The organism is Pseudomonas sp. TE24901, assembly GCF_054058375.1.
Window position 1 is genome coordinate 281,010 of sequence record NZ_JBSSAF010000002.1, and the last position, 57,671, is coordinate 338,680.

Below are 57,671 nucleotides of genomic sequence, written 5' to 3' on the forward strand. Positions count from 1 at the left end.
TGTTCCCGGCCCTGGCGTGCGCGCGGGAATTCCAGAGCCGTGGCTACACCGTGCACTGGCTGGGTACACCCCGTGGCATTGAAAACGAGCTGGTGCCCAACGCCGGTTTGCCGCTGCACCTGATCAATGTGTCCGGCCTGCGCGGCAAGAGCAAATTGTCCCTGCTCAAGGCGCCGTTCGTGTTGCTCAAGGCGGTGTGGCAGGCGCGCAAGGTCATCCGTGAATTGAAGCCTGTGTGTGTGCTTGGTTTTGGTGGGTACGTGACCGGGCCGGGTGGTGTTGCCGCCAAGCTCGCCGGCGTGCCGGTGATCGTGCACGAGCAGAACGCCGTGGCCGGTACCGCCAACCGCCTGTTGGTGCCCTTGGCCGCCCGGGTGTGCGAGGCCTTCCCGAAGACCTTTGGTGCATCCGACAAATTGCGTACTACCGGCAACCCGGTGCGCACGGAACTGTTCATGGACATCGCTCGCCAGGCACTGGCCGGGCGCAAGGCGCACCTGCTGATCATGGGCGGTAGCCTGGGCTCCGAGCCCTTGAACAAATTGCTGCCCGAAGCGCTGGCGCAACTCCCTGTGGAATTGCGCCCGGAAGTCTTCCATCAGGCCGGCAAAGATCACGGTGAAGTCACCGCCACGCGTTATCGCGAAGCCGGTGTGGAGGCGAACGTACAGCCCTTCATCAAAGACATGGCCCACGCCTATGGCTGGGCCGACCTGGTGGTCTGCCGCTCCGGTGCGCTGACCGTCAGTGAACTGGCTGCCGCCGGTCTGCCGTCCTTGCTGGTGCCTTTGCCCCACGCGATCGACGATCACCAGACCCGCAACGCCGAATATTTGGCCGGGGAGGGCGCTGCCTTCCTGCTGCCGCAAAGAACGACTGGCGCCGCCGATTTGGCCGCACGCCTGACCGAGGTTTTGATGCAACCGGAACGACTCAACAGCATGGCGAGCACCGCAAGCCGCCTGGCCAAACCTGACGCAACCCGCACCGTGGTCGATATCTGCCTGGAGGTGGCCCATGGTTGAGAATCAGAAAGCCATGCCGCAACCCGAGATGCGCCGCATCCGCCGTATCCACTTCGTCGGCATCGGCGGCGTGGGCATGTGCGGTATCGCCGAAGTCTTGCTGAACCTGGGCTACCAGGTGTCCGGCTCCGACCTGAAAGAGTCGCTGGTTACCGACCGCCTGAAAACCTTTGGCGCACAGATCTTCATCGGCCACCGCGCCGAGAACGCTGCCGAGGCCGACGTGTTGGTGGTGTCCAGCGCCGTGAACACCTCCAACCCGGAAGTGGCCACTGCCCTTGAGCGTCGCATTCCTGTAGTGCCACGCGCCGAGATGCTGGCCGAGCTGATGCGCTATCGCCACGGTATTGCCGTGGCCGGTACCCACGGCAAAACCACCACCACCAGCCTGATCGCCTCGGTGTTCGCCGCCGGTGGTCTGGACCCGACGTTCGTGATCGGTGGCCGCCTGAATGCAGCCGGTACCAATGCCCAGCTCGGTACCAGCCGTTACCTGATCGCCGAAGCCGATGAAAGTGACGCCAGCTTCCTGCACCTGCAACCGCTGGTCGCCGTGGTCACCAACATCGACGAAGACCACATGGCCACTTACGACGGTGACTTCAACAAGTTGAAGAAAACCTTCGTCGAGTTCCTCCACAACCTGCCGTTCTACGGCCTGGCCGTGGTGTGCCTGGACGACCCGGTGGTGCGCGAGATCCTGCCGCTGGTCAAGCGTCCGACCGTGACCTATGGCTTCAGCGAAGACGCCGACGTGCGCGCCATCAATGTGCGCCAGGAAGGCATGCAGACCTTCTTCACCGTGCTGCGCCCGGACCGCGAGCCGCTGGATGTCTCGGTTAACATGCCGGGCAACCACAACGTGCTCAATTCCCTGGCGACCATCTGCATCGCCACCGACGAAGGCGTCAGCGATGAAGCCATCGTCGAAGGCCTGTCGCGCTTTGCCGGCGTGGGCCGTCGCTTCCAGGTCTACGGCCAGTTGCCGGTAGAAGGCGGCGACGTGATGCTGGTGGACGATTACGGTCACCACCCGACCGAAGTCGCGGCCGTGATCAAGGCCGTGCGCGGTGGCTGGCCTGAGCGCCGCCTGGTGATGGTCTACCAGCCGCACCGCTACAGCCGCACGCGCGATCTGTACGACGATTTCGTCAATGTACTGGCCGATGCCAACGTGTTGCTGTTGATGGAGGTGTACCCGGCCGGTGAAGAACCGATCCCGGGCGCCGACAGCCGCAAGCTGTGCAACAGCATCCGCCAGCGTGGCCAGCTGGACCCGATCTACATCGAGCGTGGCGTGGACCTGGCGCCGCTGGTCAAGCCGCTGCTGCGTGCCGGCGACATCCTGCTGTGCCAGGGTGCCGGTGACATTGGTGGCCTTGCCCCTAAATTGCTGGCGAGCCCGCTGTTTGCCGCCGAGAAGGGGAAGTCGAAATGACCACTGATTACGGCTCCCTGTTTTCGACCCTAGCGCCTGCCGACTTCGGCCGCGTGGCCGTGCTGTTCGGCGGCAAGAGTGCTGAGCGCGAAGTGTCGCTCAAGTCCGGCAATGCCGTGCTCGAAGCCCTGCAAAGCGCCGGCGTGAACGCATTTGGCATCGACGTGGGCGATGACTTCCTCGCTCGTCTGCAGGCCGAGAAGATCGACCGCGCCTTCATCATTCTCCACGGTCGTGGCGGTGAAGACGGCAGCATGCAAGGCCTGCTCGAATGCGCTGGCATCCCGTACACCGGCAGCGGCATCCTTGCTTCGGCCCTGGCGATGGACAAGCTGCGCACCAAGCAGGTGTGGCACAGCCTGGGCATTCCAACCCCGCGTCACAGCGTTCTGTGCAGCGAAGACGATTGTATTTCTGCAGCCAAGGAACTGGGCCTGCCTTTGATCGTCAAACCTGCCCATGAAGGCTCCAGTATCGGCATGGCCAAAGTGAACTCGGCCGCCGAATTGATCGACGCATGGAAAGCGGCAAGTACCTACGATTCGCAAGTGTTGGTGGAACAGTGGATTTCCGGTCCCGAGTACACCATCGCCACCCTGCGTGGCCAGGTATTGCCGCCTATCGCATTGGGCACGCCCCACACCTTTTACGACTACGACGCCAAGTACCTGGCTTCCGATACCCAGTACCGGATCCCGTGCGGCCTTGACGCAACCAAAGAACAGGAATTGATGGACCTCACGGCGAAAGCCTGTGAGGCGCTGGGTATCGCCGGTTGGGCACGGGCAGACGTGATGCAGGATGACCAAGGGAATTTCTGGTTCCTGGAAGTCAACACCGCGCCAGGGATGACCGACCACAGCCTGGTTCCTATGGCAGCTCGTGCCGCCGGTTTGGACTTCCAGCAGTTGGTGCTGGCGATCCTTGCAGCCAGCATTGAGCCTCGAGGCTAAGCACATGAACGGCGCATCGCTTCGTCATCAGCCCCCACAAGCACCGAGCCGCAAGCCGGTGCCACGGGGTGCCAGCCGGATGGTGGCTAAAGGGCCGATGTCGGCGCGCCTGCCGAAAGCCAATTTTGGTTTCCTCAAGGCGCTGTTCTGGCCGGTGCTGCTGGTGGTGTTGGGCTTCGGAACCTACGAGGGCGCGCAGCGTCTGTTGCCGTATGCCGACCGGCCGATCACCAAGATCAGCGTGCAGGGCGACTTGAGCTATATCAGCCAGCAAGCGGTGCAGCAGCGCATCGGCCCGTACCTGGCGGCGAGCTTCTTCACCATCGACCTGGCCGGCATGCGCTCGGAACTGGAACAGATGCCGTGGATCGCCCACGCCGAAGTCCGTCGCGTATGGCCGGACCAGGTGACGATCCGCCTGGAAGAACAACTGCCCGTGGCCCGTTGGGGTGACGAAGCGCTGTTGAACAACCAGGGCCAGGCGTTCACCCCGCGTGAGCTGGCCAACTACGAGCACCTGCCGCAGCTGTTCGGGCCGCAGCGGGCGCAGCAGCAAGTGATGCAGCAGTACCAGGCCCTGAGCCAGATGCTGCGGCCACTGGGCTTCTCCATTGCACGCCTGGAACTGCGTGAACGGGGTAGCTGGTTTTTGACGACCGGGGCAGGCAGTTCCGGCCCGGGCATCCAGTTGTTGCTGGGACGCGACCGCTTGGTGGAAAAGATGCGCCGCTTCATTGCCATCTATGACAAGACCTTGAAAGAACAGATTACGAACATTGCGAGCGTCGACCTGCGTTACGCCAACGGCCTTGCCGTCGGCTGGCGTGAACCGGCTGCGCCCACGGCAGCGCAACCCGCTGTCGCGAAGAATTAAGAAGAGGCAGGACCCATGGCAAACGTGCAAAGCGGCAAAATGATCGTCGGTCTCGATATCGGCACCTCCAAGGTGGTGGCGCTGGTCGGCGAGGTCGGGGAAGACGGCACGATCGAAATCGTCGGTATTGGCACGCATCCGTCCCGGGGCCTGAAGAAGGGCGTGGTGGTGAACATCGAGTCCACCGTGCAATCGATCCAGCGCGCCATCGAAGAGGCGCAGCTGATGGCCGGTTGCCGGATCCACTCGGCGTTCGTCGGCGTGGCGGGCAACCATATCCGCAGCCTGAACTCCCACGGCATCGTGGCGATCCGCGACCGCGAAGTCAGCTCCGCCGACCTTGAGCGTGTCCTCGACGCTGCCCAGGCCGTGGCGATCCCGGCTGACCAGCGCGTGCTGCACACCCTGCCGCAGGACTACGTGATCGACAACCAGGAAGGCGTTCGCGAGCCCCTGGGCATGTCGGGCGTACGTCTGGAAGCCAAGGTCCACGTGGTGACCTGCGCCGTCAACGCCGCCCAGAACATTGAAAAATGCGTGCGCCGCTGCGGCCTGGAAATCGACGACATCATTCTGGAGCAGTTGGCCTCGGCCTACTCGGTACTGACTGACGACGAAAAAGAACTGGGCGTGTGCCTGGTGGACATCGGCGGCGGCACCACCGACATCGCGATCTTCACCGAGGGTGCGATCCGTCACACCGCCGTGATCCCGATTGCCGGCGACCAAGTGACCAACGACATCGCCATGGCGTTGCGCACACCGACCCAGTACGCCGAAGAAATCAAGATCCGCTACGCCTGCGCCCTGGCCAAGCTGGCCGGTGCCGGCGAGACCATCAAGGTGCCAAGCGTGGGCGACCGTCCACCGCGTGAGCTGTCGCGCCAGGCCCTGGCCGAAGTGGTCGAGCCACGCTACGACGAGCTGTTCACCCTGATCCAGGCTGAACTGCGCCGCAGCGGCTACGAAGATTTGATCCCGGCCGGCATCGTGCTGACCGGTGGTACCTCGAAGATGGAAGGCGCGGTCGAACTGGCCGAGGAAATCTTCCACATGCCGGTTCGCCTGGGCGTGCCCCATGGCGTCAAGGGCCTGGGCGACGTGGTGCGCAACCCGATTTATTCCACTGGCGTGGGCTTGCTGCTGTATGGGCTGCAAAAGCAGACCGACGGCATTTCCCTGTCGGGCCCGAGCATCCGTGACAGCTACCGCGGCGACGACGAAGCCAAGGCGCCGTTGTTCGAGCGTTTGCAGGCCTGGGTCAAGGGCAACTTCTAAGCGATTTACCGCAACACCGACACACCGCAGCACCGTTGTAAGCAGTAGGCGAAAAAACTAGAGAAATGAAAGGAGAGGGAACATGTTCGAACTCGTAGACAACATCCCCGCAAGCCCGGTCATCAAAGTGATCGGTGTCGGCGGTGGCGGCGGCAACGCTGTCAACCACATGGTCAAGAGCAACATTGAAGGCGTTGAATTCATCTGCGCCAACACTGATGCCCAGGCGCTGAAAAGCATCGGCGCGCGGACCATCCTGCAATTGGGCACCGCTGTGACCAAGGGCCTCGGCGCTGGCGCCAACCCGGAAGTCGGCCGTCAAGCCGCCCTGGAAGACCGCGAGCGTATTGCTGAAGTGCTGCAAGGCACCAACATGGTGTTCATCACCACGGGCATGGGCGGTGGTACCGGTACCGGTGCTGCGCCGATCATTGCCGAAGTGGCCAAGGAAATGGGCATTCTGACGGTTGCAGTCGTGACCCGTCCGTTCCCGTTCGAAGGCCGCAAGCGCATGCAGATCGCCGACGAAGGTATCCGTCTGCTGTCTGAAAGCGTCGACTCGTTGATCACCATCCCCAACGAGAAGCTGCTGACCATCCTGGGCAAGGACGCAAGCCTGCTGTCCGCGTTCGCCAAGGCTGACGATGTATTGGCCGGTGCCGTTCGCGGTATCTCCGACATCATCAAGCGCCCAGGCATGATCAACGTCGACTTTGCCGACGTCCGTACTGTCATGAGCGAAATGGGCATGGCCATGATGGGCACTGGTTGCGCCAGCGGTCCGAACCGTGCACGTGAAGCCACTGAAGCGGCCATCCGCAACCCGTTGCTCGAAGACGTGAACCTGCAAGGTGCACGCGGCATCCTGGTGAACATCACCGCCGGTCCTGACCTGTCCCTGGGTGAGTACTCCGACGTGGGTAGCATCATCGAAGCCTTTGCTTCCGAGCACGCCATGGTCAAAGTCGGCACCGTGATCGACCCGGACATGCGCGACGAGCTGCATGTGACCGTGGTTGCCACCGGCCTGGGTGCAAAAATCGAGAAGCCTGTGAAGGTCATCGACAACACCCTGCACAACAGCCAAGCCAGCCACGCGAGCCAATCGGCTGCCGCTCCAGCGCCTGCGCGCCAGGAACTGCCGTCGGTGAACTACCGTGACCTGGACCGTCCGACCGTGATGCGCAACCAGGCTCAGGCCGGTGCTGCGGCGTCCCGTAGCCCGAATCCGCAAGATGATCTGGACTATCTGGACATCCCGGCATTCTTGCGTCGTCAGGCCGATTAATGGAATGTATCAGGGCTATGAAGGTGATTGGTGTTCAGCAAAGGTCTGGTCTGCTATTATCGCCAGCCTTTGTTGATACCAGTTCGCAATTTGCGCTCAAGCGGTCCAAGCCATGATTAAACAACGCACCCTGAAGAATATTATCCGTGCCACAGGTGTAGGTCTGCACTCCGGGGAGAAGGTATACCTGACCCTCAAGCCTGCACCTGTCGACACCGGCATCGTGTTTGTTCGTGCCGACCTGGACCCTGTGGTGCAGATTCCTGCTCGCGCGGAAAACGTTGGCGAAACCACGATGTCGACCACATTGGTCAACGGTGACGTCAAAGTGGACACGGTGGAGCACTTGCTCTCGGCCATGGCTGGCCTGGGCATCGATAACGCCTACGTCGAGCTCTCCGCGTCCGAAGTCCCGATCATGGATGGCAGCGCTGGACCCTTCGTATTCTTGATTCAATCTGCCGGCCTGGAAGAACAGGACGCAGCCAAGAAGTTCATTCGCATTCTGCGGGAAGTGACAGTAGAAGACGGCGACAAGCGCGCCACCTTCGTCCCGTTCGAAGGCTTCAAAGTGAGCTTTGAGATCGATTTCGATCACCCGGTATTCCGTGACCGCACCCAAAGTGCAAGCGTGGATTTTTCCAGCACTTCGTTCGTAAAAGAAGTCAGCCGCGCCCGTACCTTTGGTTTCATGAGTGACATCGAGTACCTGCGCAAGCACAACCTCGCACTCGGCGGCAGCGTTGAAAACGCCATCGTGGTCGACGCGGATGGTGTACTGAACGAAGACGGCCTTCGCTATGAAGACGAATTCGTGAAGCACAAGATCCTCGATGCAATCGGTGACCTCTACCTGCTGGGCAATAGCCTGATAGGCGAGTTCAAAGGCTTCAAGTCGGGCCACGCCCTTAACAACCAGCTGCTGCGCAAGTTGATTGAGCAGACAGACGCTTGGGAAGTCGTGACCTTCGAAGATGCCAGCACCGCACCGATCTCTTACATGCGTCCCGTTGCGGCGGTGTAAGTAACAACTCTCTTTCTTTAGTTTTGAAAGGCCACCTTCGGGTGGCCTTTTTTTATGCCTGCGAGTTCGATTGCGCCGCAGTTCAAATGTGGGAGCTGGCTTGCCTGCGATGGCAGTGTTGAATCCAGCGTCGCCATCGCAGGCAAGCCAGCTCCCACAGTGATCGGGTTCACAGATTTTGTTGCGTAGCGGCATCCACGATCCGGTTGCGCCCCGTGTGCTTGGCCTCATACAACGCCTGGTCGGCACTCAACAACAGCGCCTCCAATGACACACGGCTGCGCTTGTTCCACGTGCTCATGCCAATGCTCACCGTGATCGGCGGCTCATCAACCGACAGCCGAGGCAGGCGCTCGACGCTGCAGCGAATATGCTCGGCAATCACCCAGGCGCCCTTGGCGTCGGTATGCGGCAGCACCACCGCGAATTCTTCCCCGCCGTAGCGCGCCGCCAAATCGGCAGGGCGGCGGATGTTATCGCCGATCACCTGGGCCACCCTGCGCAACGCTTCATCCCCGCCATGATGGCCATGACGATCGTTGAAGGCCTTGAAGTGATCCACATCGATCATCAGCAGGGTCAGCGGCTCGGTTGAGCGCTGTGCCCGGTCCCATTCCAGGCGCACGCGTTGATCAAGGGTGCGACGGTTCGCCAGGCCGGTCAGGGCGTCGGTGGCTGCCAGTTCTGACAGCACCTGTTCGGCGCGATGACGGCGGCGCAGTTCCTTGCTCAACATCCAGGTCAGCCACAACAGGCCTGCGCACAGCACCCCGGTGGCCAGGCTGATGAGCACGGCGGCACGCTTCCATTGGGCGAACACCTCATCGGTGGACAACGCCACGGCCACGATCAACGGCAAGGTGCCCACGGTGGAAAAGGTGTATAGCCGCTCCTGGCGGTCAACGCTGGACGTGCCCTGGAAGCTGCCGTCGCGCTCCTTAAGCATGCGTGCCACGTTCGGGCGCTGGCTGAGGTCCTTGTCGACCATGTCCAGCTCCAGCATCGGTTGCTGCGCCAGCAGGATGCCCTGGTGGTTGATCAGGTTGATGGTGCCGTTGCTGCCGATGTTCAGGCTGCTGAACAGCTGGTGGAAGTACGACAAGCGCATGGACGCCACCGCAACGCCCTGGAAGCGCCCGTCCGGCGACGAAATGCGCCGGCTGAATGCGATGCGCCATTGGTCATCGCAGATGCACCGCGCCATGAACGGGCGACTGATATACAACCCGATATCAGGTGCCTTGCGATGCACCTGGAAATAGTCACGGTCGGCAAAGTTGCCGGTCTTGGGCGTCAGCAACGAAGAGTCGGCAATCACTTCGCCATTGGCGTCCAGCAGCAGGATATCGCCCTTGTAGGGCGCAGCGGCGGAGCGATCAAACAGCACCAGGTGGCGGATGCTCGCCGAGACGCCTTGCAAGTCATTGCGCTCAGTGGCGGCGATCAACCCTTTGAGGGCCATGTCGTAGAGTTCGACGTTACGTAGCACATCGGCGTCGATCAATTGGGTGATGTTGTTGGCGGTGCGTTTGGCGCTCTGCAGGGTGTTGGCGTGTTCGCGGATCAGCAGGGCCGTCACGATCGCCATGATCAGCAGGACAGTGAGGACGCTGCCCACGATCAGCAGGCGTTCCGGGCGGCGTGTTGGGCGGGACAGGCTCGGGCTCATCGGGTGTACTTCTGCTGCAAGGATGCCCTTAGCGTAGCCCTTGAATTGCACTGTCGGGTATCGCCGATGAGCCCGTTCAGCAGGCGCCAGCCTCTGCCACCCGATTGCGCCCGCTGTGCTTGGCTTGGTACAGCGCCTGGTCGGCACTGAGCAACAGCGCCTCCAGCGGTTGGCGGTTGCGTTTGTGCCAGGTGCTCATGCCGATACTCACCGTGATCGGCCGTTCGGCGCCGGCCACCCAGGGCAAATGCTCGATGCTGCTGCGGATGTGTTCGGCAATGACCCGGGCGCCCTTGGCGTCGGTATCGGGCAGCACCACCGCAAACTCCTCGCCGCCATAGCGGGCAGCCAGGTCGGCGGGGCGACGGATATTGCTGCCGATCACCTGGGCCACCGTGCGCAGTGCCGCGTCGCCACCGTGATGACCATGGCGGTCATTGAACGCCTTGAAATGGTCCACGTCGATCATCAGCAGCGTCAGTGACTCGGTGGAGCGCTGTGCCCGCTCCCACTCCAGGCGCAGGCGCTGGTCCAGGGTGCGGCGGTTGGCCAGGCCGGTGAGGGCGTCGGTGGCCGCCAGTTCCGACAGCACCTCCTCGGCACGATGGCGACGGCGCAACTCCCGGCGCAACATCCAGGTCAGCCACAACAGGCCAATGCACAGCACGCCGGTGGCGCCGCTGGTCAGCAGCGCGGCGCGTTGCCAGGGCGCAAAGACGTCCTCGCTGGCCAGTGCCACCACCACGATCAAGGGCAACTCGCCGACGTTGCTGAACGTATACAGCCGCTCTGTACCCGAGAGCGACGAGATCGCCCGGAAACTACCTTCACCTTCGCGCAACATGCGTTTGAAGTTGGGCCGGTCACTCAGGTCCTTGTCGATCATGTCGCGTTCCAGCAGCGGTTGCTGGGCCAGGAGAATGCCGCGGGTGTTCAGCAGGTTCACCGAGCTGCCGTTGCCGATGGTGAGGCGGTTGAACAGTTGATCGAAGTACGCCAGGCGCATCGTCGCCACCGCGACCCCGGCAAATTCGCCATTGGGCCCCGACACTCGGCGGCTGAATGCAATGCGCCACACCTGATCGCAGTCGCAGCGGATCTTGAACGGGCGGCTGATGAACAGCCCCGCCGTGCTGTTGTTCTGGTGAGCCAGGAAGTAATCCCGGTTGGCGAAATTGCGCGGTGTCGGGTGCAGTGTCGAGGAGTCGGCGATGACCGCACCATTGGCATCCAGCAACAGCACTTCGCCCTTGAAGGGCGCGGCGGTGGATTGATCAAACTGCACAAGGTGCTGAATATCGGCTGACACATGCGCCAGGTCCTTGCGCGTGGCGGCGGCGATCAGCCCTTGTAGCGCCAGGTCGTAGAGCTCGACGTTGCGCAGCACATCGGCATTGATCAGCTGAGTAATGTTGGTGGTCGATCGCTTGGCGGCCAGCAGGGTGCTGGCATGTTCGCGGCTGAGCAGGGCGGCCACGATGATCACGATCAGGAGGACGGTGAAACCACTGCCCAGCATCAGCAACAGCTCTGAGCGGGAGGGCAGGTTACCAGTACGGGGTTGACTCATCGCGCAGACTTCAACGGAGTAGATGCTGGCAGTTTAGTGCTGCGCGATGAAAATTAAATGATTGGTTAACAGGAAATCAGAACACGTTGATCGGATAGTCCACGATCACCCGGTATTCATCCACGTCCCGATCCACCGCCGAGTAGCCCTTGCCACCCCGGTTGGTCGCCCATTGCAGGCGTACCGCCAGGTCCTTGGCCTTGCCACCCTGCACCACATATTTCAGGTCAATGTCCCGTTCCCAATGCTTGGCATCTTTGCCATCGGCGCTGTACCAGGCGCTGTAACCACGGCTATCGGGGTCGACTTTGGTCAGGTCGGTCTTGCCGCTGATGTAGGACACGGCAGACGTCAGGCCCGGCAGGCCAAGGCCGGCGAAGTCATAGGCGTACTTGAGTTTCCAGGAGCGCTCGTTGGGCCCGTTGAAGTCCGAGTACTGCTGGGAGTTGTCCAGATAGATGCTGTCGCCCTGGGTGATGTAGTCGAACGGTGTGTTGCCGTTCACCCGTTGGTAGGCGGCGGTAACGCTGTGGTTGCCCACGCCCACGGTGAAATGCAGGCTGTAGGTGTTGTTGTCGATCGCCCCCAGCAGCGATTGCCCGGTGTCCTGTGTGCGGTAGTAGTGCAGGCCCGGGTTGAGGCTGACCTGGTCGTTCAGGGCGTAGGTGTAGTCCAGGTCGTAGTAGTACTGGTGCCACACGTCCTTGAGTTCGGAGGCGTACAGGTTGCTGGTCAACCCTGGCACGCCGCTGAAGGACACGCCGGCCCAGTCCAGGTGCTGGCTGTCGGCGTGGTCGGGCAAGGCGCCGTAGCTGGTGCCGATGCGGCGATGACCGCTCTGGTTGTAGAGCTTGGTGAAACTGGCCTGGCCGCCTTCGAACATCCAGCCATCGAAACTGTGGTTGGCCAGGCTCACACCTCGGAACGTCTGCGGCAGCATGCGGGTCATGCCGCCGGCGATCACCGGGTTGTTGAGGAACAGGTCGCCGGCTTTCAATTCGCTATCAAACGCGCGCATTTTCAGCGTGCCGCCAGCGGTCGAGAACGACCCCGGGGCTTTGCCGTTGCCCGAGCCCACGGGCAGGATGCTGGAACCGTCGGTGCCGCCGCCGCCGTCCAGCTTGAGGCCAAGCATGGCGTGGGCGTCCAGGCCAAAGCCGACGGTGCCCTGGGTGTAGCCGGATTCGAAGGTGCCGAGAAAGCCCTGGCCCCATTCCTTGCTGTCATCGGTGTGGATGTCGCGACGGTCGCGGTTCATGTAGTAGTTGCGGGTGTTGATCGTGAGGTGGGCGCCTTCGACGAAACCGTCGGCGGGGGTGGTGTCTGCCGCGTGGGCAAGGGGGGTAATCGTTGCTGTAATTGCGAGGAATAACGGGGTGAACGTCAGCGAGTTCTTCACCGGTGGAGCTCCTTTGGGTCAATCGAAAACGGCCAATGTCGTGGGGGTGTGCCTGGCCTTTTTTACGGCAAAAAAAAGCCGCTGAAGTCAGCGGCTTTGAACAGATTCCCAGTGTAGAGCCCTGGAAATAAGTCGAGGGAAATTCGGGTAAGCGGGAAGCTGCCTTGCCGTCTCGCTCATCGGTGCGTCAAATTAACGCAGGTGAGCGGTGCGATACAGAGTGTAACAAGATAATGACTGTTGCCCAAATCGCAACAGTTAGAAACGTGGAGGGCTTACCTGATACACCGCAGCTCCCACATTTGGGCCAAGGTGTTTTGGGGCTATACGGGCAGGGTGATGCCAAAGGTATTGCCGCCGCCATCACTGCGCACAAACACATCCCCGCCATGCATCAATGCAATCGCCTTGACGATGGCCAGCCCCAAGCCGTGGTTGGCGCCACTGTTGCTGCGCGAGGCATCCACCCGGTAGAAGCGCTCGAACAGGCGTGGCAAATGCTCGCTGGCAATCTCGTCTCCCGGGTTGGTGACCCCGATTGCCACCTGATGGTCCTGCACTTCAATGTTCACCTCGATGACCCGCCCGGGCGCGGTGTGCTGCACCGCGTTGCTCAGCAGGTTGATCAAGGCGCGGCGCAGGTGGGCTTTTTCGATGTGGACCAAGGCATCCCCGCGCACCCTCACCTTGACCTGGGCGTCTTCGAGGATGAAGTCCAGGTAATCGAGGGTGGTTGCCACTTCATCGGCCAGGGAGCTTTCGATCAGCTTGGTGGCCTTGCTGCCCTGGTCGGCGCTGGCGAGGAACAGCATGTCGTTGATGATCGAGCGCAGCCGTTCCAGTTCTTCGAGGTTCGATTGCAGCACCTCGAAGTAGTGCTCGGCCGAGCGCCCACGGGTCAGCGCCACCTGGGTCTGGCCGATCAGGTTGGTCAGCGGCGAGCGCAGTTCGTGGGCCACGTCGGCATTGAATGACTCAAGGCGCGAGTAGGCTTGCTCCACGCGGTCAAGGGTGGAGTTGAACGAGTTGACGAACTGGCTCAATTCCGGCGGCAGCGGCGACAAGTGCAGGCGCCCGGACAGTTTGGGCGGGGCGAGTTTCTGCGCTTCATCCGAGAGCTTGCCCAGCGGCTTGAGGCCGATGCGCGAGACCCAGAAGCCCAGCAACGCCGCCAGCGCCACGCCGACACAGGCCAGGCCGATCAAGGCCATCAGCAGCTGGTGCTGGGTGGCGCGGAAGTTCTCGGTGTCGATGGCGATCATGAAGCGCAGGGGCGGGCGTTGTTCCTTGGCCGGGAACTGGCTCAACAGCACCTTGAACGGGTACTCGTGCCCGGGCAGACGCAGGTCGCGCTTGCCGGTCGGCCCTTCGGCGAAAGCGCGGATCTGGGCGTCGGGGTTGCCGTACTCGTACGTCGGGTCGCTGCTCACCACCCAGAAGCGGATGCGCTTGTCTTCTTCGCCGAGCAGCTTGAGCTTGGCGGTGATTTTCGCCCAATGGTCCGGCGTGCCGAAGCGGTTCACCGACGACTCCAGCACGCTGTAGCGTGCGTCCAGTTCGGCGCCCGGCAACAACCCCAGGCCACGGTCCACCTGCTGGTACAGCGCGCCGCCGATCAGCATGAAGATCAGCAGTGCCACCAGCGTGAACATACCGCTCAGGCGCAGGGCGATGGAGTTAGCCGACACTGCGGTTCTCCAGCACGTAGCCCATGCCACGGATGGTGTGCAGCAGTTTCTGTTCGAACGGCCCGTCGAGTTTGGCGCGCAGGCGCTTGATCGCCACTTCCACCACGTTGGCGTCACTGTCGAAATTGATGTCCCAGACCATTTCCGCGATGGCGGTCTTGGACAGGATCTCACCCTGGCGCCGTGCCAATACGCTGAGCAGCGAGAACTCCTTGGCCGTCAGATCCAGGCGCAGGCCGTTGCGGCTGGCCTTGCGGCTGATCAGGTCGATCCACAGGTCGGCGACCGTCACCTGCACCGGCTCATGGCCACCGCTGCGACGGGTCAACGCCTGCAGGCGCGCCACCAGTTCCAGGAACGAAAACGGTTTGCCCAGGTAGTCATCGGCGCCTTCGCGCAAGCCACGAATGCGATCTTCCACGCGCTCGCGGGCGGTGAGCATGATCACCGGCGTCTGCTTGCGCGCGCGCAAGGCTCGCAGCACACCGAAGCCATCGAGGCCCGGCAGCATCACATCGAGCACGATCACGGCGTAATCGTTCTCCAGCGCCAGGTGCAAGCCCTCGACACCTTCGCGGGCTACATCGACGGTGTAGCCTTGTTCTGTCAGGCCGCGGTGCAGGTAGTCCGCGGTTTTTTCTTCATCTTCAATAATCAGGACGCGCATGACACCGCCTCAGTGTGTGGTCGCCAACGCAGGCGCAGGTGTGGGCCGGTGGAAAAACTTCTCAAGGTACAAGTATATGACCGGTGTAGTGAACAGCGTCAGCGCCTGGCTCACCAGCAAGCCGCCGACCACCGCGATACCCAGTGGCTGGCGCAACTCGGCGCCGGCGCCGTAGCCGAGCATCAGTGGCAGGGCGCCGAGCAGGGCCGCCAGGGACGTCATGATGATAGGACGGAACCGTGTGATGCAGGCCTCGAAGATCGCATCCTGTGGGGTGAGCCCGCGTGTACGCTGGGCCTCCAGGGCGAAGTCGATCAACAGGATGCCGTTCTTCTTCACAATACCGATCAGCAGCACCAGGCCGATCAGCGCCATGATCGAAAAGTCCTGGCCCAGCAGCCACAACATGACCAGTGCACCCAGGCCCGCCGAGGGCAGGGTCGAGATGATGGTCAGCGGGTGCACAAAGCTCTCATACAGCACCCCCAGAATGATGTAGACCGCCACCAGCGCGGCGAGGATCAGCCACGGCTGGCTCGCCAGCGAACTCTGGAACGCCTGGGCGGCACCCTGGAAGTTGCCGATGATCGAGGTCGGCATGCCGATCTCGTTTTTCGCCTGGTTAAGCAGGATCACCGCATCGCCCAGGGCCACGCCGGGCGCCAGGTTGAACGACAGGTTGGCGGCCGGGAACATGCCATCGTGGCTGATGGACAACGGCCCGACCGTGGGTGCATCGACGCTGGCCAGTGCCGACAGTGGCACCATCTCATTGGTCAGGGGCGAGCGCAGGTAGAAGTAGTTCAGGCTTTCGGCCTTGCCGCGCTGGCGGGTGTCGAGTTCCAGCACCACCTGGTACTGGTTGATTTCGGTCTGGAACTCGTTGACCTGGCGTTGCCCGAAGGCATCGTACAGCGCCTGGTCGACGTCGGTGGCGGTCAGGCCGAAGCGTGCAGCCGCGCGGCGGTCGATGGTGATGTGGGTGATGCTGCCGCCCAGCTGCAGGTCGTTGGAAATATCGCGGAACGCCGGAATGGAGCGCAGTTTTTCGGTCAGGCGTTGGGTCCAGGTATTGAGCGTCGCGCCGTCGTTGCTCTTGAGCACGTATTGGTACTGGCTGCGGCTGGGGCCCGAGCTGAGGTTGATGTCCTGGCCGGCGCGCAGGTACAGGACAATCCCCGGTACTGCGGCCAACTTGGGCCGGATGCGGTCGATGAATTGGCTGGCGGACACGTCCCTGTCACCCCGGTCCACGAGGGAGATCCAGAAGCGGCCGTTGGCGATGGTCTGGTTGCTGCCGGTGACGCCGACGGAGTGGGAGAAGGCTCGCACGGCAGGGTCGGCCTTCATGATTTCGGCCAGTGCCTTGTGCTTGGCAACCATGTCCGGATACGACACGTCCGCTGCGGCTTCGCTGGTGCCGAGCACGAAACCGGTGTCCTGTACCGGGAAGAAACCCTTGGGGATAAACACGTAGCCGACCACGGCCAGGCCCAGGCTCAGCAGGAAAATACCTGCCATCGTGCGTTGATGGGCCAGGGCACGTCGCAGGTTTCTTTCGTATCCCGCCAGCAGGCGTTCACCAAAGCCGGGTTTGTCATGGGGCCGATGGTGGGGCGCCTTCATGAACAGCGCCGCCAGGGTCGGCGCAAGTGTCAGGGACACCACGACGGAAATCAGGATGGTCGAGGTGGCGGTCAAGGCGAACTCCTTGAACAGCCTGCCGACCACGCCGCCCATGAACAGCAGCGGGATAAACGCGGCCACCAACGACACGCTGATCGACACCACGGTAAAGCCAATCTCGCTGGCACCCTTGATCGCCGCCTCGCGCTTGTCCAGGCCGGTTTCGAGATGGCGATGGATGTTCTCCACCACCACGATCGCATCGTCCACCACAAACCCCACGGCCACCACGATGGCGACCAGGGTCAGGTTGTTCAGGCTGAAGCCCATCACGTACATCAGCGCAAAGCTGGCAATCAGCGACACGCCCAGCACGCAGGACACAATGATGGTGGCCGACCACTGGCGCAGGAAAATCGCCATCACCCCCACCACTAGCAGGATGGCGATCAGCAGGGTCATTTCCACTTCGTGCAGCGAGGCACGGATGGTGGTGGTGCGGTCCATCAGCACGCTGACCTGGACCGAGGCCGGCAGCATGGCTTCCAGGCGCGGCATTTCGGCTTGGATGCGTTCTACGGTCTCGACAATGTTGGCGCCGGGCTGGCGAGTAATCACCAGGTTGACGCCGGGAGTGTCAACCGCCCAGGCCTGGACGTAGGCGTTTTCCGAGCCATTGACCACCTTGGCCACATCCCGCAGTTGCACGGGGGCGCCGTTCTTGTAGGAGATGATCAGGTCGCCGTATTCATCCGGGTGAAACAGCTGGTCGTTGGTCGCCAGGGTCGACACGCTGTTCTTGCCGTACAGCGCGCCCTTGGCCAGGTTCAGGCTGGATTGCTGGATGGCCAGGCGAACGTCCGCCAGGGTCAGGCCGATGGCTGCGAGCTTGTCGGGCGAGGCCTGCACGCGGATCGCCGGGCGTTGCTGGCCGGTGATATTGATCTGGCCGACGCCGTCGACCTGGCTGAGCTGCCGGGCCAGCAGGGTTTCTACCAGGTCGCTCAACTCGGTACCGGGCATGTCATGGGAACTGACGCTGATGATCAGCACCGGGCTGTCTGCCGGGTTGACTTTGCGCCAGGTCGGCAGGCTCGGCATATCACTGGGCAGTTTGCCGGCCGCGGTGTTGATGGCGGCCTGAACCTCCTGCGCCGCCGTGTCGATGCTCTTGTCGAGGGTGAATTGCAGGGTCAGCAGGCTTGAGCCCAGGGCGCTGCTGGAGGTCATCTGGGTCATGCCGGGGATGGCACTGAATTGCACTTCCAGCGGCGTCGCCACGGAGGACGCCATGGTGTCGGGGCTGGCGCCGGGTAGCTGGGCGGTCACCTGGATCGTTGGGAATTCGGCTTCCGGCAGGGGGGCGATCGGCAGTCTGGGGAACGCGATCAGCCCCAACAGCACCAGGGCAAATGTCAGCAGCAGGGTGGCGACCGGGCGGTCGATGCACCAGGCGGAAACCGACCCCCGCGCCGTCATGGCTGCACCTTGGCGTCAGCGGTCTGGATCACCTGGGGTGGCTCCTTGAGAATCTCGATCTTGGCACCGGACTTGAGGCGCGACTGGCCATCACTGACCAGCACGTCACCGGCCTGGATGCCCTTGAGGATATTGAGTTCGCTGTCCTGGTACACCACCTGCACTGGCACGATGTCCACCTTGTCACCATTGACGCGATACACGAAGTGCGAGTCCAGGCCTCGCTGCACCACGGTCGGCGGCACGGCCAGGGCGTTGCGGTCGAGGGCGGTCTGGATCTTGATCGTCACCAGCTGGCCCGGCCATAGCTTCTGCGTGTTGTTACGGAACTCGGCTTTGGCGCGGATAGTGCCAGTGGTGCTGTTGATCTGGTTGTCGATCAGGCTCAGGCGGCCTTCGCCCAGCAGCTCACTGTGTTCACCTTCGGTATCGGCACCGAGAAAGGCGTCGACGCTGGCCGGGTGCTCGGCGGCGATCAGCCCCTGCAAGGTCTGCAGCATTTGCTGTGGCAGGGAAAACTCCACGGCGATGGGATCGATCTGGGTGACGGAGAACAACCCTTGGGTGTCGCTCATGCGAAGGAAGTTGCCCTCGTCCACCGTACGAATGCCGACGCGGCCTGTAACCGGGGAACGAATCTGTGTGTACGAAAGCTGAACCTGGGCCGAGTCGATCGCCGCCTGATTGCCTTGCGCCGTGGCTTTCAACTGGTTGACCAGGGCTTGTTGCTGGTCGTAGGTCTGTTTCGACACGCCGTCGTCGATGCTCAACTCCTTGTAGCGCTTGAGGTTGACCAATGCCACTTGCAACTGCGCCTGGCTCTCGCCCAACTGCGCCTTGGCCTGGTCGAGGCTGGCGCGGATCGAACGGTCGTCGATGGTTGCCAGCAGGTCGCCGGCCTTGACCAGTTGGCCTTCCTTGACCAGCAGTTTGGTGAGGATGCCGTCGATCTGCGGGCGGATCACCACGCTGTGCAGCGACAGCACCGAACCGATGCCGCTGACATAACGCGGCAGGTCCTGTTCGACCACGTTGATCACGCGCACCGGCACGGCCGTCGACGCCACCAGTTTGGTCTTGGCGGGCCGGGTGAACACCCAGGCTGCGATGACCACTATCACGAGGATGCCTGCGATCAAGGCGGTGTTGCGTCGAATAAGCATGCTGAGGGCGCCGGGACAGAAAGTGGGAGGATGAAGGCGTACTTATAGCCTGTGGACCCGGTCAACAAAGTGACCGCTATCTGACAGCGCTGTCAGTTAAGGTAGGACCATTCGTACAGGCGGTGGTTAAAGATTAGGGAGGCACAGGTATACTGCGCGCCAGTGGGGCCCGCAAGCCGGCCTCGCCTCCTTTTCTGCACGCCCCGGAGCTTCCATGACTTCCCCGACACACCCCCCTGTTGAAGCGGCCGACCTCGTCGATCCGGCCGACGCTCAAAGCGTTGAAAAAGCCGAGATCCCGGCGTTCAAGTTTCCGTTCAAGCCGGGGGAATTGGCCGGGGCCAAGCCTGCCGCGCAGCCTTGGTACAAGGGCGGTGCCAAGAACGGCCATACCAAGACCCCAGGCATGGCACCACCGGGTACACGTCGCTCGATGGGTAAACGCTGAGAGTAATGGGTCACACATTGCGTCGATTGTTGCCTACAGCGTTAGTCGACATTTCTGCTTGTAGGTCCGTCTCCATTTCTTGAAAGCTTGCGCAGCATTGGTCTCGCCCCGGTTGATGTCGACTGGGGCGGTTGCTGCCGTTTTTCAGGAAAAGGATGTTTCCGTGGTCTTGATACACATTTGTGTAGCGCTTGCCTTGTTACTCTCCGTTGATGCGGTCGCGGTCGTCGAGCAACCGCGCGAAGAAATCCGTTTCGGCGTTGCCGCACTCTTTCCCCCTTTCCAGAACCGTAACCCGCAAGGGCAGTTGGTCGGCTTGAACATCGAGTTGGGTAACGCCCTGTGCACGCAACTCAACGTGCGATGTACCTGGGTCGACCAGCGGGTCGTCGAGGACTTTTCCTCCCTGGAAGCCCGGCAATTCGACGCGATCATGGGCATTGCGCCGACGCCGAAACGGCGCCAATGGGTGAGTTTCACCGACAACCTCTATCCCTTCACCACCCGCCTGGTTGCCCGCAGAACGTCAGGCCTGAGGCCGACTGCGCGTTCCCTGCGCGGCAAGCGCGTAGGGGTGTTGCTGGGCAGTAATCGTGAAGCCTTTGCGCGTTCGCAGTGGGAGCCGCAAGGTGTGCTGATCAAAAGTTTCTGGCTTAACCAGGAGTTGGTCCGCAGCCTGGTTGCCGGTGATATCGACGCCACGTTGCAAGGCTCGGTGGAGATCCGCGAGGCGCTGCTCGACACGGCCGACGGCGAGGGGTTCGACTTTCTTGGTCCCGCCGTTTCGGCTGACCTGCTCGGTGACGGCGTATCGATCGCCCTGCGCAAGACCGACACCGCGTTGCGCAACCAACTCAACCGCGCGCTGGAGCAACTGAGGCAGAGCGGCGAATACCAGCGCATCCTGCAGCCCTATCGGCTTGATGCTCCGTTTGCCATGCAGTGATGGCTAATTAATTGCGCGGAACATGAGCTGGATCAATCTTTGCCCTTTCGGTGCGCTTAGAGTCGACGCCCTGCCGACTCCTCCAATAATTACGAGCGCGCTTATCCATGAAGATCAATCTGCCGGTCACCGGTCGAAATGTGGACTTTGCCCCTGACGCCAACATCCTTTCGACCACCGACCTGACAGGCGCGATTACCTACGCCAACGGGGACTTCATCGACGTTTGTGGCTATAGCCGCGAGGAACTGCTCGGTTCACCCCACCATCTGTTGCGTCATCCGGATATGCCGGCCGCTGCGTTTGCGCACATGTGGCGCACCCTGAAGAGCGGACGGTCGTGGATGGGCATGGTGAAGAACCGTTGCAAGAACGGCGACCATTATTGGGTCAGTGCCTACGCCACACCGGTGACACGCGAGGGTAAGGCGGTGGAGTACCAGTCGGTGCGTACCAAGCCCGACACGCGCCGGGTGGTGGCAGCGGAGCGCGCGTATGCGCAGTTACGGGCGGGCAAGCGCCGCAGACTGCCGGCGTTCGGCATGGGGGCGAAGTTATCGGCTTGGGTGATTGGCACCAGTGGTATGACCTGGGCATTGGGTTTGGTCACCTATTCCCTCGCTTGGCAACTGCTGGCCTTGGTGGCGGGGTGTGCGGTGGGGGCTGCGGGGGTCAAGGTGATCATGCGCCCTCTCGCACAGTTGAATCGGCGGGCGCGGCTGATTGCAGACAACCCCCTGAGCCAGGCGATCTACACCGGGCGCAGCGACGAGTGCGGGCAGATCGAGTTCGCCTTGCAGATGCTCGAAGCCCAGGTGGGCGCGGTAGTGGGGCGCATCGGTGATGCGTCGTTGCGTTTGTCCGGGCATGCGGCGCAACTGGTGGCGCATTTGGACAGCAGCCAGGCCAGCAGCCAGGGCCAGCAGGCCCAGACCGACCAAGTGGCGGCGGCGATCCACCAGATGGCCGCCAGCGTTGCCGAAGTCGCCAACCATGCGCTGGAGGCCTCCAAGGCCGCCGACCAGGCCGGCAGTGAAACCCGTGAAGGTCACCAGCGCGTCGATGAGAGCCGCGATGCGGTGCTGCGCCTGTCCGATGAGCTGGCGCGCGCGACACAGGTGATCCATCAACTGGAAAGCCACAGCGGTGAAATCAGCGGCGTACTGGAGGTGATCCGCGCGATTGCCGAGCAGACCAACCTGCTGGCTCTCAACGCCGCCATTGAGGCTGCGCGCGCGGGTGAACAGGGGCGGGGTTTTGCCGTGGTCGCCGATGAAGTACGCGGCCTGGCCCAGCGCACCCAGCAATCCACCAACGAAATCCAGCGCATGATCAGCACCCTGCAAAGCGGCGCGCGCGATGCCGTGCAAGCCATGGCCCACAGCAGCGAACATGTCGAGGCCAGTGTCCAGCAGGCGCAGCGGGCCGCGGCGGCGCTGGACGGTATCAGCCAGCGTGTCACTCAAATTACCGCCATGAGCCAGCAGATCGCCGCAGCGGTGGAAGAACAGAGCGCGGTCAGCGAAGACATCAATCGCAATATTGTCGGCATCCGCAATGCCGGTGAGGCCACCGTCAGCGCTGGCCGGCAAAGCCAGCTCAGTTCTGGCGATGTGGCGACGCTGGCCGACGACTTGCGCCAGCTGGCGCAGGAGTTCTGGGGCAAGCGGCACTGATCTGGGTTGGCGTTGAATGTGCTGGCCTCATCGCGGGCAAGCCCGCTCCCACATTTTGGAATGCGGTTCCCCGTGGGAGCGGGCTTGCCCGCGATGAGGCCAGTCGGCCTTACGCAGCCCTCAACGAAATAAACGCATAGTTGGCCGGCACCTCGGTGGCAATCTGCGCGCCGGCATCCAGCAACTGTTCGGCGATGTCCATCCCCGACACATGGAACACCCACTCGTTTGACACGGCGGGCTGGTCAACGGCCAAGGCGATCGCCTGGGCAAAGGCATGCATGTCCGGCAGGTAGGCAGTAAACCCGTCGCCCTTGAGCGCCGTGGTGCGAATGCCCAGCAAGGCGCAGACGGCTTCCTTGGTTTGCACGTCATCACGGTCGGCCTGGCGTGAACGGCGAATCAGTTCGGCTAATTCCTGATCCATCAGTTCGCCGCCAACGATCAGCGCCGGCCCTTGCTCCCAGGATTCGGGCGGGCAGTCCTTGGCGGCCGGGTTCAATGGAATGTGCGGATTGATCTCCATCGGGTAGATACGGCACACCAATGGCCGGCGCTCGTAGATGCGGCAACGGTCGTCTTCGTCAAGATTCCGGCAGCGCCCGGCGTTGTAAGCGGCAAAGGTGATTGCCACAAACGCCTCGGTATTGCCGCTGGGCACCACCACCGAACGACGCTCGGCGTGTTCGCGTTGGGCCTGCGGCAGGCCCAGGCCATTGCCCAGGAAACCCTCCACCAGAACAATGACGTTTCCGCCGTCAGCCGCCCACTGCCGGGCTTCGTCGAGGGTCAGGGGCACGTGATGGTCGGTGCAGCATTTGCCGCAACCCACGCAGGAAAAGTGAGTATTCATGGAGGATCTGTCACCAGGCAAGGTCAGAGGGCACTCTCGAACGGCGGCGGGTTTTTACCTCTATCCGCCGTTCAGGCTCTCTGGAAGCAAGTTGTGCGCCAGTGCCTATCAGTGGTCTTGCACGACATCGCGCAGGACAAACCGCATGCCCGCACTTTCGTACAACTGCCGGGCACGCCCGTTGCTCTCCAGCACCTTGAGGTCCACGTAGGGTTCGCCCCGTTGCTTGAACACGTGGAAGGTGTGCAGCAACAAGGCCCGACCCAGCCCCTGGCCCTGGGCGCAGGGGTGTACGGACAGGTTCTTGATAAAGGCGCTGGTCCAGCACTGGGCCACGCCAAGGATGCCATCGCGGTTACTGGCCACCAGGCACAGGCTGGGGTCGAACTCGGCATCGGTGGTGAACTGCTGGCGCCATTCCTCCAGACTGGCCACGCGGCCGCCGCCTTGCGCCTGGGTCATGCTCAACACGGCATGAATTGCCGGGGCCAGTTCATCGCGGTAATGGTCCAGCTGTGTACCCGCCGGCCATTGCGGCGCAGGCAGGCTGCCGAGGAGGTCGCGGCGTAGCAGCTGGAAGTATTCGGCCAAGGCTTACAGGCCCTTTTGTGCCACGGTCTGGGCCGCGACCACCAGGCACTTGGTCAACTCGGGCGAGGAGAACTTGGTCAGCACCGCGTCGGCACCGGCCAGGCGGGCTTTCTCGCTGTTCATCGCGCTGTCCAGGGAGGTGTGCAACAGCACATAGAGGTCCTTGAAATCCGGGGTTTCGCGCAGGGTACGGGTGAGGGCATAGCCGTCCATTTCAGACATCTCGATGTCCGACACCACCACGTTGATCTGCTCCACCGTGCCTTGCAGCTCCAGCAGCACATCAATGGCTTCCTTGGCGCTGCGGGCGGTGTGGCAGGTCAGGCCGAGGTTGCGCAGGGTGTGCACCGATTGCTGCAGGGCGACCTGGCTGTCGTCCACCACCAAAATCCGCGCATTGCCCAGCACTTCGGCCTCTTCCATGGTCAGGTCGGTGGGCGCCGCTTCGATCGGTGCCGGCGCTATGCCGTGGATGACTTTCTCGATATCCAGCACCTGCACCAGCCCGCCTTCCACCTGGGTGACCCCGGTGATGAACGCACGGTTGCCGCCGGAACCATAGGGCGGCGGGCGAATGTCGGTGGTCAGACAGTGCACGATCTTGCTCACCGCCTGCACATGCAGGCCCTGCTTGGAGCGACTCACGTCGGTGACGATCAGGCAGCCGCCGTCGGGGTCTTGCAGGGGCATTTCCCCCAGGGCACGGCTCAGGTCAATCACCGACAGCGAGGCGCCGCGCAGGGTGGCGATGCCTTTGACGTGCGGGTGGGATTCCGGCAGCCGGGTCAGGGGCGGGCAGGGGATGATTTCGCTGACTTTCAGCAGGTTGATCGCCATCAGCTTGCCGCTGCGCAAGGTAAAGAGCAGAAGCGAGAGTGAATCTGCGCGGGCTTTGGTGGTGGACATAAAAACCTTCTGTGGATCAGGGATGACGATCTATACAGAGTTATCGACCCGCACGCCAAAAACTGTAGACGTTACCTGTGGCGAGGGAGCTTGCTCCCGCTGGGCTGCGAAGCGGCCCTAAAAGCTTAGGAGCGCTCCGCACTCCAGCGCGAGCAAGCTCGCTCGCCACAACAAGCCGGGCTCCTACAGGTTAAGGGGAGCAATCGGGGCTGCTGAATCAGCCCTTCCAGACTTGCGGGTTCACCAGATCCTGCGGGCGCTCGCCCAGCAAGGCACTGCGCAGGTTGGCGAGGGCGCGGTTGGCCATGGCTTCGCGGGTTTCGTTCGTCGCTGAGCCGATATGCGGCAGGGTCACCGCGTTGCTCAGTTGGAACAGCGGCGACTCCGCCAACGGCTCCTGCTCGTACACATCCAGCCCGGCGCCACGGATGCGCTGGGTCTGCAAGGCTTCGATCAACGCCGGTTCATCAACCACCGGGCCACGGGAAATGTTGATCAGGATCGCACTGGACTTCATCAAGCCCAGCTCGCGGGTGCTGATCAGGTGACGGGTCTTGTCACTCAACGGCACCACCAGGCACACGAAATCCGACTCGGCCAGCAGTTGGTCCAGGCTACGGTACTGGGCGCCCAACTCCTGTTCCAGCGCGGTCTTGCGGCTGTTGCCGCTGTACAGGATCGGCATGTTGAAGCCCAGGCGCCCACGTCGGGCCACGGCTGCGCCGATATTGCCCATGCCGACGATGCCCAGGGTCTTGCCGTGCACATCGCAGCCAAACAGCGGTGCGCCGACGCTGGCTTTCCATTGGCCGGCCTTAGTCCAGGCGTCCAGCTCGGCTACCCGACGCGCGCTGCTCATCAGCAGGGCGAAGGCCAGGTCAGCAGTGCTTTCAGTGAGCACGTCGGGGGTGTTGGTGAGCATGATCCCGCGCTCGTTGAAGTAGGGCACGTCGTAGTTGTCGTAGCCCACCGACACGCTGGACACCACCTCCAGCTTGCTTGCACCTTCCAACTGCGCGCGACCCAGCTTGCGGCCCACACCGATCAAGCCGTGGGCATGGGGCAGGGCTTCATTGAATTGAGCGTTGATGTCCCCGCGCTTGGGGTCGGGCACGATCACCTCGAATTCCTGTTGCAGGCGTTCGATCATTGGCGGGGTGATACGGCTGAAGGCGAGGACAGTCTTTTTCATTGCAGGCGGGCTCATCGACTACGGGAGAATGCCAAGCACGCTAACATTCTTATCCAAAGTTGTCAGGACACCACCGAACCAATGTGAACACTGCTCAAAATGTGGGAGCGGGCTTGCTCGCGAAGACGGAGTGTCAGTCAATACATCTTTGTCTGATACACCGCTTTCGCGAGCAAGCCCGCTCCCACATTTGATCTTTATTGACGGTTAGAGATCAGGTGGCCATGCGCACGCCGCCCAGGCCGCCGCTCAGTTCATAGGCGGCCAACTCCGCCTGGTGCGCGGCGAGGATTTCCGGCAGCGAACCGCGCAGGTATTCCACCCAGGTCTTGATCTTCGCATCCAGGTATTGGCGTGACGGGTAGATGGCGTACAGGTTCAGTTCCTGCGAGCGGTAGGTCGGCATCACCCGTACCAGCGTGCCGTTACGCAAACCTTCGATGGCCGCGTACACCGGCAACAGGCCGACGCCCATGCCGCTGGTGATCGCGGTTTTCATCGCATCGGCCGAGTTCACCAGGAACGGCGAGGTGTTGATCGCCACGCTTTCCTGGCCTTCGGGGCCGTTGAAGGTCCATTTGTCCAACTGGATCACCGGGCTCACCAGGCGCAGGCAGGCGTGGTTGAGCAGGTCCTGCGGACGTTGCGCACAGCCTTTGGCCTTGACGTAGTCCGGCGAGGCGCAGGCGATGCTGTAGGTAATACCCAGGCGCTGGGACACAAACCCCGAGTCCGGCAGTTCGCTGGCCAGCACGATGGACACGTCGTAGCCCTCGTCGAGCAGGTCCGGCACGCGGTTGGCCAGGGTCAGGTCGAAGGTCACGTCCGGGTGGGTGCGGCGGTAGCGGGCAATGGCGTCGATGACGAAATGTTGGCCGATACCGGTCATGGTGTGGACTTTCAACTGCCCGGCCGGGCGCGCGTGGGCGTCGCTGGCTTCGGCCTCGGCTTCTTCGACGTAGGCCAGGATCTGCTCGCAGCGCAGCAGGTAGCGCTTGCCGGCTTCGGTCAGCGCAATACGGCGGGTGGTGCGGTTGAGCAAGCGGGTTTGCAGGTGGGCCTCAAGGTTGGAGACCGCGCGCGAGACGTTGGCCGTGGTGGTGTCCAGTTGCACGGCGGCGGCGGTGAAGCTGCCGGCTTCGGCCACGCAACTGAAGGCGCGCATGTTTTGCAAAGTGTCCATGGAGTGTTCTCAGGGGAGATAACAAATTGTGACAGAAAGTTACGCCGTCCAGTGATCCCTACCAACGGATTATCGCCTGAACGGTAACAAAGATTCACAGGAATGCCAGCTTATCGTCCTCCACGCCGCCGCCTAGAATTGCGCCACCTTTCCCGCTCCACCCTCTCAGGAATACGCGTGCCGTGCCGCTTCGCATCAGCAGAGAGCTAAAGACTCTCAGTGTTTTGGCCTTATCGTTAGCAATCAGCGGCTGCATCGGAACCGGAGGAATCGCCCCCCAAGGCCGGGCCCTCAGCGTCAATTCCCTGGCCACCGACGAAGCGATCCAGAGCGCCGCCCGCGACGCCCGTTGGCCCACCGCGCAATGGTGGCAAACATACGGCGACCCGCAACTGAACCGCTGGGTCGACCTCGCCACGCAAAACAGCCCGAGCCTGGCCATGGCCGCCGCCCGCGTGCGCCAGGCCCGTGCCATGGCCGGGGTTGCCGAATCGGCCGAGTCGTTGCAGGTCAACAGCGACACCAGCCTCAAGCGCCACAACTGGCCGAAAGATCAGTTCTACGGCCCGGGTGAACTCAGCGGTGCCAACACCTGGGATAACAATGCGTCCCTGGGCCTGAGCTACGCCCTGGACCTGTGGGGGCGTGAAAGTAACACCACCGAGCGTGCTGTCGACCTGGCACACATGAGCGTTGCCGAAGCGCGCCTGGCCCAGCTCGAACTGCAGAACAACGTGGTGCGCGCCTATATCCAACTGTCGTTGCACTACGCCAACCGCGACATCGTTGCCGCCACCCTGGCCCAGCAACAGCAGATCCTGGACCTGGCCAACAAACGCCTGAACGCTGGCATCGGCACCCACTTCGACGTCAGCCAGGCCGAGACCCCGTTGCCGGAAACCCATCGCCAGTTGGATGCGCTCGATGAAGAAATCGCCTTGACCCGCAACCAATTGGCGGCGCTGGCCGGCAAGGGCCCGGGGGAGGGCGCGCACTTGCAGCGCCCGACACTGGCCTTGGCCGCCCCGCTGGCATTGCCGTCGAGCCTGCCCGCGCAACTGCTCGGCCAACGCCCGGACGTGGTCGCCAGCCGCTGGCAAGTGGCGGCGCAGGCCCGTGGTATCGACGTGGCCCATGCCGGCTTCTACCCCAACGTCGACTTGGTCGGCAGCCTGGGCTACATGGCCACCGGCGGCGGCATGCTGGAATTCCTGGCCGGCAAGAAATTCAACTACAACGTCGGCCCGGCGATCACCTTGCCGATCTTCGACGGCGGCCGCCTGCGCGCCGAACTGGGCGAAGCCAGCGCGGGTTATGACATTGCCGTCGCCAAGTACAACCAGACCCTGGTCAATGCGCTCAAGGGCATCAGCGACCAGTTGATCCGTCGCGAATCCATGGACAAACAAGCGACCTTCGCCGCGCAATCGGTGGCCTCGGCGCAGAAAACCTACGACATCGCGATGATCGCCTATCAGCGCGGCCTCACCGATTACCTCAACGTGCTGAACGCCCAGACCTTGCTGTTCCATCAGCAACAGATCGAGCAGCAAGTGCAGGCCGCGCGGTTGAGTGCCCATGCCGAACTGATCACCGCCCTGGGCGGTGGCCTGGGAGCGGGCAACGATGTGCCGCAGGACGCCAAGACGCTCCCGAGCAAGACCCCGGCGGCGCTGGCCGTGTTTGATCACTGAGTAGGTGTCGATGACTCCCTTGCCTGCACCGCTGCGCTGGCTGCATTCCCTTGAGTGGCGCCGCGGTTTTTTCGACTGGGCTCGCAGCGACGGCGTGACCTGGGTGTATATCTTCAAGGTGCTGATCGCCGCGTTCCTCACGCTGTGGCTGGCCATGCGCCTGGAGTTGCCGCAACCGCGAACCGCGATGATCACCGTGTTCATCGTGATGCAGCCCCAGAGCGGCCAGGTGTTCGCCAAGAGTTTCTATCGCTTCCTCGGCACCCTGGCGGGGTCGGCGGTGATGGTGTTTTTGATCGCCTTGTTTGCGCAAAACACCGAGCTGTTCCTCGGCGCACTGGCGATCTGGGTAGGTATCTGCACGGCTGGCGCCACGCGCAACCGTAACTTTCGCGCCTATGGTTTTGTGCTGGCCGGCTACACGGCGGCGATGGTCGGCTTGCCGGCCCTGGCCCATCCGGACGGTGCCTTTATGGCGGCGGTATGGCGCGTGCTGGAAATCTCCCTGGGGATTCTGTGCTCCACGCTGGTCAGCGCCGCGATCTTGCCGCAAACCTCCAGCGCCGCGATGCGCAATGCCTTGTACCAGCGTTTTGGCGTGTTCGCGCTGTTCGTCACCGACGGCTTGCGTGGGCGCAGCCAGCGCGAGGGCTTCGAGGCCAGCAACGTGCGCTTTATCGCGCAAGCCGTGGGCCTGGAAGGGCTGCGCAGTGTCACGGTGTTTGAAGACCCGCACATGCGTCGGCGCAATGGCCGGCTCAGTCGCTTGAACAGCGAATTCATGAGCATCACCACACGCTTCAACGCCTTGCACCAGTTGCTCGAACGCTTGCGTGCCGATGCGGCGGACCACGTGGTCGCTGCGATCAAGCCCGGCCTGCAGGACCTGGCCGAACTGCTCGATGGTTTTTCCGGCCGTGCCCTCACCAGCCCCGACGCCGCAGGGCTGGTGGCCCAACTCAGCGCCTACAAGGACGGCTTGCCCGCCAAGGTGCGTGCCCTGCGCACGGCCTTCCAGGAAGGTGAACCCAGCGAAGCCGAGCAGCTGGATTTCCACACCGCCTACGAGCTGCTTTACCGCTTCGTCGACGACCTGCACAACTACGCGCAAACCCATGCGTCACTGGCCGATCACAGCCACGAACGCGAACAGTGGGACGAAACCTTTACCCCCAAGACCAACTGGTTGGCCTGCGCCGCGTCGGGCATTCGCGCGTCATTCATTCTGGTTGTGCTCGGCAGTTACTGGGTGGCCACGGCCTGGCCCAGCGGCGCGACCATGACCCTGATCGCCGCCGCCACCGTGGGCTTGTCTGCCGCTACGCCCAACCCGAAACGCATGGCCTTTCAAATGGCCTGCGGCACCTTCATTGGTGCGCTGGTGGGTTTTGTTGAAATGTTCTTCGTGTTCCCTTGGATCGACGGCTTCCCGCTGCTGTGCGTGATGCTTGCGCCGGTGATCATCTTCGGTTCGTTCCTGGCATCACGCCCCCAGTACGCCGGTGTTGGCGTGGGCCTGCTGATCTTCTTCAGTACCGGCTCGGTGCCCGACAACCTCACGGTCTACAACCCCTACACTTTCATCAACGACTACATCGCCATGGTCATCGGCATGCTGGTGTGCGCGGCGGCCGGGGCGATCATCCTGCCGCCCAACAGCCGCTGGTTGTGGCGCCGGCTGGAGCAGGACCTGCGTGAGCAGGTGGTGTATGCCATCAGTGGCAAGCTCAAGGGCCTGGCGTCTAGCTTTGAAAGCCGCACCCGCGACCTGCTGCACCAGGCTTACGGCCTCGCCGTCGGCCAGCCGCAGGTGCAGCGCGACCTGCTGCGCTGGATGTTCGTGGTGCTGGAAGTCGGCCACGCGATCATCGAATTGCGCAAGGAACAGGCGATTCTGCCGGTGCATCCGGCGTATGCCGAGTCCCAGCCGTGGCGCCAGGCGATCCGTGTGATGGGTCGTTCGCTGGTGCGGTTGTTCCTGCAACCCAGCGCCAGCAACCTGGAGCGCGGCTTGATCGCCGTAGACCACGCCATCAGCCGCGTGCAGGCCACCGACGAACCCTTCGCGCCGCACTTCGACACCTCGGCCCTGCGCCGGGTGAAAAGCTACCTGCACTTTATCCGCACCTCGTTGCTCGACCCGCAATCGCCCCTCGCTGCCCTCAAAGGAGCTGCGCATGCCTCGTGAAATCGCGTTCCACGGCATTTATATGCCGACCATGACCCTGATGTTCCTGATCGCGGCGGGGCTGGCCTGGGGCGTGGACCGCTTCCTGGCCGGGTACGACCTGTACCGTTTTTTCTGGCACCCGGCGTTGCTGCGCCTGAGCCTGTTCGTTTGTCTGTTCGGCGCGCTGGCGCTGACCGTCTACCGTTGAGAATGCCCTGATGAAAAAGTTTTTCAGCCTGCTCGCCACCTTGCTGGTATTGGCGTTGGCGATCTGGATTGGCCGCACGTTGTGGGTGCATTACATGGAGACCCCCTGGACCCGCGACGGCCGTGTGCGCGCCGACATCATCAACGTGGCCGCCGACGTTACCGGTGAAGTGGTCGACGTGCCGGTGCGCGACAACCAGTTGGTGAAGAAGGGCGACCTGCTGATGCAGATCGACCCCGAGCACTACCGCATTGCCGTCAAGCAAGCGCAGTCGCTGGTGGCGTCACGCAAAGCCACCTGGGAAATGCGCAAGGTCAACGCCCACCGCCGCGCCGACCTCGACGCCCTGGTGATCTCCAAGGAAAACCGCGACGACGCCAGCAACATCGCCGACTCCGCACTCGCTGATTACCAACACGCGCTGGCGCAACTGGAAGGGGCCGAGCTGAACCTGAAACGCACCCAAGTGGTGGCGGCGGTGGACGGTTACGTCACCAACCTGAACGTGCATCGCGGTGACTACGCGCGCATCGGCGAGGCCAAGATGGCCGTGGTCGATATGAACTCGTTCTGGGTGTATGGCTTCTTTGAAGAAACCAAGCTGCCCCACGTTAAAGTCGGTGACAAAGCCGATATGCAGCTCATGAGCGGCGAGACCTTGAAGGGCCACGTGGAAAGCATCTCGCGCGGCATCTACGACCGCGACAACCCCGAGAGCCGTGAGCTGATCGCCGATGTGAACCCGACGTTCAACTGGGTGCGGTTGGCCCAGCGGGTTCCGGTGCGGATTCACATTGATGAAGTGCCGGAAGGTGTGTTGTTGGCGGCGGGCATCACTTGCACCGTTATCGTCAACGAATAACCCTGTAGGTGCCGGCAAGCCGGTTCCTACAGTAGGGGGTGTCAGGCCTTGATGAAGGTTTCATGCAGGTGGCGCCACAACAGCGCGCCGCTGGCCTGTTTCTCGAACACTACGGTGGCGCGGCGGTCTGTCTGAGTGCCGCTGTCATCCACCTGATGCTCGCGGTAAGTCACCGTCGCGCCACGCGCATGCCGGTCAATCCCGGCCATTTCGCTCAAGGTGATTTTCAGCCCCGGGCGCATGCCGCCCAGGCGTGTGAATAGCGCTTTAACGCCGGCCGCATTGACCCGCGTCCCCGTCGCGGGCGCCACCATGCTGAACTCGGGGGAGAAGCGCGCCAGCAGGTTTTCCAACGTGCCCTCAGGCGCAACTCCGGCAAACCATTGCTCGATCTCGACGTGGGTCTGGATCACTTCTTCAAAAAAGTCGCTGTAGTCGATCATTACAAACTCCGTTCCAAGCCAAAGCGCTTCTTCAAGACGCGTTCCAATAAACCCTTGGGCAACAACGCCGCCATCAACGGCAACGCCCGGCTGCCATTGCCCGCGCGCAGCAGGCGTGGTGGCCGGGGGTGCTGAACGGCCTTGAGCACCTCGGCGGCGAATTGTGCGGCCGGGGTTGGTTTGTCCTGGGAGGCCTGGCTGCGTGCGCGGATGCCGTCGCGGATGGGCCACCACGGCGATTGTTCGTTGATCAGCAATTCCGCCTGGGCCCCGGCATTTTTCGCGAAGCTTGTGTTGATGGCGCCGGGCTGGACTTCCATGACTCGCACGCCAAACGGCGCCAGTTCCATGCGCAGCGCATCACTCAAGGCATGCACGGCGGCTTTCGAGGCGCAGTAGGCGCCGGCAAACGGGGTGACCAGCACGCCGGAAACGCTGCCGATATTCACCACCAGGCCTTTGCTGCGGCGCAGGGCCGGGAACAGCGCCTGGGTCACGCCGACGATGGAAAACACATTGGTTTCGAACTGGCGTTGCAGGGCGTCGGTGCCGCCGTCGAGCAGCGGGCCCATGGCGCCGTAGCCGGCGTTGTTGATCAGCACGTCCAGTTCGCCCACTTGGGTGGCCAGGGTGTGCAGTGCGGCGCTGTCATTCACGTCCAGCAGCACGGCGTGGAAACCGGCGTCGTTGAGGGCGATCACGTCGGCTTCGCGGCGGGCGCTGGTCAGCACGTGATAGCCGGCCGCCTTGAAGGCATCCGCCAGGGCGCGGCCGATACCGCTGGAGCAGCCGGTGATGAGTACGTTGGGCATGGGTCAATCCTTTGTCAGTCCGAGAAGCCACCTTGCAGGTGTTCGGCACGAAATTCCAGGGTTTGCGGGCGGTAACCGGGGCGCAGTGGCGGGGTGGGCAAGCAGTCTTCCCAGGTGGCGCCGGCTTGCAGCTCGCCGGGGCCGCGGTAGCGCGGGGCGGCGTAGACGTTGTCGGCCAGGTTGACGGTGTCACCCGGCGCATAGGCAGCGACGCGCCAGCGCAGTTCGGTGAGGGGCACGTCGTTACCGTTGTTCAGGGTCAGCTTGAGCGGCCGATCGGCAGGGCATTCGTCGGCCGCGTAGGTGATGCGCAGCTCCAGGCGCGCCAGTTGCGAGGCTTCGCGGTTGTCCAGCCACACCACCCAGATCGCCACGAAACCCAGGCCCACGGCGGCCGCGAGGGACACCGGCAAGGCCTTGGCGGGGTAGCGCAGCAGCAGGATCAGCCAGGTGATGATCAGGAGAACGCCGAAGAACATGGAGACCACCTCGAATTGGGAACGAGCATCCTAACGTAAGCGTAGGTGGGATTGGTCAGCTTGAGATAAGTGTTGATTCGGCGGGCGCTATCGCAGGCAAGCCAGCTCCCACAGTTGACCGTGTTCCAAAGGATGTACTCGGTCAACTGTGGGAGCTGGCTTGCCTGCGATGGCGCCTTCAGCATCACTGCAAAACCCAAAGAAAAAGCCCCCGCCCAACCGGCTGCGGATAGGGGACGCAGTCGGCTGGACGGGGGCTTCTTGTACGACAGTATTACTGCGCGATGGTTTTCACCGACACGCCACGCTCAACCGGCGTCGAGCGACCGTAGATATCTTCAAACCGCTCGATATCGTCTTCGCCCAGGTAGCTGCCCGATTGCACTTCGATGATCTCCAACGGGATCTTGCCCGGGTTGCGCAGGCGGTGCACCGAGGCAATCGGGATGTAGGTGGACTGGTTCTCGGTGAGCAGGAACACGTTCTCGTCACAAGTGACTTCGGCGGTGCCGCTGACCACAATCCAGTGTTCGGCGCGGTGGTGGTGCATCTGCAACGACAGGCACGCGCCCGGCTTGACCGAGATGTGCTTGACCTGGAAGCGACCGCCCATGTCCACCGAGTCGTAGGAGCCCCACGGACGGTAGACTTCGCAGTGGTTCTGGGTCTCGCTGCGGCCCTGTTCGTTGAGGGTGTTGACCATCTGCTTGACGCCCTGGACCTTGTCCTTGTGGGCAATCATCATCGCGTCCTTGGTTTCCACCACCACGATGTTTTCCAGGCCGATCACCGACACCAACTTGCCGTTGCCGTGGATCATGCAGTTCTTGCTGTCCTGGATCACCACATCGCCCTTGCTCACGTTGCCGTTGGCGTCTTTATCGTTGACGGCCCACAGCGACGCCCAGCAACCCACGTCGCTCCAGCCGGCGCTCAGTGGCACCACGCAGGCGCGCTGGGTTTTTTCCATCACGGCGTAGTCGATGGAGTTGTCCGGGCAGCAGGCGAAGGTGGCTTCGTCGAAGGACACGGTGTCGGCGGTCTGCTCGCTGCGCTCCAGGGTCAGCAGGCAGGTGTCGTAGATGTCCGGATCGTGCTTTTTCAGCTCTTCGAGGAAGCGACTCGCGCGGAACAGGAACATGCCGCTGTTCCAGAAGTAACCGCCGCTTTTGACGAACTCGACGGCGCGTTTTTCATTGGGTTTTTCCACGAACTGCTCGACGCGGCTCACGCCCTCAGGCAGCAGCGAATCGTTGGTGGACTTGATGTAGCCGTAGCCGGTTTCCGGGCGGGTGGCCGGCACACCGAACAACACCATCTCGCCACGCTCGGCGGCCACGGTGGCCAGGGCCAGGGCGCGTTGCAGGGCTTTCTGGTCGTCGATCACGTGGTCGGCGGGCAGCACCAGCATCAGTTCGTCGCGGCCTTCATTGACCAGCATCATCGCGGTGAGGGCCACGGCCGGCGCGGTGTTGCGGCCGAACGGCTCCATCAGGATGCGCTGGCTTTCCAGCTTGCGGGCGCTCAGTTGCTCATTGACGATGAAACGGTGGTCCTTGTTGCAGACCACGATTGGCGTGTCCATGCCTTCGAACACCAGGCGCTCCAGGGTTTGCTGGAACAAGGTGTGCTCGCCGGTCAGCGCCAGGAATTGTTTAGGGAACTGTTTACGGGAAAGCGGCCAAAGACGTGAGCCGCTACCACCGGAAAGGATTACTGGGATCATGCTGTTTCTCCTTGAATCGATATGGGTCAGAGCCTGTGGGAGGGGGCTTGCTCCCGAAAGCGGCGTGTCAGTCGGCACATCTGTGGATGAACCACCGCATTCGCGAGCAAGCCCGCTCCCACAGAGGGGGCGTCAATTTCTAAAGCTAATCAGCGGGTCGACACCGGGCGTTTCACCCAGACTGGCGAGAGGCTCGAACCGGAGCCCGTCACATACAGCACCGCCGCTTCACCACGTTCCAACGCAACCGGCTTCACATCGCCGACTTTCTTGTCACCGTCATACAACGCCAGGCTCACTTTCACCGGGTTGATTTCACGTTCGCCACGGCCCTTGGCAGCCACCGACTGGACTACGTCGGTCTTGCCGTCAGCCGTCTTCAAGGTCAGGGCCTTGTCGCTCAGGTTCTGCACACGCACCAGGGACTTCTGCTTGTTCTTGAACGGCGGCTCTTCGATCAGCTGGGGCTGGCCGCTGCCGCTGTTGACCAGGGTGTAGTAGTGGTCGGGGGCGAGCTTGACCGGCACGGTCTGGCTGCCCACCTTGGCGCTGTAGTCACCGCCCGGCATGAAGCTGAAGTCGCTGCTGGCCAGGGGCGCAACGTCGCTCAGGTTGGTCGCGCCGACGGTGGCGCTGACTTCCTGGTTGCTGGCGTTGTAGATCCGCACGAAGCTCGAACCTTTCGGCGCGGTTGGGCCATAGAGCGCGGCGTCACCGCCGGCGAAGGCGGACATCGATACGAAGCTCAAACCGGCTGCAATGGCCAGGGTTTTAGCGAGACGACGAGGAGTTGTAGTGAAAGTCATGTGAGTTACCTCTCTTTCAGTTTTGCGCCCGGTCGGGCGTCTCGGATTTTTGTGTGTTGATAGCCATGTTTTGTTGGCGCGAACCGGCTTGTTTAAGCTGCGCAACCCAGGATGGATCGGCATCACCGATTTCGTTGTTCACGGGCAGATAACGTTCAGGAAACTCCCAGATCAGCACCTGGGGCGGGCTGTTCTTGAAGTCGTCGCTCTTGAGGTAGCTGAGCATCGGCAGGATGGGGCCGTGGCCGTCTTCGGCGTAGCTGACCACGTCGCTGTGCAGGGCTTGCTTGAGCGCACCGACAAAGTTCCAGTTGGGGTTGGCGCTATAGCTGGTGCCGACCAGAGCCACCGGGGTTTCGCTGTCGCTGAACAGGGCATCGTCACCTTTGGTTTCGGCCAGGTGCGTGACGCGTTTTTCCAGCGGCTCCTTGGGCGGCATCAGGTTTTCGAACAGCGGGTCCAGGGGCAGGAACAGGCGCAGGTCGCCTTTGTGCGGTGCAGTGTTCTCGGCCTCGGTGACGAAGCGCTGTGGCTCGCCGCTCAGCGGGGTTTTCTCGCGAATGGTCGCTGCCAGTTGCTTGGCGGCGATCTCGGCACCGTCCGGGGTCCAGTGGGTGTCGGTGCGCAAGAACACTTGCTTGCCGCCCAGCTTGGCTTGTTGCAGCGGGCCAAGCAGGTCCGGGGCGATGATCTTGTCGGCGGCGACACGGGCGTGGAAGTCCTGGTAGAGGTTGGCGTGGATGCTCGCCGGTTTCACCTCACCCAGGTGCTCCGGGTACAGGCGCACCTTGGCCGGCACGATCGCCATCACCAGTTGGATGCCCTGGGCCTTGAGCTTCTGGCGCACGCCTTCGACCAGCGCGTAGTTGCCTTCAAGGTTCTGGTCTTCGTTGACGGCGGGGTTGAACTCCTCGTCGCTGTACAACCAGTGATCGCGGCCCAGCACCACGCCAGGGCGACCTTCATTAAACAGCTTGTAGTCCAGCGCGGCCCACAGGTTGGTGCCCAGGCGTTTGATCGGGAACTCGTCGTCGTAATGGGTCTCGACGGCTTTGGTCCAGCGACCGTTGAGCACGGTAGCGTCGGCATTGGTGCTGAAACCGAAGAAACTGCGCAGCGACCAGGCGCCCAGGGCCAGCAGCACCACCAGGAACAGGCCGATATAGAGGACGCGTAATGAACGGGTCATGGTCGGCTCCCTCAGAATTGGAAGTAAAGGAACGGCGAGAAACTCTGCGCCGACAGTTTGAGAATCGACGCCACGAACAGCAGCAGCACCGCAGCGCGCATGGCGTAGCGTGGCCAGTCAGCGGTCCAGTAGGCCGCTTGCACGGCGGCGTCCTGGCCCACGGTGAAACCGGGCTGGTGGATGCTGCCGGGGGTGTCGCCCGGGACGGCCTTGATCAGGCTCGGGTCAGCGGGCTTGGTTTTATCGGCTGGGCGGTTGGTGTAGAAGTCGCGCAGGCCGAAGAACGCCAGGGTTGCATACGCCACCACCAGGGTCGCCACTTGCAGGCCGGTGAGGCTGGCGCGGTTGAGTTCCGACAGCGACCACTCGCCAAAGCTGAACATCGCACCGTACATACGGCCGGCAACGTGCAGGTTCTCGGCGCGGAAGATCACCCAGCCCATCACCACCAGCAGGAAGGTGAAGGCCCAGCGCACGACGTTGAAGCTGCGTGGCGCGGTGTTGAGGCCGATGGCTTTTTCAATCGCCAGCCACATGCCGTGCCAGGCACCCCACACGATGTAGGTGATGTTTGCACCGTGCCACAGGCCACCGAGGAGCATGGTCAGGAACAGGTTGCGGTAGGTGATCAGCGTGCCTTTGCGGTTGCCGCCCAGGGTGATGTACAGGTAGTCACGCAGCCAGGTGGACAGGCTGATGTGCCAGCGCCGCCAGAACTCGGTGATCGACTGGCTGATGTACGGCTGCTTGAAGTTTTCCATGAAGCGGAAACCCATCATCAAGCCCAGGCCGATGGCCATGTCGCTGTAGCCGGAGAAGTCGAAGTACAGCTGCGCGGTATAGGCCAGCGCGCCGAGCCAGGCATCGCCCGTGGTGGGGTTTTGCAGGGCGAAGCAATGGTCGGCCACCACCGCGAGGGTGTCGGCGATAAAGACTTTCTTGATGAAACCCTGCATGAACCGCGTGCAGCCCTCGGAGAACTTGTCGAGGGTGTGGGTGCGGTTGTTGAACTGGTCGGCCAGGTCGCGAAAACGCAGCACCGGGCCGGCAATCAGGTGCGGAAAGATCGCCACGAACGCCGCGAAGTCGATCAGGTTGCGGGTGGCCGGGGTATCGCCACGGTACACGTCGATGATGTAGCTGATGGACTCGAAGATGTAGAACGAGATACCAATCGGCAACAGCACGTGGGTAAGGATGAACGGCTCAAGGCCCATGGACTTCATCATCACGTTGATGCTGTCGACGCCGAAGTTGGCGTACTTGAAGTAGCCGAGGATGCACAGGTCGACGGCCACGCCGAGCAGCAGCCAGCGCTGGGCCGGCTTGGTGCGCACGCCGGCTGCACCGACTTTTAGGCCGATCCAGTAGTTCCACAGCGTCACGGCGGCGAACAGCGCCAGGAAGTCCACTCGCCACCAGGCGTAGAACACGTAGCTGGCAATCAGCAGCAGCAGGTTGCGATAGCGTTGCCCGCTCAAGTAGTACAAGCCGAGAAAGATCGGCAAGAACAGAAACAGGAACACATTGGACGAGAAAACCATCCCGATCTCTCCATGTTTAATCACAGTCAAGGGCCAGAGCCCCCCCAAACCCCCCCACGAAAATTCGGGGGAGGGCGGTACAGCATTCCAACTGTCGAAACCGGCTCCCACATTGGACCGAGTCCAACCGGGAGCCATGTAATCAGCTGCCTTTGTTGCCTTTCTCATGCGCCGGGTCGTAGACCTTGGTCAGGTCACCCCCCAGGCGGAACGTCTTGAACGGCTGCATTCCGTGCTTGCGCTCCACCACATCCGGGGCGCAGGTGTAGAGGGTGCAGAAAGGTTCGAGCCAGGCGAATTTCATGTCCTGCTTCAAGTCCTTCATGTCCTGCTCTTTGCCGTTTTTCTGCTCGAAGATGTCCGGGTCTTTGACCCCGGCCAGCACCTTGTCGCCCAGGCGCTTGAGTGCGCTGTTGTTTTCCTGACGCAAATCAACACCGTTGACCAGGGCAAAACTGGCGATCATCGACAGCGGCGGCAGGGCGTAGTTGTGGTACGACAGGGCGCGTTGCTGACGCTTCAATTCGTTGGGCAGGAAGCCTTGGTCATCGACCTGGTTCACGCCGACCTTGTATTCCTTCACCGCCCAATCAAACAGGTCGCGACGGTTGGTGGCGACGGACGTTGCCATCACCGACCATGCAGCCCAATAGGAGTGGTTGTTGGTTTTTTCCAGCGGCAGGTTGTCCCAATCGCTGACGACCTGATCGGCGAGTTTGTTGAACCACGCCTCGATTAACTGCGATTCCTGCTGGTGGTTGGCCAGCGGGTGGGAGTCGGAAAACTTCAGGCGCACATAGGCCGACGCCATGCTGCCCAGCGCCCATTTGCGCATGGACTTGCCGGTGTGGTTGAAGTCCTTGGACATCAACGCATCCGCCCGAGCCCAAGTCGCCAGCCAATTCAAGGTGCATTCCAACTGCTCCGGGCGACCGTCGCGCATGAACTGCATCACGCGCTTGCTGGTGTCTTTTTCCAGCTTGGTGATGTCGGCCGTGCTGTCGCGAAAGGCTTTTTCGGATTGCACATTCAGGGTGGCGCGGGCTTTGTCCGAGCCTTCGTACTTGCTGCGAAATTGCAGCGAACCGGTGTACGGCGCCGGCATGGCGTCGCAGTCATTCTTGAAGTCGCCGGTCTTGAACGCCTCGATCGGGGCGAAGTAGCCCTGAGGCGGGCGCAGTGGCGCGGCGGCGTTAACCACACCTGCAAACATCGCCAGGCCCAGTAACGTGGGGATCAATAACTTCTGCATAGGTAACCTCATTGCCCAGTTGAAGCGGTCTGTTGACCACCGGCTGGGAATACGTTGCGTGTGCAAATTTTCGCTTCAACCTTCTGCGCGGCCTGGCCTGCTTCGGGGCCCTGGACTTCCACGGCCAGCAAGTTCTGCGAGGCCCAGTCTTCATCGGTGCGCAGTTCGAAGGCGAAACGCCCGTCTGTATCGGATGTTTCGGGTTTTTCGATCTTGAGGTCCTCGTGGCGCCCGTTCATGTACCAGAGGGTGGCTTGCAAGGTTTTCACCGATGGATCGGCGAAGCGGATGTCTACCTGGTGGTTGGCGTTACGCAGGTCTTTGTTCGAACTGTTCACCAGCAATTCGTTCTTGCCGGGTTTCAAGGTGGTGCTGGAGGTCATCTGCGCGGTCTTGCCTTCGCAGCCGTTGTCGAGCAACGCCATCATCTGGCGGTAGATGGTTTCCTGGTCCAGGCGGTACAGCGGCGAGAATTCCCAGATGAGGATTTTCGGCGGGCTCTTCTGGAATTCATCGCTGCCCAGGTACTGGATCATCGAGCCTTCCAGGCCACCGCCCGGGAAGGCGACGTTGAGGATGTCAGCGCCGATTTCCTGTTCCAGGAAGCCCGCGAAATTGTAGTTCTTGCCGCTGTGGCTGGTGCCCACCAGGGTGATCTGCGGGTTGCCCGAATCGCCGAACAGGTCGCCGTCACCCGCTTCGCCCTTGGGCTCGGTGGTGAACTGGTCCATGTACTGGATCGCGTAGCTGGTGCCGCACAGTTGCCCGGCCATGTTGTGCAGGGTGCCGGTCTTGCCCATGCGCCCGGAGCGCTTGGTCTCGAATTCGCGCTTGGGAATGTCGGCGAACTCCGGCATGGCGCGCACTTTTTCAGCGACGATTTTCGCCGTGCGTTGGGCGCCGTACGGCGTCCAGTGTTGGTCGCCACGGAAGTAGAAATCGTGGGCCGGCAGTTCATCCGGGAGTTGCTCGTTGGTGAGCGGCGACAGGTCCGGCACCACGTAGCCCATCTTGGCGAAACGGCCGAGCATGGTCTTGTAGTTGGCCAGGGCCTTGTCGAAATCGAACTTGGCTTTTTCTTCAGGATTGAGCTTGTTGCGGTTCACCAAACCACGGGTTGGCTGGTAGACCACCACCAGTTCCACGCCCTTGGCCTTGAACGCATCGTGCAACTGTTGCATGCGCTTGTAGCCGGCCGGGCTGGTGTCGAACTCGGTGCGCAGGTCTTCCTGGGTACGGAACAACCAGTCGCCCTGGGCTTGCACCAGGGTGGTGAAGTTCTGCTGGTAGCGTGTGGTGTAGTTACGCGCATCGTGGGCGGCCGGGCACAGGCTGCAGCAGGGTTCGGCGGTAAAGGTCGGGGCCTTTGCTTCGTCGGCGCGTACGCCCTGGCTGGCCGCCAGCAGGCCGAGGGTCAGACCCGAGAGGCTCAGCAGTTTGATCATGTGTGGGTGCATAAGGGTCATCCTCAGTCCTGCATTTCGGTCTGGCGTTCGACAGGGTCGATCAGCACGGCTTTCTGCTGGCGCACCAGCAGGTCGAGAATCTCTTCCTGGCGATCACCAAGAACGCCGGAGAAGCTGATGCCACTGGATTTGGTCGGCGCCAACATCGACACGCGGTACAGCTCGATGCTCAATGGCGAGTCGATCGACAGTGGCCCGCTGCCGTTACCGGCCAGCTCGCCGCCCACCAGGATCAGCGAGACCTTGGCGTCGAACGGGTCGAGGGCGATGTCGCGGTCGGTGTCGGTCAAATCCTTGATGTGGCCGTAGACGCCGGTCAGGCCGTTGGCCATGGCGGTGTTCTCGTACAGCTTGATGTTCACGCTGTTACGCACGCGGATGCCGTGGCGACGGTTGCTGATCACCTTGTTGCCCCACAGCAGGTTGTCGCCGCTCTCATAGAGGGTGATGCCGTCGGTGTGGTTGCGGTAGATCTCGTTGTCGGCGATCAGGTTGTTCACGCTGTTACGGTCGATCACCAGGCCCGACAACTTGTTGTCGTAGCTGCGGTTGTTGAAGATGAAGCTGTCGTTCACTTCCCGGGAAATGATGATGCCGTGCTTCTTCTTGGTGCCGTACACGGTGTTGTCCGCGATGATCAGGCCGTGGGAACGGTCGTGGGGGTCAATGCCGTAGACGATGTTGTCCTTGTAGGTATTGCCCTTGAGTACAAAACCGGTGGTCTCGTAGCAGTAGAAGCCGTACCACATGTCCGAGAATTCGGAATCAATAATCCAGCCGGTCGGTTCCGGGCGCTTGAGCACCTTGGCCATGTTCGGCGTGTACTGGGAAATACTCACCCCGTACGACTTACTGTTGGCGTAGCCGAAGCTGGCCATCTTGCTGTTGGCGACGTAGGTCTCGGTGCCGCCCCAGGCCAGCAGGAACGGGCGGAATTCCTTGGGCGACTTGAACAGCGCCGGGCCGTTGGCTTTTTCGCTCCAGCCGGTGATCCGGGTGTCACGCACAAACAGTTGGCCGTCGTTGATCAGGAACGAACCGGCTTCCTGGGACAGGCGCAATTCCTGGGTCTTCTTGTCGATTTCCAGGATGCCTTTGCGCCCGACCACAATCGGCAGCTTGGCCAGGAACACACCCGGCGAGGTTTCGCTGAAGTACTGCTTGGGCACCTTGCCCAGCAGGTCCTTGAGGTTCATGTAGCCGTCATCGACGAAGATCGCCTGGGGAATGCCGTGCTGGCGCACCACCCACTCGGCCATCTTGTTGTCACCACCGATAAAGTCCTTGAGGGCGTCTTCCTGCATCATGCGACGCAGGCTGATTTTGCCCGGCTTGGTCCGCACGATTTTCTTGTCCATCGCGGCGGCGGTATAGCCCGACAGGTCTGGCAGGGCCGGCTTGGTCATTTCCAGCGGCGCCGTCGGCGGGCTGGAAATGGTGTAGGTCTTGGCCTGTTGCAGCTCTTTGGCGATGGTCGGCGCCTTCACCGCCGCACCGTCGGCAAAGGCCGAAGTGCTGGCCAGCAGCATGGCTGCGACCAGCAGGCTGACCGAGCCTTTGAGGGCTTGAGGGTTCATCGCGCAGGCTCCCATCAGAATTTCCAGATCACGTCGACAAAGGCGCGATGCATGTACGAGTCCACCTGGCTGCCATAGGCGTCACCCGGTTTGAACACGCCGGCACGAAAGCGCACCAGGGCCGACGGTTCGTCGATCGACTGGCTGAGCGCGGCCGGCAGCAGGCCTTTCTTGAAGTACTTGGTGACGACCAGGTCCATCTCTTGGCCCAGGTCTTTCTTGCCGTCTTCAAGGGGCAGGGAGGTGCTGGAGAGGATCGCGCCGGTCACGTCATCGGTGTTGTTCTGCACCGCATCGATGCCGTTGCTGCCCACCGGCTTGTTGCCGTCGACGCGCCAGAACTTGTGGTACACCAGGCTGGCGTCGTAGTCCTCGCGCAGTTGCCAGGAACCGAACAGGCTCATGGACTGCATGTTGTTCATCTCGCCACGGAACGCTTCGCCGAAACGGTGCAGGCGCGATTGGGTGCCGGTCCAGTTCGAACGGTTGCTTTGCAGGCCGTTCTGTTCGTACTCGGCGCTGGCACGGGCGTAGGCCGCGCCCACTTGCCATTGCGGGTCGAGGCGCAGGCGGATACCCAGGTCGGTGGCCCAGCCGTTCACGTCATCGCTGCGCTTGGCATTCGTTGGGCGGGTGCCGTCGGCATTCAGCGCGTTGACCGTGTCACGGTTGCCCTGCATGCCGGTGACGCTGGCCCAGTAGTTGACGGTGTTGGTGTTGCGCCAGTTGTAGGCGTCGCTGTTGGCTTCGATACCGAGCCAGGTCAGGTCGCCGTTTTCGCGCTTGTCCAACGGGTCGGACGCCACGCCCGGTTCGGCGTAGTCGAGTTTGCCGTCGTCATGGGTGTGGTGACCGCGCAGGCCGATCCACTGGCCCGGCGTCCACTGGTAGGCGGCGTCGGCATAGAAGTGTTGGCGGTCCTTGTCCTTGGGCGACAGTTCCTTGAGGTCGGTGCGGTATTCGCTGAAGCGTTCAGCGGCGCCGATATTGGCCTTGAGCAGGGTGGTGTCGAAGGTCCAGTTCAGCGCCTCGATGTTGGTGTCGCGCCATTGGCCGTCGTCATTGCGCAGGCGCTGGCGACCGAACTTGAGGATCTCGCCGGGGTAGGGCGTGAAGCCGCTGTAGCCGACCCAGAACTCGCGCAGGGCCAGGTAGTTTTTCTTGGCCTTGCGGTCATCGTTGCTCGACTGTTCCGTGGTGTCATCGGCCGACTGTTGCAGGGTGTCGGTCTCGATGATGTCGCTGGAGGTCACGGCCTGGCCCATGGCGTAGGCACTCCACGCGCCGCTTTCGCCGTAGATCCACGGGCGCAGGTCGAGGCCGATGCCGTTGACGTCGCCGCCTTTCTGGGTGCCGAGATCGCGGTCATCTTCGGACTGCGCGGTGGCTTTGACTTCCAGGCCGAAGTTCTTGGCTTCGGTGAGCGCAGCCAGGGTCGGGCACGACCACAACAGGGCGAAGGTCAGGCCGATACCGGCCTTGACGAATGGATTGAGCTTCATAGGGATTCCTCACCGTCTTCTTCATCCAGGGCGTGCAATTGCAGCGTGCTCTGGGCCAGGGTGCCGCGGGCGGCCAGCTCTTGTTGCACCAGGCGTTGGCCCTGGGTGCGTTGCTCCGGGGTCAGCGGGGCTTCAAGCTGAGTGGCCAAGTCGTTGGCCTCTGGCGTGTCCTGGGCTTTAGCCAACTGGCTGAAGACATAGGCGTTCAACGGGTCGGGCTTGGTGCCCTTGCCTTGGGAAAACAATTGAGCGATGGCGAAGTCGGCGCTGTTCTGGCCGTTGCGCGCAGCGGTCAGCAAGTGGTCCAGGGCTTTTTGCGGGTAGACCTTGCCCAGGTAGCCACGGCGGTAGATCTGGCCGAGGTAGTAATCGGCCGCCACTTCCTTGCCCACAGCTTTTTCGAAGTGTGCTTCGGCGGCCTTGGCATCGGCCGGCACCCACTTGCCTTCGTAGTAGAGCTTGCCCAGCAACAGCTCGGCGCGCGGTTGGTCGGCGGCGCGGCCGTTGTCCAGGTACTTCATCATCTGGTCGACGTCGCCGAGTTCCGGGAAGTCGTAAAGCAGTTGTGCCAGGCTGACCCAGGACGCTGGGTAGCCAGGGGCGATTTTTTCCAGCAGGGCTTGGGCGGTTTTCTCGTCCGGCTTGCCCAGGGTGGCATCGCCGAGGACGCGAGCGACGCTGTCGACCCGTTGCGCGGTGACGGTGCCACGGCTGTAGCCGGCTTCCATTTGCTTGAGCAGCTCGGCCTGTTTTTCGGGTTCGGCTTTTTTCTGGTAGACCGTGGCCAGCTCGACGTAGCAGATATCGGTGGTGTTCAACGCGGCCTTGCAGATGCGCTCCACATCATCCAGGTGCTGGTCGTAGGTGCCCTGGGTGCGATACAGCAGCACCTGGGCCAGACCGGCTTCCGGATAACCCGCCGCTTGCCACTTGCTGATCTGCTGCTGGGCGTTCACGTTCGGGAAACTATGAGGGTATTGCAGGTACAGCATCGCCAGCGGGATCAGGGTGTTGCCTTCGCCATTGGCAAAGGCTTTTTTCAGCAGGCCTTCGGCTTCGTGCTGCTCGGCTTCGGTCGCGCCGGGCTTGGCCACCAGCAGGCGACCGAGGCGAGCCTGGGCGCGCGGCGACGTGTCAGCGGCGGCGCGGTAGGTGGCTTCGGCCTGGCGGATCTGCTCGGGGTCACGGGTGGTCACCTGGATATCGGCCAGGCCCACTTGGGCCTCGCTGTAACCCAGGTCGGCCAGTTGCTGGTAATTCTGCTGGGCGGTGACGGTGTCGCCGCGCTTGAGCGCTTCATTGGCCAGGCGCTGGTCGGGTAGGCCGGCGCAGCCGGCCAGAGAGACCGCTAATGCCAATGTGCACAGAGATCCAATGTGGGAGCGGGCTTGCTCGCGAAGAGGGAGTGTCAGTTGATGCATGTGTTGGCTGACACACTGCTTTCGCGAGCAAGCCCGCTCCCACAGGGACCGCGGTGTTTTCATAGGAGTCATCACAGGCATGTCCTCTGCTTACAGACCGTGAGCCATGGCTTTGTCGATCAGCCAGTTCAGCGAAGGGCCACGGTCGCTGGTCACTTCCACCGGGCGGCCGGCGTAGGTGCTGTCCAGCGGTGCGTCAGGCTTGATCTGCACGCGGATGTCGGAGGACAGGTCGGCGCTGTTCAGGCTGGTGCTGCTGACGATGGTGCCGGTGCGGACCTGCTCTTCGTCGGCCACCTGGAAGCTCACCGGCGTACCTGGGCGCACGTCGGCGAACTGGCGATAGGTGAAGCGCGCTTCCACGTTTGCCAGGCTGCCGCGTGGCACCAGTTGGAAGATCACGTCGCCTTTGCTGGCGTATTGGCCGTCGGCCACCAACTGCTGGGCCACTACGCAATCGCAGGGCGACGTCAGGGTGCCGGTCATTTGTTTGCCGAACAGCTCTTCAACCTTGGCCGGTTGCAGTTGGTCTTCGTCCAGGTGGCCCTTGAGCACATCGAGCATGCTGGTGCTGAACGTGGCGAGCGGCGCGCCCTTGGCGGCCACCGCGTCACCTTTGAGCAGGCTCTGCACGGTGCCGTCGCGGGGCATGGTTACGTTCATGCCCGGCACGCTGACCAGGCCCGCCTGGGCATGGCTGACGAAGTACATGCCGTACACCGACTTGAACACGAAACCGAACGCGGCCAGGCCGACGATGAAGATGCCAGCGCTGAAGGTCACCGCACGCAGGCGGCCGAAAGCGGTCATGCCGCTGCCACTGTCCTTGACCTTGCGCGCCTTGGTGAAGTTGTCGCGTTGCAGGGTCGCCAGCACGTCGCCCATGGTCACGATGTCGCCGGACAAGTGCGAGGTGATCAGGTGGCGCAGGGTGGAAATATCCTGCGGTTCCAGGTTCTGGAACTGGCAACCGGTGCGGCCGGTCTGGCGATCGTAAGAGCGGATCTGCAGCTCCACGTCCATGGCCAGGCCCAAGTTATCGATCACGAATTGCAGGCGGCCCTTGTGCACTTCTCCGACGGTCAACGGCTGGGTGGAGGTGAAGGCCAGGCCGCCGGCGGACAGGTCGATCACCCGTGCTTCGGTCGGTGTGCGGTCAGTGTTGAAGAAGCGCAGCTTGGCCGGGATTTTTACGCGGGCATGCTGGCGCTGGGCTTCGGATTCGTGGACAACGTTGACGTTTGCTTGGCTATTCATCGGTGTAATTCCTAGGTTAATTCAGGCTTGGCAGGGTCAGACCATCATCAGCAACACGGCGACGAAAATGCTGCCGGCGGAGAAGGTCATGGTCCGAGACGACCAGGTGTTGAACCAACGTTGAAAGCTGGCCAAATCGCGGGTCAGTTTGGTGTCCTGGCGGGTCCAGGACTGTTGATCAAGGCGGAAGAACACGTAGATCTTCACCAGCGCGCCCATGATCTGGTTGTAATAGAGAATCACTGGGTAGGCCGGGCCGATCTTGTGGCCGGAGCACGACAGCAGCAGGGTGAGAATCAGGCGGGTGATGCCGATCCACAGCAGGTAGGAGAGGATGAACGCGCCGCCGTACTTGAAGGTGGCGATGATCGCCACCGTCAGGCCGAGCAGGGAGGTCCACATCGACACACGCTGGTCGAACAGCACGATGCTGGTGAACAGGCCGAGGCGGCGAACACCCAGGCCCAGAGCACGGGAGTTCTGGCGCAGGTTGTTGCCGTACCAGCGGAACATCAGCTTGCGGCTGGCCTTGATAAAGCTTTTTTCTGGCGGGTGTTCCACGGTGTTGATCGCGGCGTCCGGCACGTAGAAGGTGTCGTAGCCCAGGCGCATCAGGCTGAACCAGCTGGACTTGTCGTCACCGGTGAGGAACTTGAAGCGGCCCAGGCGCCAGTGTTGCAGCGAGTCGCTTTCCACGTCGGCGATAAAGCCGGGGTCGGTCACTACGCTGGCACGGAATACCGACATGCGACCGGTCATGGTCAGCACGCGCTTGGACAGGGCCATGGAACACATGTTGATGTGACGTTGGGCGAAGCGCAGCTTGTGCCATTCGCTCATGATGTAGCCGCCACGCACTTCGCAGAATTCGTTGGTGGTGAGGCCACCGACGTTGCCGAACAGCTGGAACCACGGCACGGTCTTGCGCACCACGCCTTCGGCGAGCACGGTGTCGCCATCGATCACGGCCACCACGGCGCGGTCATCCGGCAGGTGGCGGGAGATGGCGCGGAAACCGAACGCCAGGCCGTCACGCTTGCCGGTACCGGCGATGCGCACGAAGTCGAGCTTCACGTGTTCCGGCGGGTTCATGCGTTCCCACAGGCTTTTCACCAGCAGTTCATCGGACATTTCCACCAGCGAGCACACCACGGTGGTGGGGAAGCCACATTCGATGGCTTCGCGGATCACCGAGCTGTAGACCTGCGCGGTGGTCAGCGCGTCGATACGAAAACTGGTGACCATCAAAAACACATGAGACGGGTCGGCGGCCTTGCCCAGTTTGCGCACTTTGCGGCGCAGGTGCGGGTAGACCACGTACAGGAACAGCATGCCGCGAAAGAAATGCGTAGCACCCATCGAGTAGCGCCAGATACCCACGGCGCCAATCAGGAAAATAAAATTCTTCGACTCCGAGTCGAACGTACTCGCCGGCAGCAGCAGGGCGAGTCCCATCAGCAGGCTGAGGAAGAACAGCCAGCCGGCGGATTGCAGCAGTACATGTTTTAACTTGGACATAAGCGTCATCCGAAGGTGAAGGAGGTTCCAGGCGGCAGGCGCTGGGGATGGGAACGCCTGCCGCTTGAAACTTGCCGTTGCTGTTACCAGCAAATGCCTTCGGTACGACCGGTCGCACAGGTGGCCTTGGACATGAAGCCCACCAGGTCGATCACTTGCTTGCCGTGTGGAGCGTTCTGCGCCAGGGCGCGGAATTTCTCGTCGCGGTTGCCGAGGATGATCACGTCGGAGTTGTTGATCACATCATCGAAGTCCGAGTTGAGCAGGGACGACACGTGGGGGATCTTGCCCTCGATGTAGTCCTTGTTCGCGCCGTGGACACGAGCGTATTCGACGTTGCTGTCGTAGATGCTCAGGTCGTAGCCCTTGCCGATCAGCATTTCGGCCAGGTCAACCAGTGGGCTTTCGCGCAGGTCGTCGGTACCGGCCTTGAAGCTCAGGCCCAGCAGGGCGACTTTGCGTTTGTCGTGGCTGGAAACGATGTCGAAGGCGTTCTGTACCTGGGACTCGTTGCTGCGCATCAGCGAGTTGAGCAGCGGCGCTTCCACGTCCAGGGAGCCGGCACGGTAGGTGAGGGCGCGCACGTCTTTGGGCAGGCACGAACCGCCGAAAGCGAAGCCTGGGCGCATGTAGTACTGGGACAGGTTGAGGGTCTTGTCCTGGCACACCACTTCCATCACTTCACGGCCATCGACGCCGACGGCCTTGGCGATGTTGCCGATCTCGTTGGCGAAGGTCACCTTGGTGGCGTGCCACACGTTGCAGGTGTACTTGATCATTTCGGCAACGGCGATGTCCTTGCGGATGATCGGTGCGTCGAGTTCTTCGTACAGCGACTGCAGGACATCGCCGGAAGCTTTGTCGAACTCGCCGATGACGGTCATCGGTGGCAGGTCGTAGTCGGCGATGGCGGTGGACTCACGCAGGAACTCCGGGTTGACCGCGACGCCGAAGTCGACACCGGCTTTTTTGCCCGAGCAGTCTTCCAGGATCGGGATCACCACGTTGGCCACGGTGCCTGGCAGCACGGTGCTGCGCACGACGACGGTGTGACGGGTGGCTTTGTCACGCAGGACAAAACCGATCTCGCGGCACACGGCTTCGATGTAGTCCAGTTCCAGGTCGCCGTTTTTCTTGCTCGGTGTACCGACGCAAATCATCGACAGGTCAGTGTCACGGATGGCGTCGGCGAAGTTGGTGGTGCCGCGCAGTCGACCGGTTTCGATCCCTTGGCTCAGCAGTTCACCCAGACCCGGTTCAACGATTGGCGATTTGCCCGCATTGATCAGGTCGATCTTTTCCTTGGAGATGTCTACGCCAACCACTTCGTGGCCACGGGCAGACAGGCAACCGGCACACACTGCGCCAACGTAACCCAAACCAAATATGCTGATGCGCATCGCATTTACCTCTTGTCATTGAAGACGATTTTAATCATGCCAATTAGATGGCCGGAGTTCATGTTTGCAAGCGTCACTGTTGCCGCGAAAGTTAGACGAATAGACGCCGACTTACCGCGTACAGGCATGTTAAATAGCGAGTGACTAACTATTGCACTCAAGTTGTGCGCAACTTGGCCTTGTTATTGGGGCTTGCCCTGAAATGCAGCCGGACTACCTTGGAGAAGGGCCCGACGCCGGTGCCGCAGGGGTTGGATAGAGGCTGAAAGCCTTTAACTATCAATCACCTGGGTGTCACCACCGACACATTTAGGTAAGCGCTGCCTTGGCCTATAGGGGATAGCAACCAGTCCTTATCGCCGCCCTCAACTCAATTCAGTTGATGATATGACCCGTGAGTCAAAGTTGATGGGGCAACTTTGCTACTTCCTTGGGTCGCTATGTAAGTCATCTCCTACAGAAACAGAGAATTTCGTTACCGGTGGTATGAGCCGTGCGTTTTGACGAAGTTCCAGGCCGCTCATCCTGTTTCCGGAAATTTCTTGAAATATTAGGAAAGATGGCACTGGTACTATATTGATAGCACTTGCTATTTGGGCCAGTAGTTGTGGGGAGTTGGTGCGGGGGGATAGTTTTGTGCCACTACTGTTTAAAAAAAGTGGTGCCACTACGAAAAAAAATGAAAATTGTCGAGTGAAAGATTCGTTAGGAATGCGTCAAGATATTTTTTGACGCCAAAATAATGGCGATTCGGAGGGCGAAATACGATTAAAAAATGTGGGAGCTGGCTTGCCTGCGATGGCGGTGTTGAATTCACCGACGCTATCGCAGGCAAGCCAGCTCCCACATTTGAACATCTGTGCTTTCGAGGGCTTTATTCCGGTGCGTGATCGCGCAAGAACACCAGGTTGTCGGGCTTGGACTGCTCGGCATTGAAGCGATAGCCCTGCACGTCGAATTCCTTCAGCTTGGCCGGATCGTTGATGCGTTCTTCGATCACGAAGCGGCTCATCATGCCCCGGGCCTTCTTGGCGTAGAAGCTGATGATCTTGTACTGGCCGTTCTTCAGGTCCTTGAACTCGGTGTTGATGACCCGCGCGTTCAGGGCGGTGCGCTTGACCGCCGAGAAGTACTCATTGGACGCCAGGTTCAGCAGCACGTCGTCACCTTGCTCGGCCAGGGCTTCATTCAGCCACTCGCTGATACGCGTGCCCCAGAACGCATACAGGTCTTTGCCGCGCGCATTGGGCAGCTTGGTGCCCATCTCCAGGCGGTACGGCATCATCAGGTCCAGGGGGCGCAGCAGGCCGTACAGGCCCGAGAGCATGCGCAGGTGGTCCTGGGCGTAGGTGAAGTCGGCATCGCTGAAGGTTTCGGCATTCAGGCCGGTGTACACGTCGCCCTTGAACGCCAGCAATGCCTGCTTGGCGTTGGCGGGGGTGAAAGCCGGGGTCCAGCTGCCGAAACGGGCAGCATTGAGGCCGCCGATCTTGTCGGACACGTGCATCAATTCGCTGATCTGCGCCGGGCTGAGCGTGCGCAGCTGCTCGATCAGTTCCTGGGAGTGGTCCAGGAATTGCGGCTGGGTAAAGCGCTCGGTCGCAGGCGCAGTCTCGAAATCGAGGGTCTTGGCGGGGGAAATCACCGTCAGCATGAAGTCGTCTCCTTAAATCGTGGGGGGATTCTAGGGGGTTGAGGCGTTCGACTCCACCTATCACGCCAATAGACGCGCAATCGCTGGGCGTGGTGGATCGGCTATAGTGGCCGACGACTCTGGAAAGGGAGACCCTTTGTGCGAATTGCGCTTTTATTGTCCGCCTGCCTGTTTTGCCTGGGCGCCCAGGCAGCACCCGTGGACGTGGCCAGCCTGGACCGTGGCACCTGGCCTGAAAAGCTCAGCAGCCCCGCGCTGTTCGATGTGGCCTCACGCGCCGAAATCCTGATGTTCGCCCACAGCCTGCTGGCCAGCGAAAGCCAGGACGAGACTGCCCTCAAGCAACGCCTGGGGTTGAAGATCATCAACCTGGCGGCCATCGACGACCTGCGCCGTCAGCTGTGGCAACGTTTGCTGGAGAACTACACCTTCGCCCAGCAGAGCTGCGAGGAGGACGCCTCGTTCTGTTACCTGGTGGAAAACATGGACGACCTGCGCGAGCAGGCGGGCAAGTTCGAAGTCAGCGAAAACTCCTTCTATATAGGCTGGGCCGGGCCCAGTCATCACTTTCACGAACGCTACCTCGACGAACTGCTGCGCAAGGCCGCGCTGTTTCCGCAGATCAGCAGCGAAGTCGCGCGTTTTGGTGACCACGAACGCAATGGCGACGAACTCAACGACCGCCTGTTCCTGCTGACCTTCGACGGCGGCCCGGCGCCGGTCAGCGGCAACACCGACTGGCTCACCGATTACCTGCGCAAACAGAAAATGAACGCGACCTTCTTTGCCCTCGGCAGCAGCCTGCAGACCCGCGTGGAACGCAGCTCTGCCGCTGATGTGCAGGCGTTGTACCAAGGGCAGTGCGTGGGCATCCAGGGCTGGCAGTACCGTTCACACAGCCACTGGGTCGACTGGCAGAGTTCCATTACCCGCACGGCCTCGCTGGTACAGAACCTGATGCCGGAGAACTACGTGCCGCTGTTTCGCCCGCCCTATGGCCAGCGTCGAGCGGACAGCCAGGGGTTCTTCCAGTCCCAGGGTTTGCAGGTGGCGTTGTGGGACATCGACTCCCAGGATGACCCGGGCAAGCTCAAGCCCGACGAGTCGGCGCAACGGGTGCTGACGTTGATGCTGCTGTGGCGCAAGGGTGTGATTGTGTTCCACGACACCCAGGACAAGGCGCGGGTGGCATTGCCTTTATTGATGCAGGCAACGGCGCAAAGCGGGCTGGGTTGGCAGGACTGTCGGGAGGCGTTTCGCTGAAATCACGAAGTGCCCGGCCCTGTTGGGGATGAGGCATTTTTGGGGTGATTTTCGAGGGTGTTTCGATGCAGGCGGACTTCCGACTTTAACGGGGTCGCTGGCACTCGGCTAGTGCTATTCGTCATCCTGAAAAATAAACTTCAAAAAAGCGTCAAAGTGCTTTTTCCTGTCATGGCTTTTGCGGTATTACGAAGTCAGATCGCCGAAACCTGCAACACAGGTGGCGTCTTCCAAGACTCCTCATGTGGGCACTGCACTTGACGTCACTTAAAGTGCAGTCGGTGGTCGAATCGAGGCGCAGCACCGCCCAGGTATTGCGTCGAATGGCTCCCACAAAGGTGACCGAGTATGGATGATCATGGACGTAACCCTTCTTCCGACCAGCCAATCCTTTATGTGCTTGATACCAACGTACTGATCCACGATCCAAACGCGCTGCTTAACTTCGAAGAACACCACGTCGCCATCCCGATGATCGTGCTTGAGGAGCTCGACAAACTCAAAAGCGGGCACCACAGCGTGGCCGCCGAATGCCGCCAGGCCATTCGCCTGATCGATAAAACATTGGGTGAAGCCTCACCCGAAGACGTTGAAGTCGGTGTGCCGATCCAGCGTGGCAAAGGCGGGCCCAAGGGCTTGCTGTCGATTCTGATGAGCAAGCGCAGCGAGCCCAACAGCCTGCTGCCGGAAAACCTGAACGACAACAAAATCATCAACCAATTGATCGACCTGCACGCTCGCGACAAGGACCTGCGCGTGGTGCTGGTGACCAAAGACATCAATATGCGCCTCAAGGCACGAGCGTGTGGGATCGCTGCCGAGGACTACAGCACCGACCAACTGGTCGACGACGTGTCGATGCTTTCCCGGGGTTATCACATGATGACCGGCTCGTTCTGGGACCGCGTCAGCAAGGTCGAAACCCGCCAGGGTCATGGCCGCACCTGGCACCAGGTGCAACTGATCGACAACCTGCCGGCCGTGCATATCAATGAATTCATCGTCGACGAACAGGGCTTCGTGGGCTGGATCAAAGAGATCCAGGTCGACAAGCTGCTCATTCTCGACCTGCATCAGGAACCCCTGTTGCACCAGGAAGCCTGGGGCCTGAAACCGCGTGATATCTACCAGAGCCTGGCGCTGTATGCGCTGCTCGATCCGGACATCCACCTGGTCAACCTGACCGGTGCGGCCGGTTCCGGTAAAACCATTCTCGCCCTGGCTGCCGCCATCGAGCAGACCATGGTGACCAAGCGCTATCGCCGCATCATCGCCACCCGCAGCGTTCAGGGCCTGGACCAGGAAATCGGCTTCCTGCCCGGCACCGAGGCGGAGAAAATGGAGCCGTGGCTGGGGGCGATCACCGACAACCTCGAAGCCTTGCACATGGATGACGAAAACACCCATGGCAGCGTCGACTACATCCTCAGCAAAGTGCCGTTGCAGTTCAAATCCCTCAACTACATCCGAGGTCGCAGCTTCCAGCAAAGCCTGATTTTGATCGATGAATGCCAGAACCTTACGCCGCACCAGATGAAAACCATCATTACCCGTGCCGGCGCCGGTTCCAAAGTGGTGTGCCTGGGCAACCTGGCACAGATCGACACCCCTTACCTGTCCGCGACCAGCTCCGGGCTGACCTACCTGACGGAACGCTTCAAAGACTTCCCGAACGGCGTACACATTGCGCTGCAAGGGGTTCCTCGTTCGATTCTGGCTGAATACGCCGAATCTCACCTGTAACCACTACCCACTGTAGGAGCCGGCTTGCCGGCGATGGGGCCCTTGAGGACGCCATCGCCGGCAAGCCGGCTCCTACACAATCAGCGCTGCGCAAAACTGACCCACGGGTTTACAATCGCTGCTCCTGATCAGGAGTATCCCTGTGCTGACTCATCTCGATTCCCAAGGTCGTGCCCACATGGTCGACGTCACCGACAAAGCCGTGACGTTCCGTGAAGCGGTGGCCGAAGCGCGGGTGCGCATGTTGCCCGAGACCCTGAAAATGATTGTCGACGGCGCCCACCCCAAGGGCGACGTGTTCGCCGTGGCCCGCATTGCCGGGATCCAGGCAGCGAAAAAAACCAGCGACCTGATCCCCCTGTGCCACCCGCTGATGCTGACGGGCGTCAAGGTGGAACTCAGTGCCGATGGCGTCGATGCAGTGCACATCCTGGCGCGCTGCAAGCTCTCCGGTCAGACCGGCGTGGAGATGGAGGCCCTCACGGCTGCCAGCGTCGCCGCCCTGACCCTCTATGACATGTGCAAGGCGGTGGACCGCGGCATGACCATCGAAAACATTCGCCTGCTGGAAAAGCTCGGCGGCAAGAGCGGACACTTCAAGGCGGACCAGGCATGAGCATCAACGTATTGTTTTTCGCACGTTACGCCGAAGCAGTGGGCTTTGACTCACTGGAAATGGAAGGCGATTTCGCCACCGTCGATGCGGTGCGGCAGGCCCTGGCGAGCGACCCTGAGTTTGCGGTGCTCAACGAAACCAGCCTGATGTGCGCGCGCAACGAAGAATTGTGCAGCCTCGATGAGCCGGTGCAAGCCGGTGATGAAGTGGCGTTCTTCCCGCCCGTGACCGGGGGCTGACCATGGCCATTCGTGTGCAGCCCCAGGCGTTCGATCCGGGTGCCGAAGTCAACGCGATGCACGCAGCCAATGTCGGCGTGGGCGCGGTGGTGAGCTTTGTCGGCTATGTGCGCGATTTCAACGACGGCCTCGATGTGGCGTGGATGTTCCTGGAACATTACCCCGGCATGACCGAAAAAGCCCTGGCCAAGATCGCCGTGGAGGCCGAGCAGCGCTGGCCGTTGCTCAAGCTGGAAGTGCTGCACCGCATCGGTGCCCTGGAGCCGGGCGAGCCTATCGTCTTCGTCGCCGCCGCCAGTGCCCATCGCCAGGCGGCGTTTGATGCTTGTGCATTTGTGATGGATTACCTGAAGACCCGTGCGCCGTTCTGGAAAAAAGAAAACACCAGCGCAGGCCCGCGCTGGGTAGAAGGGCGCAGCAGCGATCACGCGGCGGCAGATCGCTGGAAATAATCACCTAGTCACGCCGGTGAGCTCCCACATTTGGATCTGCCGCGTTTTAGAGAGCGTGGCGAGTCAATCTGCCGGGGGAAAGCATCGCCTCAGTCAGTCCCATGCCGATAAGCGCTTCGGGCAACGGCTCCCCTCGCACCAGCGCCGCGCTGGCCTGGCCCATGGCTGGCGAGGTCTGGATGCCGTAACCGCCTTGGGCGGCCACCCAGAAGAACCCCTCCCGCTGCGGATCAAACCCGCACACCAGGTCGCCGTCACTGACAAAACTGCGCAGCCCCGCCCACGTGCGGGTCGGGCGGCGGATGGTCAAGGTGGTGGCTTCTTCGATGTGGTAGATGCCCATGGCAATGTCCAGTTCTTCGGGCTGCACGTCGTGGGGTTCTACCGGGTCGGCGTTGGCGGGTGAGCCCAGAAACATGCCGGCATCCGGCTTCATGTAGAACGAACCGTCCAACGCCGCCAGTTCGGGCCAGGCATGGATATCCACATCGCCAGGCGGGGCGAAGGTAAACGCGCTGCGGCGCTTGGGTTGCAGGCCGATCGGGCGTGCACCGGCCAAGGCGCCGATCTGGTCGGCCCACGCGCCGGCGGCGTTGATCACCACCGGCGCGGTGAACACTTGATGAGCGGTGTGTACCTGCCAGCAACCCTGGGTGTCGCGGTGCAGCTGCTGTACTTCGCTGTTGGTGTGGATCTCCCCGCCATTGCGCCGGATACCGCGCAGGTAGCCTTGGTACAGCGCGTCGGTGTCGATATCGCAGACGGTCGGGTCGTAGATCGCGCCCTGTACTTTTTCCGGGCGCAGGATCGGCATCATCTCCAACGCGTCATCGGCGTCCAGCAGGCGGGTGGCGGGCACCAGTGCCTTGGCGCTCTGGTACTGGCGCTGCAGTTCCTCGGCATCACCGACCAGGTCGACGATGATTTCGCCACGCGGTGTCAGCAAGGGATGCTCGGTGAACCCGGCAGGTGGATGGTCGAAGAAGGCGCGGCTGCCCAGGGTCAGGGCGCGTACCTGCGGTGTGCCGTAGGCGGCAATGTAGAGCGCGGCGGAGCGGCCGGTGGAGTGGTAGCCCGGCATCGACTCGCGTTCCAGCACGATGACGCGGGCGTGTTGCGACAGCCAGTAGCCGGTTGAGGCACCGGCAATGCCGCCGCCGATGATGAGGTAGTCGGCGTGGTTCATGGCTCCTCCTGGAATCCTCACTTGAAAGCACCGCCAAACAACTCTGGAAGCTGGCTGCATTCCAAAGCAGGAACCCGATCCACTGTAGGAGCCGGCTTGCCGGCGATAGCTACCTCAAGGCCAGCGGCGATCTTAGGGCCCTCATCGCAGGCAAGCCAGCTCCTACAGGTTTACCGCTTTCCAGCTTATGGGCGTTTGCGCTCGACGGGGCGCAACAGATGCGTCGGCGGCGTTTCGCAGCTGATCTTGCGGCCCA

Annotated in this window: 49 protein-coding genes (2 of these 49 cut by a window edge); 19 read left to right on the plus strand and 30 right to left on the minus strand. The window is 61.9% G+C overall.

The genetic code is table 11. The features are described 5' to 3' along the window. The 7 genes from murG to lpxC all read left to right on the plus strand — a co-directional run. On the plus strand, positions 1 to 1,025 hold the 3' portion of the coding sequence (murG, locus tag ACVWVP_RS05020) for an undecaprenyldiphospho-muramoylpentapeptide beta-N-acetylglucosaminyltransferase (RefSeq protein ID WP_178922765.1). The gene continues 46 nt to the left of window position 1, outside the view; the window shows 1,025 of its 1,071 coding nt (coding positions 47-1,071); the start codon falls outside the window, past its left edge; the stop codon is at positions 1,023 to 1,025. Beyond that, entirely contained in the window at positions 1,018 to 2,463 is a 1,446-nt protein-coding gene (gene murC / locus ACVWVP_RS05025; RefSeq protein ID WP_457404564.1) for a UDP-N-acetylmuramate--L-alanine ligase, read from the plus strand. The genes murG and murC overlap by 8 nt, the downstream gene beginning before the upstream one ends. Further along, on the plus strand, positions 2,460 to 3,416 hold the full coding sequence (locus ACVWVP_RS05030; protein WP_457404565.1) for a D-alanine--D-alanine ligase: 957 nt from the start codon (positions 2,460 to 2,462) through the stop codon (positions 3,414 to 3,416). The genes murC and ACVWVP_RS05030 overlap by 4 nt, the downstream gene beginning before the upstream one ends. Positions 3,417 to 3,420: 4 nt before the next feature. Then, positions 3,421 to 4,290: a cell division protein FtsQ/DivIB gene (locus tag ACVWVP_RS05035; RefSeq protein ID WP_457404566.1), complete on the plus strand. Its 870-nt coding sequence runs from the start codon at positions 3,421 to 3,423 to the stop codon at positions 4,288 to 4,290. A gap of 15 nt (positions 4,291 to 4,305) precedes the next feature. Next, positions 4,306 to 5,568 (plus strand): cell division protein FtsA, encoded by a 1,263-nt coding sequence (gene ftsA / locus ACVWVP_RS05040; protein WP_178922770.1) that lies wholly within the window; start codon positions 4,306 to 4,308, stop codon positions 5,566 to 5,568. Positions 5,569 to 5,650: 82 nt separating this feature from the next. Next, a complete protein-coding gene (ftsZ, locus tag ACVWVP_RS05045; protein ID WP_178922772.1) occupies positions 5,651 to 6,856 on the plus strand; it encodes a cell division protein FtsZ in 1,206 nt (401 codons plus the stop codon). 112 nt (positions 6,857 to 6,968) lie between these two features. After that, complete coding sequence (lpxC, locus tag ACVWVP_RS05050) at positions 6,969 to 7,880, plus strand: UDP-3-O-acyl-N-acetylglucosamine deacetylase (RefSeq protein ID WP_003171886.1); 912 nt, start codon at positions 6,969 to 6,971, stop codon at positions 7,878 to 7,880. A gap of 169 nt (positions 7,881 to 8,049) precedes the next feature. Here lpxC and ACVWVP_RS05055 read toward each other — a convergent pair whose 3' ends face one another. The 7 genes from ACVWVP_RS05055 to ACVWVP_RS05085 form a co-directional block, all read right to left on the minus strand. Then, positions 8,050 to 9,549: a sensor domain-containing diguanylate cyclase gene (locus ACVWVP_RS05055; protein ID WP_259171930.1), complete on the minus strand. Its 1,500-nt coding sequence runs from the start codon at positions 9,547 to 9,549 to the stop codon at positions 8,050 to 8,052. A gap of 76 nt (positions 9,550 to 9,625) precedes the next feature. Beyond that, a complete protein-coding gene (locus ACVWVP_RS05060) occupies positions 9,626 to 11,119 on the minus strand; it encodes a sensor domain-containing diguanylate cyclase (protein ID WP_178922776.1) in 1,494 nt (497 codons plus the stop codon). Between the two features lie 76 nt (positions 11,120 to 11,195). Beyond that, a complete protein-coding gene (locus tag ACVWVP_RS05065; protein WP_178922778.1) occupies positions 11,196 to 12,518 on the minus strand; it encodes an OprD family porin in 1,323 nt (440 codons plus the stop codon). Between the two features lie 323 nt (positions 12,519 to 12,841). Beyond that, positions 12,842 to 14,206 carry a heavy metal sensor histidine kinase gene (locus ACVWVP_RS05070; RefSeq protein WP_457404570.1) on the minus strand — a complete coding sequence of 455 codons (1,365 nt, stop codon included), beginning with the start codon at positions 14,204 to 14,206 and terminating at the stop codon, positions 12,842 to 12,844. Continuing rightward, the gene (locus tag ACVWVP_RS05075) at positions 14,196 to 14,873 is read right to left on the minus strand and encodes a heavy metal response regulator transcription factor (protein WP_064450771.1); all 678 of its coding nucleotides are present in this window, start codon (positions 14,871 to 14,873) and stop codon (positions 14,196 to 14,198) included. Before ACVWVP_RS05075 ends, ACVWVP_RS05070 begins: the two co-directional genes overlap by 11 nt. A gap of 9 nt (positions 14,874 to 14,882) precedes the next feature. After that, positions 14,883 to 17,978: a multidrug efflux RND transporter permease subunit gene (locus ACVWVP_RS05080; protein WP_457404571.1), complete on the minus strand. Its 3,096-nt coding sequence runs from the start codon at positions 17,976 to 17,978 to the stop codon at positions 14,883 to 14,885. Continuing rightward, entirely contained in the window at positions 17,975 to 19,141 is a 1,167-nt protein-coding gene (locus ACVWVP_RS05085) for an efflux RND transporter periplasmic adaptor subunit (protein WP_457404573.1), read from the minus strand. Before ACVWVP_RS05085 ends, ACVWVP_RS05080 begins: the two co-directional genes overlap by 4 nt. A 214-nt stretch (positions 19,142 to 19,355) precedes the next feature. Between ACVWVP_RS05085 and ACVWVP_RS05090 the strand changes: the two genes are divergently transcribed. From ACVWVP_RS05090 to ACVWVP_RS05100, 3 genes are all read left to right on the plus strand, one after another. Next, positions 19,356 to 19,589: a hypothetical protein gene (locus tag ACVWVP_RS05090; protein ID WP_178922786.1), complete on the plus strand. Its 234-nt coding sequence runs from the start codon at positions 19,356 to 19,358 to the stop codon at positions 19,587 to 19,589. Positions 19,590 to 19,752: 163 nt separating this feature from the next. After that, on the plus strand, positions 19,753 to 20,535 hold the full coding sequence (locus tag ACVWVP_RS05095) for a transporter substrate-binding domain-containing protein (protein ID WP_178922788.1): 783 nt from the start codon (positions 19,753 to 19,755) through the stop codon (positions 20,533 to 20,535). 107 nt (positions 20,536 to 20,642) lie between these two features. After that, positions 20,643 to 22,211, plus strand: coding sequence for a methyl-accepting chemotaxis protein (locus ACVWVP_RS05100; RefSeq protein WP_457404575.1), 1,569 nt, complete (start codon positions 20,643 to 20,645; stop codon positions 22,209 to 22,211). A 109-nt stretch (positions 22,212 to 22,320) separates the two neighbouring features. Here ACVWVP_RS05100 and ACVWVP_RS05105 read toward each other — a convergent pair whose 3' ends face one another. The 5 genes from ACVWVP_RS05105 to ACVWVP_RS05125 all read right to left on the minus strand — a co-directional run bounded on the left by ACVWVP_RS05105 (position 22,321) and on the right by ACVWVP_RS05125 (position 26,936). Beyond that, positions 22,321 to 23,064 carry a YkgJ family cysteine cluster protein gene (locus tag ACVWVP_RS05105; protein WP_178922792.1) on the minus strand — a complete coding sequence of 248 codons (744 nt, stop codon included), beginning with the start codon at positions 23,062 to 23,064 and terminating at the stop codon, positions 22,321 to 22,323. Positions 23,065 to 23,172: 108 nt separating this feature from the next. After that, entirely contained in the window at positions 23,173 to 23,655 is a 483-nt protein-coding gene (locus ACVWVP_RS05110) for a GNAT family N-acetyltransferase (protein ID WP_457404577.1), read from the minus strand. Positions 23,656 to 23,658: 3 nt separating this feature from the next. After that, complete coding sequence (locus tag ACVWVP_RS05115) at positions 23,659 to 24,561, minus strand: chemotaxis protein CheV (protein WP_176995018.1); 903 nt, start codon at positions 24,559 to 24,561, stop codon at positions 23,659 to 23,661. A gap of 217 nt (positions 24,562 to 24,778) precedes the next feature. Further along, positions 24,779 to 25,753: a 2-hydroxyacid dehydrogenase gene (locus ACVWVP_RS05120; RefSeq protein WP_178922796.1), complete on the minus strand. Its 975-nt coding sequence runs from the start codon at positions 25,751 to 25,753 to the stop codon at positions 24,779 to 24,781. A 214-nt stretch (positions 25,754 to 25,967) separates the two neighbouring features. Further along, positions 25,968 to 26,936, minus strand: coding sequence for a LysR family transcriptional regulator (locus ACVWVP_RS05125; RefSeq protein ID WP_176995016.1), 969 nt, complete (start codon positions 26,934 to 26,936; stop codon positions 25,968 to 25,970). A 182-nt stretch (positions 26,937 to 27,118) separates the two neighbouring features. On the opposite strand from ACVWVP_RS05125, the gene ACVWVP_RS05130 reads away from it, so the two are divergent. Genes ACVWVP_RS05130 through ACVWVP_RS05145 form a run of 4 tightly spaced genes read left to right on the plus strand, consistent with a single transcriptional unit; the run spans position 27,119 to position 31,870 of the window. Next, positions 27,119 to 28,630 (plus strand): efflux transporter outer membrane subunit, encoded by a 1,512-nt coding sequence (locus ACVWVP_RS05130; RefSeq protein WP_457404580.1) that lies wholly within the window; start codon positions 27,119 to 27,121, stop codon positions 28,628 to 28,630. 10 nt (positions 28,631 to 28,640) lie between these two features. After that, positions 28,641 to 30,818, plus strand: a complete 2,178-nt coding sequence (locus tag ACVWVP_RS05135; RefSeq protein ID WP_457404582.1) for an FUSC family protein — start codon at positions 28,641 to 28,643, stop codon at positions 30,816 to 30,818. Then, positions 30,808 to 31,008, plus strand: coding sequence for a DUF1656 domain-containing protein (locus ACVWVP_RS05140; protein ID WP_176995013.1), 201 nt, complete (start codon positions 30,808 to 30,810; stop codon positions 31,006 to 31,008). The genes ACVWVP_RS05135 and ACVWVP_RS05140 overlap by 11 nt, the downstream gene beginning before the upstream one ends. A gap of 10 nt (positions 31,009 to 31,018) precedes the next feature. Beyond that, positions 31,019 to 31,870 (plus strand): efflux RND transporter periplasmic adaptor subunit, encoded by an 852-nt coding sequence (locus tag ACVWVP_RS05145; protein ID WP_457404583.1) that lies wholly within the window; start codon positions 31,019 to 31,021, stop codon positions 31,868 to 31,870. Positions 31,871 to 31,911: 41 nt separating this feature from the next. Here ACVWVP_RS05145 and ACVWVP_RS05150 read toward each other — a convergent pair whose 3' ends face one another. The 16 genes from ACVWVP_RS05150 to yaaA all read right to left on the minus strand — a co-directional run bounded on the left by ACVWVP_RS05150 (position 31,912) and on the right by yaaA (position 51,916). Continuing rightward, positions 31,912 to 32,313: a DUF4440 domain-containing protein gene (locus tag ACVWVP_RS05150; protein WP_178922804.1), complete on the minus strand. Its 402-nt coding sequence runs from the start codon at positions 32,311 to 32,313 to the stop codon at positions 31,912 to 31,914. Further along, positions 32,313 to 33,125 carry an SDR family oxidoreductase gene (locus ACVWVP_RS05155; protein WP_457404585.1) on the minus strand — a complete coding sequence of 271 codons (813 nt, stop codon included), beginning with the start codon at positions 33,123 to 33,125 and terminating at the stop codon, positions 32,313 to 32,315. The genes ACVWVP_RS05150 and ACVWVP_RS05155 overlap by 1 nt, the downstream gene beginning before the upstream one ends. Positions 33,126 to 33,139: 14 nt before the next feature. Next, complete coding sequence (locus tag ACVWVP_RS05160) at positions 33,140 to 33,604, minus strand: multidrug transporter (RefSeq protein WP_178922808.1); 465 nt, start codon at positions 33,602 to 33,604, stop codon at positions 33,140 to 33,142. A 274-nt stretch (positions 33,605 to 33,878) separates the two neighbouring features. Further along, the gene (locus ACVWVP_RS05165) at positions 33,879 to 35,330 is read right to left on the minus strand and encodes a mannose-1-phosphate guanylyltransferase/mannose-6-phosphate isomerase (protein ID WP_176995007.1); all 1,452 of its coding nucleotides are present in this window, start codon (positions 35,328 to 35,330) and stop codon (positions 33,879 to 33,881) included. A 149-nt stretch (positions 35,331 to 35,479) separates the two neighbouring features. Then, a complete protein-coding gene (locus ACVWVP_RS05170; protein ID WP_178922810.1) occupies positions 35,480 to 36,136 on the minus strand; it encodes an alginate O-acetyltransferase AlgF in 657 nt (218 codons plus the stop codon). Positions 36,137 to 36,152: 16 nt separating this feature from the next. After that, positions 36,153 to 37,325: an alginate O-acetyltransferase gene (locus tag ACVWVP_RS05175; RefSeq protein ID WP_457404587.1), complete on the minus strand. Its 1,173-nt coding sequence runs from the start codon at positions 37,323 to 37,325 to the stop codon at positions 36,153 to 36,155. Positions 37,326 to 37,336: 11 nt separating this feature from the next. Next, positions 37,337 to 38,869 (minus strand): MBOAT family O-acyltransferase, encoded by a 1,533-nt coding sequence (locus tag ACVWVP_RS05180; protein WP_457404589.1) that lies wholly within the window; start codon positions 38,867 to 38,869, stop codon positions 37,337 to 37,339. A gap of 142 nt (positions 38,870 to 39,011) precedes the next feature. Further along, positions 39,012 to 40,121: a mannuronate-specific alginate lyase gene (locus ACVWVP_RS05185; protein WP_457404591.1), complete on the minus strand. Its 1,110-nt coding sequence runs from the start codon at positions 40,119 to 40,121 to the stop codon at positions 39,012 to 39,014. Between the two features lie 8 nt (positions 40,122 to 40,129). Beyond that, entirely contained in the window at positions 40,130 to 41,578 is a 1,449-nt protein-coding gene (locus ACVWVP_RS05190) for an alginate O-acetyltransferase (RefSeq protein ID WP_178922972.1), read from the minus strand. A gap of 11 nt (positions 41,579 to 41,589) precedes the next feature. Next, a complete protein-coding gene (gene algG, locus ACVWVP_RS05195) occupies positions 41,590 to 43,179 on the minus strand; it encodes a mannuronan 5-epimerase AlgG (RefSeq protein WP_178922813.1) in 1,590 nt (529 codons plus the stop codon). Continuing rightward, positions 43,179 to 44,666: an alginate export family protein gene (locus ACVWVP_RS05200; RefSeq protein ID WP_176995001.1), complete on the minus strand. Its 1,488-nt coding sequence runs from the start codon at positions 44,664 to 44,666 to the stop codon at positions 43,179 to 43,181. The genes algG and ACVWVP_RS05200 overlap by 1 nt, the downstream gene beginning before the upstream one ends. Continuing rightward, complete coding sequence (gene algK, locus ACVWVP_RS05205) at positions 44,663 to 46,087, minus strand: alginate biosynthesis TPR repeat lipoprotein AlgK (protein WP_457404594.1); 1,425 nt, start codon at positions 46,085 to 46,087, stop codon at positions 44,663 to 44,665. The genes ACVWVP_RS05200 and algK overlap by 4 nt, the downstream gene beginning before the upstream one ends. Positions 46,088 to 46,177: 90 nt before the next feature. After that, positions 46,178 to 47,344 (minus strand): alginate biosynthesis protein Alg44, encoded by a 1,167-nt coding sequence (locus ACVWVP_RS05210; protein WP_178922815.1) that lies wholly within the window; start codon positions 47,342 to 47,344, stop codon positions 46,178 to 46,180. Positions 47,345 to 47,380: 36 nt separating this feature from the next. Further along, positions 47,381 to 48,862 carry a mannuronan synthase gene (alg8, locus tag ACVWVP_RS05215; RefSeq protein WP_457404596.1) on the minus strand — a complete coding sequence of 494 codons (1,482 nt, stop codon included), beginning with the start codon at positions 48,860 to 48,862 and terminating at the stop codon, positions 47,381 to 47,383. An 83-nt stretch (positions 48,863 to 48,945) separates the two neighbouring features. Beyond that, positions 48,946 to 50,262 carry a nucleotide sugar dehydrogenase gene (locus tag ACVWVP_RS05220; RefSeq protein ID WP_457404598.1) on the minus strand — a complete coding sequence of 439 codons (1,317 nt, stop codon included), beginning with the start codon at positions 50,260 to 50,262 and terminating at the stop codon, positions 48,946 to 48,948. Positions 50,263 to 51,136: 874 nt separating this feature from the next. Continuing rightward, on the minus strand, positions 51,137 to 51,916 hold the full coding sequence (yaaA, locus tag ACVWVP_RS05225; protein ID WP_457404600.1) for a peroxide stress protein YaaA: 780 nt from the start codon (positions 51,914 to 51,916) through the stop codon (positions 51,137 to 51,139). Between the two features lie 138 nt (positions 51,917 to 52,054). On the opposite strand from yaaA, the gene ACVWVP_RS05230 reads away from it, so the two are divergent. The 5 genes from ACVWVP_RS05230 (at position 52,055) to moaE (ending at position 56,229) form a co-directional block, all read left to right on the plus strand. Beyond that, positions 52,055 to 53,179 (plus strand): polysaccharide deacetylase family protein, encoded by a 1,125-nt coding sequence (locus tag ACVWVP_RS05230; RefSeq protein ID WP_178922818.1) that lies wholly within the window; start codon positions 52,055 to 52,057, stop codon positions 53,177 to 53,179. Positions 53,180 to 53,527: 348 nt separating this feature from the next. Continuing rightward, positions 53,528 to 54,922: a PhoH family protein gene (locus tag ACVWVP_RS05235; protein ID WP_178922819.1), complete on the plus strand. Its 1,395-nt coding sequence runs from the start codon at positions 53,528 to 53,530 to the stop codon at positions 54,920 to 54,922. Between the two features lie 142 nt (positions 54,923 to 55,064). Continuing rightward, positions 55,065 to 55,538, plus strand: a complete 474-nt coding sequence (gene moaC, locus ACVWVP_RS05240) for a cyclic pyranopterin monophosphate synthase MoaC (protein WP_178922821.1) — start codon at positions 55,065 to 55,067, stop codon at positions 55,536 to 55,538. Continuing rightward, a complete protein-coding gene (gene moaD, locus ACVWVP_RS05245) occupies positions 55,535 to 55,777 on the plus strand; it encodes a molybdopterin converting factor subunit 1 (protein ID WP_178922823.1) in 243 nt (80 codons plus the stop codon). Before moaC ends, moaD begins: the two co-directional genes overlap by 4 nt. A gap of 2 nt (positions 55,778 to 55,779) precedes the next feature. Beyond that, a complete protein-coding gene (gene moaE, locus ACVWVP_RS05250) occupies positions 55,780 to 56,229 on the plus strand; it encodes a molybdopterin synthase catalytic subunit MoaE (protein WP_457404602.1) in 450 nt (149 codons plus the stop codon). Positions 56,230 to 56,275: 46 nt separating this feature from the next. Here moaE and ACVWVP_RS05255 read toward each other — a convergent pair whose 3' ends face one another. Together ACVWVP_RS05255 and rhlB are read right to left on the minus strand one after the other, a co-directional pair. Further along, positions 56,276 to 57,415, minus strand: coding sequence for an NAD(P)/FAD-dependent oxidoreductase (locus ACVWVP_RS05255; RefSeq protein ID WP_457404604.1), 1,140 nt, complete (start codon positions 57,413 to 57,415; stop codon positions 56,276 to 56,278). 185 nt (positions 57,416 to 57,600) lie between these two features. Next, on the minus strand, positions 57,601 to 57,671 hold the 3' end of the coding sequence (gene rhlB / locus ACVWVP_RS05260) for an ATP-dependent RNA helicase RhlB (RefSeq protein ID WP_259172024.1). Its footprint extends 1,393 nt past the window's final position; 71 of the gene's 1,464 nt are visible here — the last part of the coding sequence; its start codon lies beyond the right edge, outside the window; its stop codon occupies positions 57,601 to 57,603.

Bases quoted from the DNA above. Each gene is read 5' to 3' on its own strand.
- ACVWVP_RS05190 (WP_178922972.1), bottom strand. From the start codon at position 41,578: ATGCACCCACACATGATCAAACTGCTGAGCCTCTCGGGTCTGACCCTC.
- ACVWVP_RS05125 (WP_176995016.1), bottom strand. From the start codon at position 26,936: ATGGACACTTTGCAAAACATGCGCGCCTTCAGTTGCGTGGCCGAAGCC.
- ACVWVP_RS05135 (WP_457404582.1), top strand. From the start codon at position 28,641: ATGACTCCCTTGCCTGCACCGCTGCGCTGGCTGCATTCCCTTGAGTGG.
- ftsZ (WP_178922772.1), top strand. From the start codon at position 5,651: ATGTTCGAACTCGTAGACAACATCCCCGCAAGCCCGGTCATCAAAGTG.
- ACVWVP_RS05030 (WP_457404565.1), top strand. From the start codon at position 2,460: ATGACCACTGATTACGGCTCCCTGTTTTCGACCCTAGCGCCTGCCGAC.
- ACVWVP_RS05055 (WP_259171930.1), bottom strand. From the start codon at position 9,549: ATGAGCCCGAGCCTGTCCCGCCCAACACGCCGCCCGGAACGCCTGCTG.
- ACVWVP_RS05255 (WP_457404604.1), bottom strand. From the start codon at position 57,415: ATGAACCACGCCGACTACCTCATCATCGGCGGCGGCATTGCCGGTGCC.
- alg8 (WP_457404596.1), bottom strand. From the start codon at position 48,862: ATGTCCAAGTTAAAACATGTACTGCTGCAATCCGCCGGCTGGCTGTTC.
- ACVWVP_RS05160 (WP_178922808.1), bottom strand. From the start codon at position 33,604: ATGTTCTTCGGCGTTCTCCTGATCATCACCTGGCTGATCCTGCTGCTG.
- ACVWVP_RS05220 (WP_457404598.1), bottom strand. From the start codon at position 50,262: ATGCGCATCAGCATATTTGGTTTGGGTTACGTTGGCGCAGTGTGTGCC.
- ACVWVP_RS05035 (WP_457404566.1), top strand. From the start codon at position 3,421: ATGAACGGCGCATCGCTTCGTCATCAGCCCCCACAAGCACCGAGCCGC.
- ACVWVP_RS05090 (WP_178922786.1), top strand. From the start codon at position 19,356: ATGACTTCCCCGACACACCCCCCTGTTGAAGCGGCCGACCTCGTCGAT.
- lpxC (WP_003171886.1), top strand. From the start codon at position 6,969: ATGATTAAACAACGCACCCTGAAGAATATTATCCGTGCCACAGGTGTA.
- ACVWVP_RS05120 (WP_178922796.1), bottom strand. From the start codon at position 25,753: ATGAAAAAGACTGTCCTCGCCTTCAGCCGTATCACCCCGCCAATGATC.
- ACVWVP_RS05105 (WP_178922792.1), bottom strand. From the start codon at position 23,064: ATGAATACTCACTTTTCCTGCGTGGGTTGCGGCAAATGCTGCACCGAC.
- moaE (WP_457404602.1), top strand. From the start codon at position 55,780: ATGGCCATTCGTGTGCAGCCCCAGGCGTTCGATCCGGGTGCCGAAGTC.
- ACVWVP_RS05200 (WP_176995001.1), bottom strand. From the start codon at position 44,666: ATGAAGCTCAATCCATTCGTCAAGGCCGGTATCGGCCTGACCTTCGCC.
- yaaA (WP_457404600.1), bottom strand. From the start codon at position 51,916: ATGCTGACGGTGATTTCCCCCGCCAAGACCCTCGATTTCGAGACTGCG.
- ACVWVP_RS05180 (WP_457404589.1), bottom strand. From the start codon at position 38,869: ATGGTTTTCTCGTCCAATGTGTTCCTGTTTCTGTTCTTGCCGATCTTT.
- ACVWVP_RS05075 (WP_064450771.1), bottom strand. From the start codon at position 14,873: ATGCGCGTCCTGATTATTGAAGATGAAGAAAAAACCGCGGACTACCTG.
- ftsA (WP_178922770.1), top strand. From the start codon at position 4,306: ATGGCAAACGTGCAAAGCGGCAAAATGATCGTCGGTCTCGATATCGGC.
- ACVWVP_RS05115 (WP_176995018.1), bottom strand. From the start codon at position 24,561: ATGTCCACCACCAAAGCCCGCGCAGATTCACTCTCGCTTCTGCTCTTT.
- ACVWVP_RS05210 (WP_178922815.1), bottom strand. From the start codon at position 47,344: ATGAATAGCCAAGCAAACGTCAACGTTGTCCACGAATCCGAAGCCCAG.
- ACVWVP_RS05100 (WP_457404575.1), top strand. From the start codon at position 20,643: ATGAAGATCAATCTGCCGGTCACCGGTCGAAATGTGGACTTTGCCCCT.
- algK (WP_457404594.1), bottom strand. From the start codon at position 46,087: ATGCATCAACTGACACTCCCTCTTCGCGAGCAAGCCCGCTCCCACATT.
- ACVWVP_RS05080 (WP_457404571.1), bottom strand. From the start codon at position 17,978: ATGACGGCGCGGGGGTCGGTTTCCGCCTGGTGCATCGACCGCCCGGTC.
- murC (WP_457404564.1), top strand. From the start codon at position 1,018: ATGGTTGAGAATCAGAAAGCCATGCCGCAACCCGAGATGCGCCGCATC.
- ACVWVP_RS05170 (WP_178922810.1), bottom strand. From the start codon at position 36,136: ATGACTTTCACTACAACTCCTCGTCGTCTCGCTAAAACCCTGGCCATT.
- ACVWVP_RS05165 (WP_176995007.1), bottom strand. From the start codon at position 35,330: ATGATCCCAGTAATCCTTTCCGGTGGTAGCGGCTCACGTCTTTGGCCG.
- algG (WP_178922813.1), bottom strand. From the start codon at position 43,179: ATGGGAGCCTGCGCGATGAACCCTCAAGCCCTCAAAGGCTCGGTCAGC.
- ACVWVP_RS05150 (WP_178922804.1), bottom strand. From the start codon at position 32,313: ATGATCGACTACAGCGACTTTTTTGAAGAAGTGATCCAGACCCACGTC.
- moaD (WP_178922823.1), top strand. From the start codon at position 55,535: ATGAGCATCAACGTATTGTTTTTCGCACGTTACGCCGAAGCAGTGGGC.
- ACVWVP_RS05155 (WP_457404585.1), bottom strand. From the start codon at position 33,125: ATGCCCAACGTACTCATCACCGGCTGCTCCAGCGGTATCGGCCGCGCC.
- ACVWVP_RS05185 (WP_457404591.1), bottom strand. From the start codon at position 40,121: ATGCAGAAGTTATTGATCCCCACGTTACTGGGCCTGGCGATGTTTGCA.
- ACVWVP_RS05175 (WP_457404587.1), bottom strand. From the start codon at position 37,325: ATGACCCGTTCATTACGCGTCCTCTATATCGGCCTGTTCCTGGTGGTG.
- ACVWVP_RS05235 (WP_178922819.1), top strand. From the start codon at position 53,528: ATGGATGATCATGGACGTAACCCTTCTTCCGACCAGCCAATCCTTTAT.
- ACVWVP_RS05145 (WP_457404583.1), top strand. From the start codon at position 31,019: ATGAAAAAGTTTTTCAGCCTGCTCGCCACCTTGCTGGTATTGGCGTTG.
- ACVWVP_RS05140 (WP_176995013.1), top strand. From the start codon at position 30,808: ATGCCTCGTGAAATCGCGTTCCACGGCATTTATATGCCGACCATGACC.
- ACVWVP_RS05060 (WP_178922776.1), bottom strand. From the start codon at position 11,119: ATGAGTCAACCCCGTACTGGTAACCTGCCCTCCCGCTCAGAGCTGTTG.
- ACVWVP_RS05085 (WP_457404573.1), bottom strand. From the start codon at position 19,141: ATGCTTATTCGACGCAACACCGCCTTGATCGCAGGCATCCTCGTGATA.